Annotated in this window: 43 protein-coding genes (2 of these 43 cut by a window edge); 23 read left to right on the forward strand and 20 right to left on the reverse strand. The window is 72.3% G+C overall.

Annotation, left to right across the window (positions count from 1 at the left end; all coding sequences use genetic code 11):
• Window positions 1-378 carry the 5' end (the start) of a family 2 encapsulin nanocompartment cargo protein terpene cyclase gene (locus ACFV18_RS12205; protein ID WP_380482113.1) on the reverse strand. Its footprint begins 807 nt before the window's first position, so only the first 378 of its 1,185 coding nucleotides appear in the window; the start codon lies at window positions 376-378; its stop codon lies beyond the left edge, outside the window.
• 28 nt (window positions 379-406) lie between these two features.
• Window positions 407-1,816, reverse strand: coding sequence for a family 2B encapsulin nanocompartment shell protein (locus ACFV18_RS12210; protein WP_380482115.1), 1,410 nt, complete (start codon window positions 1,814-1,816; stop codon window positions 407-409).
• Window positions 1,817-2,135: 319 nt separating this feature from the next.
• Here ACFV18_RS12210 and ACFV18_RS12215 point away from each other — a divergent pair, with 319 nt between their 5' ends.
• The 4 genes from ACFV18_RS12215 (at window position 2,136) to ACFV18_RS12230 (ending at window position 9,401) form a co-directional block, all read left to right on the forward strand.
• Window positions 2,136-3,980 (forward strand): ABC transporter ATP-binding protein, encoded by a 1,845-nt coding sequence (locus tag ACFV18_RS12215; RefSeq protein ID WP_380482117.1) that lies wholly within the window; start codon window positions 2,136-2,138, stop codon window positions 3,978-3,980.
• Entirely contained in the window at window positions 3,977-5,809 is a 1,833-nt protein-coding gene (locus ACFV18_RS12220; protein ID WP_380482119.1) for an ABC transporter ATP-binding protein, read from the forward strand. Before ACFV18_RS12215 ends, ACFV18_RS12220 begins: the two co-directional genes overlap by 4 nt.
• A gap of 152 nt (window positions 5,810-5,961) precedes the next feature.
• On the forward strand, window positions 5,962-7,683 hold the full coding sequence (locus tag ACFV18_RS12225; protein WP_380482121.1) for an ABC transporter transmembrane domain-containing protein: 1,722 nt from the start codon (window positions 5,962-5,964) through the stop codon (window positions 7,681-7,683).
• On the forward strand, window positions 7,680-9,401 hold the full coding sequence (locus ACFV18_RS12230) for an ABC transporter ATP-binding protein (protein WP_380482123.1): 1,722 nt from the start codon (window positions 7,680-7,682) through the stop codon (window positions 9,399-9,401). Before ACFV18_RS12225 ends, ACFV18_RS12230 begins: the two co-directional genes overlap by 4 nt.
• Before the next feature lie 156 nt (window positions 9,402-9,557).
• Here ACFV18_RS12230 and glgP read toward each other — a convergent pair whose 3' ends face one another.
• A complete protein-coding gene (gene glgP, locus ACFV18_RS12235) occupies window positions 9,558-12,233 on the reverse strand; it encodes an alpha-glucan family phosphorylase (RefSeq protein WP_380482125.1) in 2,676 nt (891 codons plus the stop codon).
• Between the two features lie 962 nt (window positions 12,234-13,195).
• Between glgP and ACFV18_RS12240 the strand changes: the two genes are divergently transcribed.
• The 7 genes from ACFV18_RS12240 (at window position 13,196) to pyk (ending at window position 26,189) form a co-directional block, all read left to right on the forward strand.
• Complete coding sequence (locus ACFV18_RS12240) at window positions 13,196-15,151, forward strand: alpha-1,4-glucan--maltose-1-phosphate maltosyltransferase (protein ID WP_380482127.1); 1,956 nt, start codon at window positions 13,196-13,198, stop codon at window positions 15,149-15,151.
• A complete protein-coding gene (gene treS, locus ACFV18_RS12245; RefSeq protein WP_380482128.1) occupies window positions 15,148-16,863 on the forward strand; it encodes a maltose alpha-D-glucosyltransferase in 1,716 nt (571 codons plus the stop codon). The genes ACFV18_RS12240 and treS overlap by 4 nt, the downstream gene beginning before the upstream one ends.
• Before the next feature lie 266 nt (window positions 16,864-17,129).
• Complete coding sequence (locus ACFV18_RS12250; protein ID WP_380482130.1) at window positions 17,130-18,620, forward strand: maltokinase; 1,491 nt, start codon at window positions 17,130-17,132, stop codon at window positions 18,618-18,620.
• A gap of 90 nt (window positions 18,621-18,710) precedes the next feature.
• Window positions 18,711-21,176 (forward strand): 1,4-alpha-glucan branching enzyme, encoded by a 2,466-nt coding sequence (gene glgB, locus ACFV18_RS12255; RefSeq protein WP_380482132.1) that lies wholly within the window; start codon window positions 18,711-18,713, stop codon window positions 21,174-21,176.
• Between the two features lie 138 nt (window positions 21,177-21,314).
• Window positions 21,315-23,444, forward strand: a complete 2,130-nt coding sequence (pta, locus tag ACFV18_RS12260; protein ID WP_380482134.1) for a phosphate acetyltransferase — start codon at window positions 21,315-21,317, stop codon at window positions 23,442-23,444.
• Window positions 23,441-24,646, forward strand: coding sequence for an acetate kinase (locus tag ACFV18_RS12265; RefSeq protein WP_380482136.1), 1,206 nt, complete (start codon window positions 23,441-23,443; stop codon window positions 24,644-24,646). The genes pta and ACFV18_RS12265 overlap by 4 nt, the downstream gene beginning before the upstream one ends.
• Before the next feature lie 112 nt (window positions 24,647-24,758).
• Window positions 24,759-26,189, forward strand: coding sequence for a pyruvate kinase (gene pyk, locus ACFV18_RS12270; protein WP_380482138.1), 1,431 nt, complete (start codon window positions 24,759-24,761; stop codon window positions 26,187-26,189).
• 86 nt (window positions 26,190-26,275) lie between these two features.
• Here pyk and ACFV18_RS12275 read toward each other — a convergent pair whose 3' ends face one another.
• The 4 genes from ACFV18_RS12275 to ACFV18_RS12290 all read right to left on the reverse strand — a co-directional run bounded on the left by ACFV18_RS12275 (window position 26,276) and on the right by ACFV18_RS12290 (window position 30,372).
• Complete coding sequence (locus tag ACFV18_RS12275) at window positions 26,276-27,508, reverse strand: hypothetical protein (protein ID WP_380482139.1); 1,233 nt, start codon at window positions 27,506-27,508, stop codon at window positions 26,276-26,278.
• Window positions 27,505-28,071, reverse strand: coding sequence for a DUF6114 domain-containing protein (locus ACFV18_RS12280; protein WP_380482141.1), 567 nt, complete (start codon window positions 28,069-28,071; stop codon window positions 27,505-27,507). The genes ACFV18_RS12275 and ACFV18_RS12280 overlap by 4 nt, the downstream gene beginning before the upstream one ends.
• A gap of 143 nt (window positions 28,072-28,214) precedes the next feature.
• Window positions 28,215-28,841 (reverse strand): DUF6230 family protein, encoded by a 627-nt coding sequence (locus ACFV18_RS12285; protein WP_380482143.1) that lies wholly within the window; start codon window positions 28,839-28,841, stop codon window positions 28,215-28,217.
• A gap of 553 nt (window positions 28,842-29,394) precedes the next feature.
• Window positions 29,395-30,372, reverse strand: coding sequence for a tetratricopeptide repeat protein (locus ACFV18_RS12290; protein WP_380482144.1), 978 nt, complete (start codon window positions 30,370-30,372; stop codon window positions 29,395-29,397).
• 341 nt (window positions 30,373-30,713) lie between these two features.
• On the opposite strand from ACFV18_RS12290, the gene ACFV18_RS12295 reads away from it, so the two are divergent.
• A complete protein-coding gene (locus tag ACFV18_RS12295; protein WP_380482146.1) occupies window positions 30,714-31,382 on the forward strand; it encodes a TetR/AcrR family transcriptional regulator in 669 nt (222 codons plus the stop codon).
• A gap of 51 nt (window positions 31,383-31,433) precedes the next feature.
• Here ACFV18_RS12295 and ACFV18_RS12300 read toward each other — a convergent pair whose 3' ends face one another.
• The 3 genes from ACFV18_RS12300 to ACFV18_RS12310 all read right to left on the reverse strand — a co-directional run bounded on the left by ACFV18_RS12300 (window position 31,434) and on the right by ACFV18_RS12310 (window position 34,201).
• Complete coding sequence (locus tag ACFV18_RS12300; protein WP_380482148.1) at window positions 31,434-33,119, reverse strand: methylmalonyl-CoA mutase; 1,686 nt, start codon at window positions 33,117-33,119, stop codon at window positions 31,434-31,436.
• Window positions 33,120-33,308: 189 nt separating this feature from the next.
• On the reverse strand, window positions 33,309-33,641 hold the full coding sequence (locus ACFV18_RS12305; RefSeq protein WP_380482150.1) for a DUF3817 domain-containing protein: 333 nt from the start codon (window positions 33,639-33,641) through the stop codon (window positions 33,309-33,311).
• A 20-nt stretch (window positions 33,642-33,661) separates the two neighbouring features.
• Entirely contained in the window at window positions 33,662-34,201 is a 540-nt protein-coding gene (locus ACFV18_RS12310; protein ID WP_380482151.1) for a MarR family winged helix-turn-helix transcriptional regulator, read from the reverse strand.
• Window positions 34,202-34,660: 459 nt separating this feature from the next.
• Between ACFV18_RS12310 and ACFV18_RS12315 the strand changes: the two genes are divergently transcribed.
• Complete coding sequence (locus tag ACFV18_RS12315) at window positions 34,661-36,301, forward strand: M4 family metallopeptidase (RefSeq protein WP_380482152.1); 1,641 nt, start codon at window positions 34,661-34,663, stop codon at window positions 36,299-36,301.
• An 80-nt stretch (window positions 36,302-36,381) separates the two neighbouring features.
• Here the strand turns inward: ACFV18_RS12315 and ACFV18_RS12320 are convergent, their stop codons facing one another.
• On the reverse strand, window positions 36,382-36,711 hold the full coding sequence (locus tag ACFV18_RS12320) for a DUF3817 domain-containing protein (RefSeq protein ID WP_380482340.1): 330 nt from the start codon (window positions 36,709-36,711) through the stop codon (window positions 36,382-36,384).
• A 159-nt stretch (window positions 36,712-36,870) separates the two neighbouring features.
• Between ACFV18_RS12320 and ACFV18_RS12325 the strand changes: the two genes are divergently transcribed.
• The 4 genes from ACFV18_RS12325 (at window position 36,871) to ACFV18_RS12340 (ending at window position 39,800) form a co-directional block, all read left to right on the forward strand.
• Entirely contained in the window at window positions 36,871-37,644 is a 774-nt protein-coding gene (locus ACFV18_RS12325; RefSeq protein WP_380482342.1) for a DUF2127 domain-containing protein, read from the forward strand.
• Window positions 37,645-37,726: 82 nt separating this feature from the next.
• Window positions 37,727-38,365 (forward strand): AIM24 family protein, encoded by a 639-nt coding sequence (locus tag ACFV18_RS12330; RefSeq protein ID WP_380482154.1) that lies wholly within the window; start codon window positions 37,727-37,729, stop codon window positions 38,363-38,365.
• A complete protein-coding gene (locus tag ACFV18_RS12335) occupies window positions 38,365-39,015 on the forward strand; it encodes an AIM24 family protein (RefSeq protein WP_380482156.1) in 651 nt (216 codons plus the stop codon). Before ACFV18_RS12330 ends, ACFV18_RS12335 begins: the two co-directional genes overlap by 1 nt.
• On the forward strand, window positions 39,015-39,800 hold the full coding sequence (locus ACFV18_RS12340; RefSeq protein WP_380482158.1) for an AIM24 family protein: 786 nt from the start codon (window positions 39,015-39,017) through the stop codon (window positions 39,798-39,800). Before ACFV18_RS12335 ends, ACFV18_RS12340 begins: the two co-directional genes overlap by 1 nt.
• Before the next feature lie 230 nt (window positions 39,801-40,030).
• Here the strand turns inward: ACFV18_RS12340 and ACFV18_RS12345 are convergent, their stop codons facing one another.
• The 6 genes from ACFV18_RS12345 to ACFV18_RS12370 are packed head-to-tail and all read right to left on the reverse strand — an operon-like array spanning window position 40,031 to window position 45,054.
• Entirely contained in the window at window positions 40,031-41,206 is a 1,176-nt protein-coding gene (locus ACFV18_RS12345) for a cytochrome P450 (protein ID WP_380482160.1), read from the reverse strand.
• Window positions 41,203-41,820 carry an ATP/GTP-binding protein gene (locus ACFV18_RS12350; protein ID WP_380482162.1) on the reverse strand — a complete coding sequence of 206 codons (618 nt, stop codon included), beginning with the start codon at window positions 41,818-41,820 and terminating at the stop codon, window positions 41,203-41,205. Before ACFV18_RS12350 ends, ACFV18_RS12345 begins: the two co-directional genes overlap by 4 nt.
• Window positions 41,798-42,157, reverse strand: coding sequence for a DUF742 domain-containing protein (locus ACFV18_RS12355; protein ID WP_380482164.1), 360 nt, complete (start codon window positions 42,155-42,157; stop codon window positions 41,798-41,800). The genes ACFV18_RS12350 and ACFV18_RS12355 overlap by 23 nt, the downstream gene beginning before the upstream one ends.
• Window positions 42,154-42,573: a roadblock/LC7 domain-containing protein gene (locus ACFV18_RS12360; RefSeq protein ID WP_380482166.1), complete on the reverse strand. Its 420-nt coding sequence runs from the start codon at window positions 42,571-42,573 to the stop codon at window positions 42,154-42,156. Before ACFV18_RS12360 ends, ACFV18_RS12355 begins: the two co-directional genes overlap by 4 nt.
• Window positions 42,570-44,021 (reverse strand): ATP-binding protein, encoded by a 1,452-nt coding sequence (locus tag ACFV18_RS12365; RefSeq protein ID WP_380482168.1) that lies wholly within the window; start codon window positions 44,019-44,021, stop codon window positions 42,570-42,572. Before ACFV18_RS12365 ends, ACFV18_RS12360 begins: the two co-directional genes overlap by 4 nt.
• A gap of 40 nt (window positions 44,022-44,061) precedes the next feature.
• Window positions 44,062-45,054 (reverse strand): MBL fold metallo-hydrolase, encoded by a 993-nt coding sequence (locus ACFV18_RS12370; RefSeq protein ID WP_380482170.1) that lies wholly within the window; start codon window positions 45,052-45,054, stop codon window positions 44,062-44,064.
• Between the two features lie 193 nt (window positions 45,055-45,247).
• Between ACFV18_RS12370 and ACFV18_RS12375 the strand changes: the two genes are divergently transcribed.
• A complete protein-coding gene (locus tag ACFV18_RS12375; RefSeq protein WP_380482172.1) occupies window positions 45,248-45,763 on the forward strand; it encodes a MarR family winged helix-turn-helix transcriptional regulator in 516 nt (171 codons plus the stop codon).
• Window positions 45,764-45,825: 62 nt separating this feature from the next.
• Here ACFV18_RS12375 and meaB read toward each other — a convergent pair whose 3' ends face one another.
• Window positions 45,826-46,779, reverse strand: a complete 954-nt coding sequence (meaB, locus tag ACFV18_RS12380; RefSeq protein ID WP_380482174.1) for a methylmalonyl Co-A mutase-associated GTPase MeaB — start codon at window positions 46,777-46,779, stop codon at window positions 45,826-45,828.
• Window positions 46,780-46,855: 76 nt separating this feature from the next.
• The gene (locus ACFV18_RS12385; protein ID WP_380482176.1) at window positions 46,856-48,046 is read right to left on the reverse strand and encodes an acetyl-CoA C-acetyltransferase; all 1,191 of its coding nucleotides are present in this window, start codon (window positions 48,044-48,046) and stop codon (window positions 46,856-46,858) included.
• Between the two features lie 252 nt (window positions 48,047-48,298).
• Here ACFV18_RS12385 and mce point away from each other — a divergent pair, with 252 nt between their 5' ends.
• From mce to ACFV18_RS12400, 3 genes are all read left to right on the forward strand, one after another.
• Entirely contained in the window at window positions 48,299-48,733 is a 435-nt protein-coding gene (gene mce / locus ACFV18_RS12390) for a methylmalonyl-CoA epimerase (protein ID WP_380482178.1), read from the forward strand.
• Between the two features lie 377 nt (window positions 48,734-49,110).
• Complete coding sequence (locus ACFV18_RS12395) at window positions 49,111-53,937, forward strand: hypothetical protein (RefSeq protein ID WP_380482179.1); 4,827 nt, start codon at window positions 49,111-49,113, stop codon at window positions 53,935-53,937.
• Between the two features lie 108 nt (window positions 53,938-54,045).
• The gene (locus tag ACFV18_RS12400; RefSeq protein ID WP_014138112.1) at window positions 54,046-54,975 is read left to right on the forward strand and encodes a cellulose-binding protein; all 930 of its coding nucleotides are present in this window, start codon (window positions 54,046-54,048) and stop codon (window positions 54,973-54,975) included.
• A gap of 84 nt (window positions 54,976-55,059) precedes the next feature.
• Here ACFV18_RS12400 and ACFV18_RS12405 read toward each other — a convergent pair whose 3' ends face one another.
• A complete protein-coding gene (locus tag ACFV18_RS12405; RefSeq protein WP_380482181.1) occupies window positions 55,060-55,863 on the reverse strand; it encodes an alpha/beta fold hydrolase in 804 nt (267 codons plus the stop codon).
• Between the two features lie 95 nt (window positions 55,864-55,958).
• Here ACFV18_RS12405 and ACFV18_RS12410 point away from each other — a divergent pair, with 95 nt between their 5' ends.
• Together ACFV18_RS12410 and ACFV18_RS12415 are read left to right on the forward strand one after the other, a co-directional pair.
• Entirely contained in the window at window positions 55,959-56,954 is a 996-nt protein-coding gene (locus ACFV18_RS12410; protein ID WP_380482183.1) for an ABC transporter ATP-binding protein, read from the forward strand.
• Between the two features lies 1 nt (window position 56,955).
• A protein-coding gene (locus ACFV18_RS12415; RefSeq protein ID WP_380482184.1) for an ABC transporter permease crosses the window boundary here: on the forward strand, window positions 56,956-57,671 show its 5' portion. It continues 52 nt past the right edge of the window; 716 of the gene's 768 nt are visible here — the first part of the coding sequence; the start codon lies at window positions 56,956-56,958; its stop codon lies beyond the right edge, outside the window.

Here is a 57,671-nt window from a genome sequence, read left to right on the forward strand (position 1 = left end):
GAAGTTGGCCTTGCGCAGCATGTCGGTGCGGCCGGGGTAGATGCCGATCCGCTCGGCCCACTCGATCAGCCGCTCGTTGACCAGGTCGCCGAGCGCCGGGTCGTCGCGCATCGCGGGCGGGCAGTACAGCGCGGGGGCTTTGCCGTTGGTGATCGGCCGGGCGGCGGGGGCGTCCCGGACGATGTCGCCGGTAGCCCGGTGGGGGACGGTCGGGCGGTGCGTCAGCAGGCCGCTGGTGCCGAGGCCGGTGGGGCCGGGGGCGTGCCAGGTGAGCCGGCCGGGGGCGGGGCGCTCGGGGTGGGTGAGGATGGCGGAGACCAGCGCCGCCAGCTCGTGGGTGCCGTGCGGGGCGAGCGTCCGGGTGAGCAGTGAGGGCATGTCGGGGTCGTCTTTCGGCGTGGGGCGGTCAGGACCGGGGGTGGTCGACCTCGACGTTCTCCAGCACGCCCAGCGCGTCGGGGACCAGAATCGCGGCGGAGTAGTACGTCGAGACCAGGTAGTTGACGACGGCCTTCTCGTCGATGCCCATGAAGCGGACGTTCAGGCCGGGCTCGACCTCGTCGGGGATGCCGACCTGGGTGAGGCCGACCACGCCCTGGTTGTGCTCGCCGGTGCGCATCGCGAGGATCGAGGTGGTGCCGCCGCGGACCGGGATCTTGCCGCAGGGCAGCAGCGGGACGCCGCGCCAGGCGGGCACCCGGTGGCCGTGCACCTCGGCGGTGGAGAAGTAGACGCCGCGCCGGTTGGCCTCGCGGCCGAACGCGGCGATCGCCTTCGGGTGCGCGAACAGGTAGTCGGTGTCGCGGCGCATCGCGAGCAGCTCGTCCAGATCGTCGGGGGTGGGTGCGCCGGAGTGGGTCTGGATCCGCTGGTCGAAGGCGCAGTTGGAGAGCAACCCGAAGTCGGGGTTGTTGACGATCTCGTGTTCCTGGCGCTCGCGCAGCGCCTCGATGGTCAGCTGGAGCTGCTCCTGGGTCTGGTCCATCGGCTTGTTGTAGAGGTCGGCGACCCGGCTGTGCACCCGAAGGACCGTCTGGGCGACGCTCAACTCGTATTCGCGGGGGCCGAGTTCGTAGTCCACGAAGGCGGTGGGCAGGCCGTACTCGCCGTGGTGGCCGGCCGACATGCCGATCTCGGCCTCGCCGTGCTCGTTCTGTTCGGCGGCCTGCCCGGCGAGGAAGAGCGCGATCTGTGCCTGGAGGGCCGGGGAGCGGTCCACGATCTCCTGGAAGGCCGGCCAGGGCAGCGACATGGCGGTGCCGGCGGTGGCGGCCTTCACGGTGTACGGCCAGCGCCCGTCGGGGAGGTTGAGCGCCTCGTCGCCGAGGTGGTCGCCGTCGGCGTGCACGGCGAGCACGGTGTCGTCGCCGTACTTGCCGGTGCCGATCCGCTCGACCTTGCCGTGCGCGATCACGAACACCTCGTTGATCGGGGTGCCCTGCTGAACCAGGACCTCGCCGGCGCTGAAGCCGCGCTGGACGAAGCGCCCGGCGAGCTCGTTCAGTACCGCGTGGTCCGCGAAGCCGCGCAGCGCCGGGACTTCGCGCAGGGTGGGCGCCGCCACCTTGACCTCCCGGCCGGTCTGCACGAAGGACACCCGGCCGCGGCCGACGGCGTAGGAGAGCCGCCGGTTGACCCGGTAGGTGCCGGCCGAGACGTGGACCCAGGGCAGCTTGCGCAGCAGCCAGCGTGAGCTGATCTCCTGCATCTGCGGCTTGGACTTGGTCGTGGTGGCGAGGTTGCGCGCCGCCGCGGTGCTCAGGCTCTGCTGGGCCGGGGCCTGGACTTCGGGGGCGTGCTCGGTCTCGACCGACATGCGGGTCTCCTGGCTGCTCCGGTGATCCACGGCGATCACTTCGGCCCAGATCAGACACCGCGGTGCCGGGGGGCCTGCAAGGAGGCGCTCGTGGTGTGCCGTTGGCCGAAGTGCGCCCCATCACGCCGGGCCCCGAGGGTTGTGCGCCCCTTGCGCCAGGGGGCTCCCAGCAGCGGCGCGCGGCGCCCCGAGCGACCCGAACGGCGCAATGGGGAGCGCCGTGAACAGGGCTGACGCCCCGTCCGGCCTGGCCGGATCTCGCCGACAGGGGCAAAAAACCGGATGAGAAATGTCGGTGGCAGCGCCTACCCTCTCGCCGATGGCCGAGAACCAGAACCCCGCTCCGCCCACCCCCGCGGATTCGAACACTCCGTCAACGGACCACACCGAAAGTTCACCCGCATCGGTTCCCCGATCGCCGGTGCGGTCCCTGCTGCGCCTGTGGCCGTACGCCCGCGAGGCCCGCTGGCGGATCTTCGGCTCGATGGCCGCCGCCGGGCTCGCCTCGCTCAGCGTGCTGGCCGTGCCGATCGTGCTGCGCAAGATCGTGGACGGGCCGGTCGCCCACCACGACCTGGCCGGGCTGTGGCCGCTCGCCCTCGCCCTGCTGCTGCTCGGCTTCGCCGAGGCCGGCCTGTTCGGCATCCGCCGGATCATCGTGGCCCGCCCGCTGGCCAAGGTGGAGGCCAGGATGCGCGGCGACCTGTTCGCCAAGCTCCAGCGGCTGCCGATCTCCTTCCACGACCGCTGGCCGTCCGGGCAGCTGCTCTCCCGGGCCACCTCGGACCTGTTCGTGATGCGGCTGTTCCTGGCCTTCCCGCTGGTCTTCCTGGTGGTCAACTCCACCGTCTTCCTGACCGGCACCGCGCTGATGTTCGCGCTGGACTGGCGGCTCGCCCTGATCACCCTGATCCCGGCGATCCCGCTGATGATCTACACCCGCCGCTTCGAGGCCGGGTACTCGGCCGCCTCCCGGCTCGCCCAGGACCAGAACGGCGACCTCGCGACCGTGCTCGAGGAGTCGGTGCTCGGCATCCGCATCCTCAAGGCCTTCGGCCGGCACCGCACCATGGCCGAGGAGTTCCGCGGCCACAGCGCCGCCCTGCGCGACACCGAACTCCGCAAGGCCGGGCTGCTGGGCGACCTGTGGGCGGTCATCGTCGGCCTGCCCGAACTCGCCCTCGGCGGCGCCCTCGCCACCGGCGTCGTGCTGGTCGCCCACGACGAACTCTCGGCCGGCACCCTGGTCGCCTTCCTCTCCACCGCGCTCGCCCTGCGCTGGCCGGTCGAGTCGATCGGCTGGCTGCTCGGCTTCGCCGCCGAGGCCGCCAGCGCCACCAACCGCTACTTCGAGGTGATGGACGAACCGGAGCCCGCCGACCCCCCGTCCGGTGACACCCCGTCGGACGACCGCGGCATCCGCTTCACCGGCGTCCGCTTCCGCTACCCCGACGCCCCGGCGGGCACCCCCGACCTTCTGGCCGGCATCGACCTGCACATCCGCCCCGGCGAGACGCTCGCCCTGGTCGGCGCCACCGGCAGCGGCAAGACCACCCTCACCGCGCTGCTCCCCCGCCTGTACGAGCCCACCGCCGGGTCGATCACGCTGGACGGCACCGACATCCGCGACCTGCCGCGCGAGGAGCTGCGCCGCGAGGTCGCCGTCGCCTTCGAGGAGCCCACCCTGTTCTCCGCCACCGTCCGGGAGAACGTGCTGATGGGCGCCCCGAACGCCGACCCGGAACAGCTCGCCCGCGCCCTCGACACCGCGCAGGCCGGCTTCGTCGACCGGCTCCCCGAGGGCCTGGACACCGAGGTCGGCGAGCAGGGCCTGAGCCTGTCCGGCGGCCAGCGCCAGCGCCTCGCGCTGGCCCGCGCCGTGGTCGGCGAACCCCGCTTCCTGGTCCTCGACGACCCGCTGTCCGCGCTCGACGTGCACACCGAGGCACTGGTGGAACGCGCCCTGCGGCGGGTCCTCGCGGACACCACCGCGCTGGTCGTCGCGCACCGCCCGTCCACCGTGCTGCTGGCCGACCGGGTCGCGCTGCTCGCCGACGGGCGGATCACCGCCGTCGGCACCCACCAGGAACTCCTGGAGTCCTGTCCCGCCTACCGGGCCCTGATGTCCGGCGAATCCGAACTGGAAGGGGCGCTGGCCCGATGACCACCGCCGTCGCCGAACCCGCCGTCGAAGAGGACGACCTGGTTCCCACGGCCGCCGACGACCAGGACATCCCCGTCCCGCCCGGCGCCCCCCGCGCCCTGCTCGGCTCACTGCTCGCCCCGCACCGCCGCCGGATCGCCGTCGCCGTGCTCGCCGTCCTGCTCCAGCAGGCCGCCCTGCAGGCCGGACCCCTCCTGGTCGCCTACGCCATCGACCGCGGCATCCCCGCGCTGCGCGACCACGACTCCGGCCCGCTGATCGCCGTCACCGCCGCCTACCTGGCCTGCGCGCTGGTCGCCACCCTGCTGCAACGTTCCTTCATCCGGCTCGCGGCCCGGATCAACCAGGACATCCTGCTGGACCTGCGCGGCCGGATCTTCAAGCACGCGCAGCGGCTCAGCCTGGACTTCCACGAGCGCTACACCTCCGGCCGGATCATCTCCCGCGCCACCAGCGACGTGGACACCCTGCGCGAACTGCTCGCCGAGGGCCTCCAGGAACTCCTGATGGTCTGCCTGTCGGTCGGCTACATCACCGTGGTGCTGATCCTGATGGACTGGCGCCTGGGCCTCGCCGCGCTGGTGTCCTTCCTGCCGATGTACCTGATCATCCGGTCCTTCCGGCGCCGCTCCCAGCAGGTCTACCGCCGCTCCCGCACCGCGGTGGCCGCGCTGATCGTCCGCTTCACCGAAACCATGAACGGCATCCGCCCGGTCCAGGCGTTCCGCCGCGAACGGGCCAACAACAAGGCGTTCGACACCGTCAACCAGCAGTCCGCCACCGCCACCGCGGACGGCCTGCTGGAGATGGCCCGGTACGTCTTCCTGTCCCGGATCACCGCCAACACCTGGATCACCGCCGTGGTCGTCCTCGGCGCGCTGCTGGTCAGCGACGGCAGCCTCGAACTCGGCGTCCTCACCGCCTTCGTGCTGTACCTGCGCCGCCTCTACGACCCGATCGACCAGCTGGCGATGTTCCTGAACAGCTACCAGTCGGCCGCCGCCGCCCTGGAGAAGATGGCCGGCCTGCTCGCCCACGAGCCCTCCGTCCCCGAACCCGCCGAACCCTCCCCGCTGCCCGCCGCCACCGGCAAGGGCCGCGAAGTCGCCTTCCGCGAGACCCGGTTCGCCTACGCCAACGGCAAGGAGGTGCTGCCCGAGTTCGATCTCGTCCTCCCCGCCGGCCGGACCACCGCCGTGGTCGGCGCGACCGGCGCCGGCAAGTCCACCCTGGCCAAGCTGCTCGCCCGCTTCTACGACCCCACCGCCGGCGCCGTCACCCTCGACGGCGTCGACCTCCGCGACCTCACCACCGCCGACCTGCGGTCCGCCGTCGTGATGGTCACCCAGGAGTCCTTCCTGTTCTCCGGCACGGTCGCCGAGAACATCGCGGTCGGCAAGCCGGACGCCACCCGGGCCGAGATCGAGGCCGCGGCCCGCGCGATCGGCGCCCACGAGTTCATCACCGCCCTCCCCGACGGCTACGACACCGACGTCCGCAAGCGCGGCGGCCGTATCTCCGCCGGCCAACGCCAACTGGTCGCCTTCGCCCGCGCCCTGCTCGCCGACCCCGCCGTCCTCATCCTCGACGAGGCCACCTCCTCCCTCGACGTCCCCGGCGAACAGGCCGTCCAGCACGCCATGCGGACCGTCCTGGCCGGCCGCACCGCCGTGATCATCGCCCACCGCCTCTCCACCGTCGAAATCGCCGACCGCGTCCTCGTCATGGACCAGGGCCGCATCGTCGAGGACGGCACCCCGGCCGCCCTGATCGCCGGCGAAGGCCGCTTCGCGACGCTCCACCAGACCTGGAAGGACAGCCTGGTGTAGAGGTGCCTTCGGGGAGTCCGGGGAACGGCGGGACCGAGTCCGCCGGCGATCAGCCGGGGCAGAAGGTCCCGCCGTTCCCGGTCCCCGTCGCTGCCCCCAGCCGCACCGGAAATCGATCGACCCGCTCCTGGCACCGCCGCTAGCCTCGGTCCGTGGACGACCCGACCGCCGGCCGAGCCGGCCCCCCAGACGCCCGCAGCCCGCTCCGCTTCCTGTGGTGGCTGGTCCGCAGCCAGCGCCGCCGCTCGCTGGCGGGCACCTTCTACGGCACCGCCTGGATGCTCGGACTGACCGTCCAGCCGTACCTGCTCTCCCGCGCCGTGGACGACGGCCTGCGCCCGGGCCGGACGGGGGTGGTGCTCGGCTGGTCGGCGGCGATGCTCGGCTTCGGCCTGCTGAACCTCGTGCTGGCCTGGTGCCGGCACCGCACCATGACGATGGTCCGCAACGACGCGTCCTTCCGCACCATCGCCGTGGTGCTGCGGCACAGCGTCCGGCTCGGCGCGGCGCTGCCCCGCCAGGTCTCGGCCGGCGAGGTGGTCACCATCGGCATCTCCGACGTGTCCCGGATCGCCATGGCGCTCACCTTCATCGGGCCCGGCGTGGGCGCGGTGATCTGCTACCTGACGACCGCCGCGATCCTGTTCACCCTCTCCCCGCTGCTGGCCCTGGTCGTCCTGCTCGGACTGCCCCTCCTCGCCCTGACCCTCCGCCCGCTGATGGCCCGTCAACAGGCCGCCGAGAGCCGCTTCCGCGACCACCAGGGCCGCCTGACCGTCCGGTTCGAGGACCTGGCGGGCGGCCTGCGGGTGCTGAACGGCCTGGGCGGCAAGGACGTGTACGCGGCCCGCTACCGGGCCGACTCCCGGGCGCTGCGCGCCGAGGGCTACCGGGTCGGCGCGGCCGTCAGCTGGATCCAGGCACTCGGCGGCGGCCTGCCGGTGCTGCTGCTCGCCGCCGTCACCTGGCTCGGCGCCCGCCTCACCGTCGAAGGCGACCTGACACCCGGCCAGCTGACGGCGGTGTTCGCGTACGCCGCAGTGCTGGTCGCCCCGGTGTACTTCCTGATCGAGAACAGCCAGGACATCGGCCGCGCCCTGGTCTGCGCCCGCCGGGTCACCGACTTCCTCCACCTGACCCCGGACCCGGACCGAGCCACCGACCAACTCCCCGCCCCCACCGCAGAGTTGATCGACCACGAGTCCGGCGTCCGACTCGCCCCGGGCGAGCTGACGGTGCTCGCCGCCGCCCGCCCCGCCGACACCGCCGCCGTCGCCGAACGCCTCGCCCGGCTCGCTCCCGCCACCACCGCCACCTGGGGCGACACCCTGCTCGCCGACCTGCCCCTGGCCGACGTCCGGGCCCGGATCACCCTCGCCGAGAACGAGGCGACGCTGTTCGCCGGCACCCTGCGCGAAACCGTCCGCGGCCGCACCGACGCCCCCGACGACACCCTGCTGGCCGCCCTGGAGTCCGCCGCCGCCCTCGACCTGCTCGGCTCCCTGGGCGGCCGACTCGACGCCCCGATCGCCGCCGACGGCCGCAACCTGTCCGGCGGACAACGCCAACGCCTGCGCCTCGCACGCGCGTTGACCGCCGAACCGGACGTCCTGCTGGCCGTCGAGCCGACCTCCGCGGTGGACGCCCACACCGAGGCCGCGATCGCCACCGGACTGCGCGCCGCCCGCACCGGCCGCACCACCGCCCTCACCAGCACCTCCCCACTGCTGCTCGACCAGGCCGACACCGTCCACTACCTGGTGGACGGCAAGGTCGCCGCCAGCGGCACCCACCGCGAACTGCTCCGCACCCGGCCCGGCTACCGCTCCCTGGTCACCCGCGGACCCAACTCCCCCACCGAGCTGGCCGAATGAGCACCCTGCCGATCGCCACCGCCCGCCAGGTCCGCCACGCCGCCACCCGGCTGGTCCGCGAGGACGGGCGGGCGTTCGCCGCCGTCCTCGCCCTCAACGGCCTCGCCGCCCTGCTCGGCCTGGCCGGGCCCTGGCTGCTCGGCCGGATCATCGACCGGGTCACCAACGGCGCCACCACCGGCGACATCGACCGCCTCGGCCTCCTGCTGCTCGGCTGCGCCACCGTCCAGATCCTGATGAACCGCCAGGCCCGCTACCTGGCGCACCGATTCGGCGAACGGGCCGCCGCCCGGGTCCGCGAACAGCTCCTCGACCGGGTCCTCGCCCTGCCCGCCGCCACCGCCGAACGGGCCGGCACCGGCGACCTCACCTCCCGCGGCACCACCGACGCCACCGCCGTCGGCGAGACCCTCCGGGACGCCGCCCCCGAACTCTTCGTGGCCGCCGCCCAGGCCCTGTTCATCCTCGGCGCGATCCTCACCGTCAGCCCCCTGCTGGGCAGTTGCGGCCTGCTCGGCGTCGTCGGCATCGCCCTCGGCGCCCGCTGGTACCTGCGCCGCGCCCGCGCCGCCTACCTCGCCGACCGGGCCGCCAACGCCGCCCTCGCCGAGACCCTCTCCGCCACCGCGAACGGCGCCCGCACCATCGACGCCCTCGGCCTCCAGCAGCAGCGCCTCGACGCCGGCCGCCACGCCATCGACACCGCCAACCGCGCCCGGTTGCGCACCCTGCACCTGCGGCTGCGCTTCTTCGCCGTCATCAACCTCTCGTACACCCTCCCCGTCGTCCTGGTCCTCCCGCTCGGCGCCCTGCTGGTCGCCCACCACACCGTCACCCTCGGCGCCGCCGTCTCCGCCGTCCTGTACCTGCGACGCCTCGAAGAACCCCTCGACACCATCGTCGTGCTGCTCGAATCCGTGCAGAGCAGCACCGCCGCGTACGCCCGCGTCGAAGGCCTCGCCGCCACCCCGGCGCCCGCCCCGGCCGCCGACCGCGAACCCGCCGACGACCGGATCCGGGTCACCGACGTCCGCTACGCCTACCCGGACGGGCCCGACGTGCTGCACGGCCTCGACCTCGACCTGCGCCCCGGCGAACGCCTCGCCGTGGTCGGCCCGTCCGGCTCCGGCAAGACCACCCTCGGCCGCCTCCTGGCCGGCATCGACCGGCCCCGCAGCGGCACCATCACCGTCGGCGGCGTCCCGCTCGCCGACCTCTCCCCCGAAAGGCTGCGCCGTCAGGTCGTCCTGGTCACCCAGGAGCACCACGTCTTCCTCGGCACCCTCCGCGACAACCTGCGGATCGCCGCCCCCGACGCCGACGACCCCACCCTCACCGCCGCACTCGACGCCGTCGGCTGGCACCACGACCTGCCCGAGGGCCTGGACACCGACCTCGGCCCCACGAACCGCCTCGACGGCGCCCAGGCCCAACAACTCGCCCTCGCCCGCGTCATCCTGGCCGACCCGCACACCCTGATCCTCGACGAGGCCACCGCCCTCCTCGACCCCACCGCCGCCCGCAACACCGAACGCGCCCTCGCCGCCACCCTCACCGGCCGCACCGTCATCGCCATCGCCCACCGCCTCCACACCGCCCACGACGCAGACCGCGTGGCCGTCCTCACCCAGGGCCACCTCACCGACCTCGGCCCCCACGAAAAGCTCGTCACGACCGACGGCCCGTACGCCCGCCTCTGGCACTCCTGGCGGTCCTGAAACCAGGGACCCGGGGGTGCGAAACCAGGGGCTCGGGGAACGGCGGGGCCGAGTCTGCGGAGGACCAACAGGGCGCGAAAAGGTCCCGTAGTTTCGGGTCCCCTTCTTTGAGCGCCGACCGACTCGACCCTTCGCTTCCCCGGCCCCTGAAAGCGCCTACCTGAGCACCCCCGCCTCCAGTCCCCCCAGCTCCACCGGCACCGCCAGCAGCCCCAGCTCCGCGATCGACGCAAGCCGCGAATGCGCGGGAAGCACTCGCACCGTGTACCCGAACGGCCCAGTCCGCGACAGCTCCATTCGCCCCTCGTACCGCAGCCGCCCGTCCAGATCCGTCCCTCCCCCGGCCGGCTTCAACGCCAGCGTCGTCGCCTCGGAGATCCGGTCACTCTCGTCCACCCGCCCGGAGACCACCTGCACCTCGACGTCCTCCGGCCCGAGCCGCCCGAGCGCCACCTGCACCCGGAGCGCGAGCGTGGCGCCCAACTCCTGCGCCTCACCGACCCCGTCCGCCTCGACGTGCTCCACCCGCACCGAGGGCCACGCGTCCCGGACCTTCGCCTTCCAGCCCGCAAGGGCTTTCGCACCGGCGTAGTCGAAAGCCGGACCGGCCAGCCCCCGTCGCGCCTCCGCCGCCGGAACATAGAGCCGCTCCACGTACTCGCGCACCATCCGGCCGGCGAGCACCTTGGGCCCCAGGGTGACCAGCGTGTGCCGCACCATCGAGATCCACCGGTGCGGCAGCCCGTCCGCGCCGCGGTCGTAGTAGCGGGCGGCGACCTGGTGCTCGATCAGGTCGTAGAGCGCGGCGGCCTCGATGTCGTCGCGCCGTTCGGCCTCCCGGCTCTCCGGGTCGAGTACGCCCTCGCCGGTGCCGCCGTCGGCGGTGGGGATGGCCCAGCCGTTCTGGCCGTCGTACCACTCGTCCCACCAGCCGTCGAGGATGGACAGGTTGAGGCAGCCGTTCAGCGCGGCCTTCATTCCGGAGGTGCCGCAGGCTTCCAGCGGGCGCAGCGGGTTGTTCAGCCAGACGTCGCAGCCGGGGTAGAGGGCTTTGGCCATCGCCATGTCGTAGTCGGGCAGGAAGACGATCCGGTGCCGCACCGCGGGGTCGTCGGCGAAGGCGACGAGTTGCTGGATGAGGCGCTTGCCGCCGTCGTCGGCGGGGTGTGCCTTGCCGGCGACGACGATCTGCACGGGCCGTTCGGGGTGCAGCAGCATCGCGCGCAGCCGGGCGGGGTCGCGCAGCATCAGGGTGAGCCGCTTGTAGGACGGGACGCGCCGGGCGAAGCCGATGGTGAGGACGTCGGGGTCGAGCACGGTGCCGGTCCAGCCGAGTTCGGCGTCGCCGGCGCCGCGCTGCTGCCAGGAGGCGCGGAGCCGTCGGCGGGCCTCGTCGACGAGTTGGGCGCGCAAGGTGCGGCGCAGTTTCCAGACTTCGGCGTTGCCGATCCGCTCCAGGCCGGTCCACTGGCCGGCGGTGCCGACGGCCATGGCTTCGTCGGCGCGTTCCTGGCCGATCTCGGTGGCGCCGAGCCGGACCACGGCGGGGTCGATCCAGGTGGGGGCGTGGACGCCGTTGGTGATCGAGGTGATCGGGACTTCGGGTGCGTCGAAGCCGGGCCACAGGCCGCGGAACATCTCCCGGCTGACGGCGCCGTGCAGGGTGGAGACGCCGTTGGCGCGCTGGGCGAGCCGCAGGCCCATGGCGGCCATGTTGAAGAGTTTGGGGTCGCCGCCGGCCCAGCTCTCGGCGCCGAGTGCGAGCACCTGGTCGACGGGGACGCCGGGCAGTGCGGCGTCGCCGCCGAAGTGGCGGGCGATCAGGTCCCGGTCGAAGCGGTCGATGCCGGCGGGGACGGGTGTGTGGGTGGTGAACACGGTGCCGGCCCGGACGGCCTCCAGCGCGTCGGCGAAGCCGAGGCCGGGGTGTTCGGTGGTGAGTTCGGCGATCCGTTCCAGGCCGAGGAAGCCGGCGTGGCCCTCGTTGGTGTGGAACACCTCGGGTTCGGGGTGGCCGGTGAGCCGGGCGTAGGTGCGGACGGCGCGGACGCCGCCGATGCCGAGCAGTATTTCCTGCAGCAGCCGGTGTTCGCTGCCGCCGCCGTAGAGGCGGTCGGTGACGTTGCGTTCGGCGGGGTTGTTGGCCTCGATGTCGGAGTCGAGCAGCAGCAGCGGGACTCGGCCGACCTGGGCGCGCCAGATCTGGGCGGCGAGGGTGCGGCCGCCGGGCAGTGCGAGGTCGATCCGGCAGGGGGTGCCGTCGGGTTCGCGGAGCAGGGTGACGGCGAGCGCGTCGGGATCGAGCAGGGGGTAGCGCTCCTGCTGCCAGCCGTCCCGGCTGAGCGACTGCCGGAAGTAGCCGTGCCGGTAGAAGAGTCCGACGCCGATGACCGGGACGCCGAGGTCGGAGGCGGCCTTGAGGTGGTCTCCGGCCAGGATGCCGAGGCCGCCGGAGTACTGCGGGAGGGCGGCGGCGATGCCGTACTCGGGCGAGAAGTAGGCGACGCCGGCGGGGAGCTCGCTCCCGGGGTCGTTCGCGGACTGGTACCAGCGCGGGCCGGTGAGGTAGTCGCGCAGGTCGTCGGCGAGGTCGCCGAGCCGGCGCAGGAACCGCCGGTCGCCGGCGAGGGCGGCGAGCCGGGCCGCGGGGACTTCGCCGAGCAGCCGGACCGGGTCTTCTCCGACGGCGGCCCAGACGTCCGGGTCGACGGAGCGGAACAGCTCCCTGGTCTCGGGGTGCCAGGACCAGCGGAGGTTCAGCGCGAGCTCGTGCAGTGGCTGCAGTTGTTCGGGCAGGACGGTGCGGACGGTGAACCTGCGGATTGCCTTCACGGCTTGAAGGGTAGTCCCGACCTTTCGCCTGACTGGGCGTCAACGTGCGGGCGCCACACCCGTTCGGAGCAGCGTTGAGATCGTTCCGGGCGCGTGGTGGCAAATCAGGGCGCGCGGCGGGCGCAAGCAGGTAAAACATGCGCCGTCGGGTGTGAACTCCTGGGATCGGAGGTGTTGCGGGTGCCTGTTTCACCGTTGCATACCGGCTGAAACCGCGCGCCTACCCGCCCGTAGCTCTTGCCCGCGGTGCGAGGATGCAACAAGGTCGTGGGTGCCGCTGGTGCACGATCGGACGGTCGTCCCCCGCTGCATCCGGCCGGTGCAGGTCCGGTTTTGACGTGCCCTCACTTCCCTTAGCCCATTCGGCCCCAGTAGGCGTGTCTTCGCGTGTCCTCGTTCCCCGGCCGGTCGTTTTCCGGTGGGCTGGGTCACGCGGGGGCGCGCACCGAGCGACGCGCGCCGGGATCACGCACGTTCGCCGCGGCGGGTCCCGCTGCGGCGGTCGGCGGGCGGGGTGGCCGGGTCCGTCGGCGCGGGGCCGGCTCCGGCCGCGCGTCCTTCCTCACCCAGCAGTCCTCCCGGTACTCTCCCGGCGTCGCCCGCCGGGCAGAGCTGCCGCCGATCTCGGGCAGGAGCTTGGCATGCACGGCGACACGCGGGACCAGTCCACGGTACCGACGGACCACACCCCTGACGGACCGTCGACCGGGGAACCCCCGGTACCGGCCCCGCGCACCGGGGCGGCCCGCAAGCGGGCGGGCGCACCGCCCGCGAAACGGACCGGCAGCCCGCGCAAGGCCGCGTCGAAACGGACCACCACCGTCAGGTCCGTCGCGGCCCCGCCCACCGGCGCCCCATCGGCCACCGCCGCCACCGCATCCACTGCGCCTGCCACTGGCACCACGTCGTCCCCGCGCAAATCCCCAACCCGTCCCACCCGCACCAGGACAGAGAGCGACACCGTGATCGGCCGCATCCCCGTGCTTGACGTGACCCCGCTCGTCGACGCCGGCCGGCGTCCGGCCAAGGCCGTGGAGGGCGAGCGCTTCCTGGTCTCCGCCACGGTGTTCCGCGAGGGCCACGACGCGGTGGGGGCCAACGTGGTGCTGCGCGACCCGCGCGGCCGCTCCGGTCCGTGGACGCCGATGCGCGAGCTGTCCGAGGGCAGCGACCGCTGGGGCGCGTACGTCACGCCGACCGCGCCGGGCCGCTGGTCGTACCTGGTGGAGGCGTGGGGCGACCCGGTGGCGACCTGGCGCAAGCACGCGGCGGTGAAGCTCCCGGCCGGGATCGACACCGCGCTGGTGCTGGAGGAGGGCGCCCAGTTGCTGGAGCGGGCGGCGGCCGGGGTGCCGAAGAAGGAGGGCCGGGCCCAGGTGCTGGCCGCGGTGGACGCGCTGCGCGACTCCGGCCTGCCGCCGCTGAGCCGCTACGCGGCGGCGCTGGTGCCGGAGGTGACGGCGCTGCTGGCCCGCTTCCCGCTGCGCGAGCTGCTCTCGGCGACCCGTCCGCAGCCGCTCCAGGTGGACCGCAAGCGGGCGCTGTTCGGCTCCTGGTACGAGTTCTTCCCGCGCTCGGAGGGCGCGGTGGTGGACCCGAACGGCGTGGAGGCGCCGGTCTCCGGCACCTTCCGGACGGCCGCCGAGCGGCTGCCCGCGGTGGCCGCGATGGGCTTCGACGTGGTGTACCTGCCGCCGATCCACCCGATCGGCCGGGCCCACCGCAAGGGCCCGGACAACACCCTGGAGGCCGCTCCGCAGGACGTCGGTTCGCCCTGGGCGATCGGCTCCCCGGAGGGCGGGCACGACGCCGTCCACCCGGACCTCGGCACCCTGGAGGACTTCGACCACTTCGTCGCGGAGGCCGGCGCGCTGGGCCTGGAGGTGGCGCTGGACTTCGCGCTCCAGTGCTCGCCGGACCACCCGTGGGTGCACAAGCACCCGGAGTGGTTCAGCCACCGCGCGGACGGCACCATCGCGTACGCCGAGAACCCGCCGAAGAAGTACCAGGACATCTACCCCGTCAACTTCGACCAGGACTTCGACGGGATCGTCCGCGAGACGGTGCGGATCCTGCGGTTCTGGATGGGCCACGGGGTGCGGATCTTCCGCGTCGACAACCCGCACACCAAGCCGGTGAACTTCTGGGAGAAGGTGCTCTCGGACATCGCCCGCACCGACCCGGACGTGCTGTTCCTGGCGGAGGCGTTCACCCGCCCGGCGATGATGCACACCCTGGGCAAGATCGGCTTCCACCAGTCCTACACGTACTTCACCTGGCGCAACTCCAAGGCCGAGCTGACGGAGTACCTGACCGGGCTGACCGGCGAGGCCGCCGCCTGGATGCGGCCGAACTTCTTCGCCAACACCCCGGACATCCTGTCGGAGTACCTCCAGCAGGGGGGCCCGGCGGCCTTCGCGGTGCGCGCGGTGCTGGCCGCGACGCTGTCGCCGACCTTCGGGATCTACGCGGGCTTCGAGCTGTACGAGAACGAGCCCGCGAAGCCCGGCTCGGAGGAGTACCTGCACTCGGAGAAGTACGAGCTGCGGCCGCGCGACTGGACCCGGCAGGACTCCCTCGCGCCGCTGCTGACCGCCCTGAACCGGCTGCGCCGCCGGCATCCCGCGCTCCAGCAGCTGCGGGACCTGCGCTTCCACCCCGTCGACAACGAGCGGATCATCGCGTTCTCCAAGTGCGCCGTCACCGAGGACGGCCTGGAGGACCAGGTGATCTGCGTGGTCAACCTGGACCCGCACCACGTCCAGGAGGCCACCGTCACGCTCGACGTGCCGGGGCCGCTGACGGTGCACGACGAGCTGACCGGCGCGACGTACGCCTGGGGCCGTCACAACTACGTCCGGCTCGATCCCTCTTCCGGGCCGGCCCACCTCCTCACGGTTCGGAGGAACCCGCAGTGACAGTGAACGAGCCCGTCCCCGACACCTTCGCCGACACGCCCGCCCGGGACCGCGACCCCGAGTGGTTCAAACGCGCGGTCTTCTACGAGGTCCTGGTGCGTTCGTTCCAGGACAGCAACGGCGACGGAGTCGGCGACCTCAAGGGGCTCACCTCGCGGCTCGACTACCTCCAGTGGCTGGGTGTGGACTGCCTCTGGCTCCCCCCGTTCATGAACTCCCCTCTGCGGGACGGCGGTTACGACGTCTCGGACTACCAGTCGGTGCTCCCCGAGTTCGGCAACCTGGCCGACTTCGTGGAGTTCGTCGACGCCGCGCACGCCCGCGGCATGCGGGTGATCATCGACTTCGTGGTGAACCACACCAGCGACCAGCACGCGTGGTTCCAGGCCTCCCGCAGCGACCCGGAGGGCCCGTACGGCGACTTCTACATGTGGGCCGACGACGACAAGCAGTACCCGGACGCCCGGATCATCTTCGTCGACACCGAGAGCTCGAACTGGACGTACGACCCGGTCCGCAAGCAGTACTACTGGCACCGCTTCTTCAGCCACCAGCCGGATCTGAACTACGACAATCCGCGGGTGCAGGAGGAGGTGATGGCGGCGCTGCGGTTCTGGCTGGACCTCGGCATCGACGGTTTCCGGCTGGACGCGGTGCCGTACCTGTACGCCCGCGAGGGCACCAACTGCGAGAACCTGCCGGAGACCCACGACTTCCTGCGCCGGGTCCGCAAGGAGATCGACGCCAACTACCCGGACACCGTGCTGCTGGCGGAGGCCAACCAGTGGCCGGAGGACGTGGTCGACTACTTCGGCGACTTCGGCTCCGGCGGCGACGAGTGCCACATGGCGTTCCACTTCCCGGTGATGCCGCGGATCTTCATGGCCGTCCGCCGGGAGTCCCGCCACCCGGTCTCCGAGATCCTGGCGAAGACCCCGGAGATCCCCTCGGGCTGCCAGTGGGGCATCTTCCTGCGCAACCACGACGAGTTGACCCTGGAGATGGTCACCGACGAGGAGCGCGACTACATGTACGCGGAGTACGCGAAGGACCCGCGGATGCGGGCCAACGTGGGCATCCGCCGCCGGCTCTCCCCGCTGCTGGAGAACGACCGCAACCAGGTCGAGCTGTTCACCGCGCTGCTGCTCTCGCTGCCGGGCAGCCCGGTGCTGTACTACGGCGACGAGATCGGCATGGGCGACAACATCTGGCTCGGCGACCGGGACGGCGTACGCACCCCGATGCAGTGGACGCCGGACCGCAATGCGGGTTTCTCCTCCGCCGACCCGGGCAGGCTCAGTCTGCCGCCCATCATGGACCCGGTGTACGGCTATCAGGTGACCAACGTCGAAGCGCAGCAAAGCAGTTCGAGTTCGCTGCTGCACTGGACGCGTCGCATGATCGAGATCCGCAAGCTCAACCCCGCGTTCGGCCTCGGCAGCTACACCGAGCTGCCCTCCAGCAACCCCGCGGTGCTGGCCTTCGTGCGCGAGTACGAGGGCGACCTGGTCATGTGCGTGAACAACTTCTCGCGGTTCGCGCAGCCGACCGAACTGGACCTGCGGCAGTACGGGGGGCGGTACCCGGTCGAGCTGATCGGCGGTGTGCGCTTCCCCACCATCGGCGAATGGCCGTACCTGCTGACGCTGGCCGGCCACGGCTTCTACTGGTTCCAGCTGCGCCAGTCCCCGGCGAAGGCGTCCGCGAAGTAGCGGTGGGGGCCGCCCCGCCCCCGCACCAGCGATCCCTCCGGCCCCGCTCCGGGACACCCCTTCCGCGGGCGCGCGAGTCGCTCCGCGCGCCCCCGGAGGTCTTCGCACCACCGCGTACGGAGAACAGCCCAACGGCCATCCACACGAAGGCGTGACACCGGGCCCCGGCTCGCGTGCCGTCGCCGACGCGCCGTCGAAATCCGGAAGAGTGAAGGGCCCGGCCACGATCCCGTCGGGCAGTCGCCCGCTTCCGGGGAAAGGGAGTCATGTCCGAAACCTCCCGTTCTCAAGCCCACCTGCACCGTGATCCGTCCGCCGCCCCCGGGCCGGTCGGGACGCGGGCACCGGGGGTCCGGAGAACCGCCGCGGGAGTCAGCGAGCTGGTCCAGGCGGCCCTGCCGCTGATCGCCGAATGGCTTCCCACCCAGCGCTGGTACGCCGGCAAGGGCCGGCCGATCGCCGCGCTCACCCCCGTGATCGGCACGCCGCTCCAGGTCGGCGACCCGGCGCTGCTGCACCTGCTGCTGCGAGTGGAGCACGGCGGGGCGGCGGCCACCGGCCCCGGTGACGTGTACCAGCTGCTGCTGGGCATCCGCTCGGAGCGGCCCGCGGCGGTCGGGCATCGGGCGGTGCTGGGCCGGTTGGCGGGCGGCACCTACGACGGCGCGACGCTCTACGACGCGGTGCACGACCCGGAGCTGACCGGCCGTCTGCTGGAACACCTGGCCACCGGCGACCGGTTCGGCTCGCTGTGCTTCCGCCGCACCCCGGGCCCGGGCCTGCCGGGCAACATCCCGGGGCGGGCGTCCACCGCGGAGCAGTCCAACTCCTCGGTGATCTACGACACCGCGTTCATCCTGAAGCTGTTCCGCCGGATCAGTCCCGGGACCAACCCCGACCTGGAACTGTCGCTGGCGCTGTCCCGGGCCGGCTCGACCCGCATCCCCCGGGTCGCCGCCTGGTTCGAGTGCCGCCTGGAGCGCTCCGAGCCCGCCACCCTGGGCCTGCTGCAGCGCTACCTGCCGGACGCCGAGGACGGCTGGGAGCTGGCGCTCGACCAGGTCGCCCGGCTGAAGGGCGACCCGTCGCCCGGCAACTTCGCGATCGAGGCGCACCGGCTGGGCCGGGCCACCGCCGAGGTGCACCGGGTGCTGGCCCGCTCGATGCCCACCACCCGGCTGGACCGGCCGCGGATCGCCGAACTGGCCGGTGCGATGGCCGACCGGCTGGACTCCGCCGTCACCGCGGTCCCCGGCCTGCTGCGCTACCGTTCCGCGCTGCGCTCCGCCTTCCAGCAGCTGACGGCCGCCCACCTGGACGGGCTGCTGGTCCAGCGCATCCACGGCGACCTGCACCTCGGCCAGGCGATGCGCACCCCGCAGGGCTGGGTGCTGCTGGACTTCGAGGGCGAGCCGGCCAAACCGCTGGCCGAACGCCGTCTGCCGCAGCCCGCGCTGCGGGATGTCGCCGCGATGCTGCGCTCCTTCGACTACGCGGCCGCCCACCTGCTGGCCGGCTCCCCCGCCCAGGACCCGGAGCTGGCCCTGCTGGCCTCCGCCTGGGCGGCCCGCAACCGGGCCGCGTACTGCGCCGGCTACACCGCGGGCGGCGGCTGCGACCCGTCCGCGTCCCCGGAGCTGATGCGCGCCCTGGAGATCGACAAGGCCGTGTACGAGGTGGTGTACGAGGCCCGGCACCGGCCCAGCTGGCTGCCGATCCCGCTGGCCGCGATCAACCGGCTGGCCGACTCCGTCTGATCCTCCGCCCGGCCGGGCACCCCGGCCGGGCGGTCCGCTCTCCCGGCAGTAACCCCGACCCCGTTCGCAGGAATCCAGGAGGCCCCCGCCGTGACCCCGCTCGGTCCGCTCGACCCGCCCCTTCCGGCCGACCGCCAACCGGCCGTCCCGGCCACCTTCCGGAACGGCGAGCGCGGCAGGGGGGCCCGCTGGCAGCCCCCGGCGAAGCCCGCACGACCGTCCGGCGCGACGCCCGGGACGGCGGCGGCCAAGAGCCCGAAGGCCGCCGCCTCCGGGAAGGCCGCCGCCTCCGGGAAGGCCGGGCGCCCGGCGAAGTCCCGTCCGGCGCCCGCCCGGCCCGCCCCGGGCGCGGCGCTGCGCCTGCCGGAGGCGCCGTTGCCGCCCGCCGAGGTGGAGCGCCTGGTCTCCGGCGCGCACCACGACCCGCACGCCCTGCTGGGCGCCCACGCGCTGCCGACGGGCACCGCGATCCGGGTGCTGCGCCCGTTCGCCGAGCGGGTGGTGGTGGAGACCGCCCTCGGCCCGGCCGAACTGACCCACCAGCAGGCCGGGTTGTTCACCGGCCTGCTGACCGGGCAGCGGTTCCCGGACTACACGCTGAAGGTGACGTACCCGGGCGGGGGGCCGCTGGAGCAGCACGACGGCTACCGGTTCGCCCCGACGCTCGGCGAACTGGACCTGCACCTGATCTCGGAGGGCCGGCACGAACAGCTGTGGCACGCGCTCGGCTCGCACGTGCGCACCGTGGACGGGGTGGCCGGCACCTCCTTCGCGGTGTGGGCGCCGAACGCGGTCGGGGTGCGGCTGATCGGCTCGTTCAACCACTGGAGCGGCACCGCGCACCCGATGCGCTCGCTGGGCTCGTCCGGCGTGTGGGAGCTGTTCGTGCCGGGCCTCGGCGAGGGCGCGCAGTACAAGTACCAGATCCTGACCCGCTCCGGCCGGGTGGTGGAGAAGGCCGACCCGCTGGCCCGGGCCGCCCAGTGCCCGCCGGACACCGCCTCGGTGGTGACGGTCTCCCGGCACGAGTGGCAGGACGCGGAGTGGATGGCGGCGCGCGCGCAGACCGTCCACCACCGCGCCCCGATGTCGGTGTACGAGCTGCACCTGGCCTCCTGGCGGCCCGACCTGACGTCCTACCGGCAGATCGCCGAGGTGCTGCCCGGCTACCTGAACGAACTCGGCTTCACCCACGTCGAGTTCATGCCGGTGATGGAGCACCCGTTCGGCGGTTCCTGGGGCTACCAGGTGTCCGGGTTCTACGCCCCGACGGCCCGGCTCGGCACCCCCGACGACTTCCGGTACCTGGTCGACACCCTGCACCGGCACGGCATCGGCGTGCTGGTCGACTGGGTGCCCGCGCACTTCCCGAAGGACGACTTCGCGCTGGCCCGGTTCGACGGCGAGCCGCTGTACGAGCCGGCCGACCCGCAGCGCGCCGAGCACCCGGACTGGGGGACGCTGGAGTTCGACTACGGCCGCACCGAGGTCCGCAACTTCCTGGTCGCCAACGCGGTGTACTGGTGCGAGGAGTTCCACGTGGACGGCCTGCGGGTGGACGCGGTCGCCTCGATGCTCTACCTGGACTACTCCCGCGAGGGCGGCGGCTGGTCGCCCAATCAGTTCGGCGGCCGGGAGAACCTGGACGCGGCGTCCTTCCTGCAGGAGATGAACGCCACCGTCTACCGGCGCTGCCCGGGCGTGCTGACGGTCGCCGAGGAGTCCACCGCCTGGGACGGCGTCACCCGGCCCACCGACTCCGGGGGCCTGGGCTTCGGCCTGAAGTGGAACATGGGCTGGATGCACGACTCGCTGGTCTACATGTCCAAGGAGCCGGTGCACCGCAGGTACCACCACAACGAGATGACCTTCTCGATGGTGTACGCGTACTCGGAGAACTACATCCTGCCGATCTCGCACGACGAGGTGGTGCACGGCAAGCAGGCGCTGGTCTCCAAGATGCCCGGCGACTGGTGGCAGCAGCGCGCCAACCACCGCGCCTACCTGGGCTTCATGTGGGCCCACCCGGGCAAGCAACTGCTGTTCATGGGCCAGGAGTTCGCCCAGGGCGCGGAGTGGGAGCACGAGAGCGGCCCGCAGTGGTGGGTGCTCGACGAGGCGTGGGCGGCGCACGCCGACCACCGCGGTGTGCAGCGCCTGGTCGGCGACCTCAACCGGGTCTACCGCGCCACCCCCGCGCTGTACGAGCTGGACACCGTCCCGGAGGGCTTCCGCTGGCTGGACGGCGGCGCGGCCGACGACAACGCGTTCTCCTTCGTCCGGTTCGCCTCCGACGGCAGCCCGCTGGTCGCGGTCAGCAACTTCTCCCCCGTGGTCCGGCACGGCTTCCGGGTCGGCCTGCCCCGGCTGGAGGGCCGCGAGCAGCTGTGGGAGGAGGCGCTGAACACCGACGCCGAGCGGTACGGCGGCAGCGGGGTCGCCAACTCCCGTCCGGTGAAGGCGGAGGCCACGCAGTGGAACGGCCAGCCGCGCTCGGCCGAACTGGTGCTGCCGCCACTGGCCACCCTCTGGCTGCGCCCGGCCCGCTCCTCCTGACGCCCCGCCGGGGCCGGAACCGAGGACCTCCGGCCCCCCGGCCAGCCCGAACGGCAGTACCGCAGCTCAGTCCGAATGTCGTACGAAGGTATGGTCGAGATGACCGCAGCCTGAGAAAGACGGACGGAGAGTTCCACCGTGGCGAGCAGCGTGTACGTGACCGGGATCGACCGGGGGGACGGCCGGCAGGCCGTGGAACTCGGGGTCATGGAACTGCTCACCCGTCAGGTGGACCGGGTCGGGGTGTTCCGCCCGCTGGTGCACGCGTCCGACGGCGGGACGCCGGTCACCGACCACGTGGTGGAGCTGCTGCGCAGCAGGTACCGGCTGGACCTGCCGAGCGCCGAGCTGTACGGGCTGACGTACGACGAGGCGGCGGCCCTGCAGGCCGCCCGCGGCCAGGACGAGCTGGTCTCCGTCCTGGTCGACCGGTTCCACCAGCTGGAGCGGCGCTGCCAGGCGGTGCTGGTGCTGGGCACCGACTACGCGGGCACGAACATCCCGGACGAGCTGGCCTTCAACGCGCGGCTGGCGAACGAGTTCGGGGCGGCCGTGCTCCCGGTGGTCGGCGGCCAGCACGACGACCCGCAGACGGTGGTCGCGGAGGTCCGCAACGCGCACCGGGCGTACCGGGACCTGGGATGCTCGATCCTGGCGATGATCGCCAACCGGGTGGCGCCGGGCGCCAAGCAGCAGGTGCAGCGGGCGCTGACCGAGAAGCTGCCGGTGCCGGTGTACGTCGTCCCGGAGGAGCCGGCGCTGGCCGCACCGACCGTGGCGCAACTGGTGGAGGCGACCGGCGCCAAGGTGCTGCTGGGCGACGCGGCGGGCCTGGCCCGGGACGTGCGGGGCTTCGTGTTCGGCGGCGCGATGCTGCCGACCTTCCTGAACGCGCTGACCGAGGGCGCGCTGGTGGTGACCCCGGGCGACCGGGCGGACCTGCTGATCGGGTCACTGGCCGCGCACGCGGCGGGCGCCCCGCCGATCGCGGGCGTGCTGCTGACGCTCGGCCAGCACCCGGGCCCGGACGTGATGGCGCTGGCCTCCCGGCTCGCCCCCGGCACGCCGGTGGCGGAGGTGACGGAGGGCTCCTGGCTGACGGCCGCGGCGCTCACCCACCTGGAGGGCCGGATCGGCCCGGACAGCCCGCGGAAGGCGGAGATCGCCCTCGGCCTGTTCGAACTGCACGTCGACACCGCCGAGTTGACCAGCCGGATCGAGCTGACCCGCTCCGAGCGGGTGACCCCGATGATGTTCGAGCACGCGCTGCTGGAACGGGCCCGCGCCGACCGCCGGCACATCGTGCTGCCGGAGGGCACCGAGGAGCGGGTGCTGCGCGCCGCCGAGGTGCTGCTGCGCCGCAACATCTGCGACCTGACCCTGCTGGGCGAGCCGGAGGCGGTGCACCGCCGGGCCGCCGCGCTGGGCATCGAGTTCCCGCAGGCCGGCGACTCCGGCGCGCAGCTGCGGATCGTCGACCCGGCGGCCAGCCCGCTGCGCCAGCAGTTCGCCGAGCTGTACGCGAAGGTCCGGGCGCACAAGGGCATGACGGTGGAGCGGGCGCTGGACGTGGTCACCGACGTCTCGTACTTCGGCACCCTGATGGTGCAGGAGGGCATCGCGGACGGCATGGTGTCGGGCGCGGTGCACTCGACGGCGGCGACCATCCGCCCGGCGTTCGAGGTGATCAAGACCTCGCCGGGCGCGTCGATCGTCTCCTCGGTGTTCTTCATGTGCCTGGCCGACAAGGTGCTGGTGTACGGCGACTGCGCGGTCAACCCGGACCCGGACGCCCAGCAGCTGGCCGACATCGCGATCCAGTCGGCGGAGACGGCCGCCCAGTTCGGGGTGGAGCCGCGGGTGGCGATGCTGTCGTACTCGACCGGCACCTCGGGCTCCGGCGCGGACGTGGACAAGGTCCGCAAGGCCACCGAACTGGTCCGCGCGCTGCGCCCGGACCTGCTGGTGGAGGGGCCGATCCAGTACGACGCGGCGGTGGACGCGCACGTCGCGGCGACCAAGCTGCCGGGCTCGCCGGTGGCGGGCCGGGCCACCGTGCTGGTCTTCCCGGACCTGAACACCGGCAACAACACTTACAAGGCGGTGCAGCGCTCGGCGGGCGCGATCGCGGTCGGCCCGGTGCTGCAGGGCCTGAACAAGCCGGTGAACGACCTGTCCCGGGGCGCCTTGATCGAGGACATCGTCAACACCGTTGCGATCACCGCGATCCAGTCCCAGAGCCAGTCCGCCGAGGGAGGCGCGCAGTGACCGCCGGTACCCGTGTCCTGGTGCTGAACGCCGGGTCGTCCTCGGTGAAGTACCAGCTGATCGACATGCTGGACGGCGCCCGGCTGGCGTCCGGCCTGGTGGAGCGGATCGGCGAGAGCGAGGGCCGGCTGCTGCACCTGCCGCTGATCGGGGAGCCGCGCGAGCAGGTGCGCCGGTTCGCCGACCACGACGGGGCGCTGCGGGCGGTCGCCGACGAGCTGGCCGCGGACCTGATGGGCCTGGACTCGCCCCAGCTGGCGGCGATCGGCCACCGGGTGGTGCACGGCGGGCTGCGGTTCACCCGGCCGACGCTGATCAACGACGCGGTGGTGGCGGAGATCCGCCGGCTGATCCCGGTGGCGCCGCTGCACAACCCGGCGAACATCACCGGCATCGAGGTGGCCCGCGCGATCCGCCCGGACCTGCCGCAGGTCGCGGTGTTCGACACCGCCTTCCACGCCACCCTGCCGGAGTACGCGGCCCGGTACGCGATCGACCGGAGGACCGCCGACGAGCACCGGGTGCGCCGCTACGGCTTCCACGGCACCTCGCACCAGTACGTCTCCCGGGCCACCGCCCGGCTGCTGGGCCGCGACCCGGCCGAGCTGAACGTGATCGTGCTGCACCTGGGCAACGGCGCGTCGGTGTCGGCGGTGGCCGGCGGCGTGTGCGTGGAGACCTCGATGGGCCTCACCCCGCTGGAGGGCCTGGTGATGGGCACCCGCTCCGGCGACGTGGACCCGGGCCTGGTGTTCCACCTGCACCGGGTGGGCGGCCTGAGCATCGATCAGATCGACGACCTGCTGAACCGCCGCAGCGGCCTGCTCGGCATGTGCGGCGACAACGACATGCGCGAGGTGGTGCGCCGCGCCCAGGGCGGGGACGAGGACGCCAAGCTGGCCTTCGACTCGTACGTGCACCGGATCCGGCGCTACCTGGGCGGCTACTACGCGGTGCTGGGCCGGGTGGACGCGGTGGCATTCACGGCGGGTGTCGGGGAGAACTCCGTGGAGGTCCGGGCGGCGGTCTGTGCCAATCTGGAGGAACTCGGTATTTCGGTGGATCCGGAGCTGAACGCGATGCGTTCGCGCCGGGCACGGACGATCTCGCCGTCCTACGGCCGGGTGAGCGTCGCCGTGGTGCCCACCGACGAGGAACTGGAGATCGCCCAGCAGACGTTCGCGCTGGTCCACGAGGTGTAGGACCGGCGTGGGATGACTACCCGTCAGTATCCCACCCCTCGGAATGTTCGTTGGCGATATCTGGCGATTCGAGTCGAATGCATCGATAACACGAACGGATAGACTGACGGATATGCGCCGAGCGAAAATTGTCTGCACCCTGGGTCCTGCCACGGACTCCTACGAACAGCTGAAGGCCATCGTCGAAGCGGGCATGAACGTCGCCCGACTGAACATGAGCCACGGCTCCCACGCCGAGCACGAGGACCGGTACCGCCGCGTCCGCCAGGTGTCGGAGGACACCGGCCGCACCATCGGCGTGCTGGCCGACCTGCAGGGCCCCAAGATCCGTCTGGCGACTTTCGCCAACGGCCCGGTGACCGTTGACAACGGCGACACGTTCACCATCACCACCGAGGACGTCCCCGGTGACCAGCACATCTGCGGCACCACGTACAAGGGCCTGCCCGGCGACGTGAAGCCCGGCGACCCGATCCTGATCAACGACGGCGTCATCGCCCTGGAGGTCGTCAGCGTCGACGGCCCGCGGGTGAAGACCATGGTGGTCGAGGGCGGTGTGCTCTCCAACAACAAGGGCATCAACCTGCCCGGCGCGGCGGTCAACGTGCCCGCGCTGTCCGAGAAGGACAAGGAGGACCTGCGCTTCGCCCTGCGGCTGGGCGTCGACATGGTCGCGCTGTCCTTCGTCCGCAACGCCGCGGACATCGATGACGTCCACAAGGTCATGGACGAGGTCGGCATTCGTGTGCCGGTCATCGCCAAGATCGAGAAGCCGCAGGCCGTCGAGGCGATGGAGGAGATCGTCCTCGCCTTCGACGCGATCATGGTGGCCCGCGGCGACCTGGCGGTCGAGTACCCGCTGGAGAAGGTGCCGCTGGTCCAGAAGCAGCTGGTCACCCTGGCCCGCCGGAACGCCAAGCCGGTGATCGTCGCCACCCAGATGATGGAGTCGATGATCCACGCCTCGCGCCCGACCCGCGCCGAGGTCTCCGACGTCGCCAACGCGATCCTGGACGGCGCGGACGCGGTGATGCTGTCCGCCGAGTCCAGCGTCGGCAAGTACCCGGTCGAGACCGTCAAGACCATGAGCAAGATCGCCGAGAAGGCCGAGGAGGAGATGCTCTCGCAGGGCCTCCAGCCGCTCAACCCGGGCCGCAAGCCGCGCACCCAGGGCGGCTCGGTCGCCCGCGCCGCGTGCGAGCTGGGCGACTTCCTCAACGGCCAGGCGCTGATCGCCTTCACCAAGTCCGGTGACACCGCCCGCCGGCTGTCCCGCTACCGCTCGCCGATCCCGGTGATCGCCTTCACCCCGGACGTCGCCACCCGCAACCAGCTCTCGCTGAGCTGGGGCGTCGAGGCGTACGTCACCGAGCAGGTGGCCACCACCGACGCGATGGTCGAGCAGGTCGACCGCGAACTGCAGAAGCTCGGCCGCCTCTCCGAGGGCGACACCGTGATCGTCACCGCCGGCGTGCCGGTCGGCGTCCCCGGCACCACCAACATGGTCCAGGTCCACCACCTGGGCACCCGCGGCGGCCACTGAGCCTCACCGACGAAACCCGCAGGGGCGGGACCCGGGAGACCGGGTCCCGCCCCTGCGGGCGTCCGCGCGACAACTGTGACGACGGCTCAACCGTCGTACGGCGCCTTGTCGTTGAACAGGCGCATTCCCGGGATCTTCAGGTCCCCGCCGAACTGGCCGGCCTGCACCGCCTTGGCGTCGCTGAAGGTCAGGTCCAGCGGGATCGGCACCGCGCCCAGCAGGTCCCACAGCCACTTCGGCAGGGTGTCCGGGGTCAGCGTGATCAGGCCCAGGTCGATCGGTATCGGCAGGCCGTAGATCGCCGCCAGGTGGCCGGACAGGCTCTCCACGTACATGGTGATCGGGCCGTTGCGCAGAGTGGAGGTCGATCCCTCGCGGCTCTTCACGTGGAAGGTCAGGCCCGGGATCTGAATGGTCGACATGTCCAGGTTCTCGATGTCGACGCTGTCGGTGGTGAACTTCAGCACCCGCTTGGTGCCGCTCTCCGTGGTGACGTCGTAGACGCCGTTGAACACCGAGCCGTGCAGCGCCAGCCGGGTCGAGTGCAGCACCCAATTCTGGTCCGGCACCACATGGTTCTTGGGCGCGGCCTTCGCCGCCAGCCCCCGGGTGCTCACCAGGCAGTTCGGGTCGTCCGACGGCGAGCTGGACGGCTTCGGGGCCTTGGTGGTCGGCTCCTTGGTCGTCGGCGCCTTGGTCGTCGGTGCCTTCGAGCCCTCGGTGGCCGGCTCCGAGGACCCGGCCGGGGTCTGCGGCGTGGCGGGCGCCTCGGTGGTCGGCTGCCCGGTCGCCGAGGGGCTCGGGGAGGCGGGCGGCTTGGGGGCGGCGGGCGCGGAGGGCGCGCCCGACGGGGCGGCGCTCGCGGCAGTGCCCGGATGGGTCAGCTGGTTCCACCAGTCGTCGATCGCGCCGGCCTGCTGCACCCCGCCGCCGGTCGCGTTGCCGGTGTTCGGCGTCACGAAGGCGGCGGACTGCACACCGGTCGAGCCGGTGAACACCGCCGGCACCGCGGCGGCACTGCCCACCGGCGCCTGCCCGGACTGCACGGCCGCCGCCTCGCTCACCGAGGAGTCCGGCTGCACCTTGATCTCGCTCTTCGGGACGGGCGTCTCCTTGAGCACGGTGTCCGGGCTGCTCGCGCAGCTGCCGGACTGCGGGTCGGCCGCGACCGCCAGGGTCGGCGTGTACGCGGCGCCGACGAGCAGCGCGGTCGGCACGGCGGCGATCGCCAGCGCCCGCCCGCGCAGCCGGGCCCGCACACCCTCGCGTGGCACCGCGTGCCGCGGACCGGGAACCGCCGGCTTCTCCGAGTCCGTCACGGCTGCTCCCCCTCCGCTGTCGCTGTCGTTGTCGGTGCGGCCCCGTACTCCAGCGGCTGCTCGGCGGCAGCCTGCGCGAGCAGCGGCGCGGTCGGCGCGGCGTCCTCGGTGGCGGCCATCTCGGCGGTCCCGGCGGTCCCGGCGGCCGGGAGCGGCTGCAGCGGCGCCCAGGAGACCAGCAGACCGCCCGCGATCAGGCCGGGGACCAGGCCGAAGCCGAAGCCGCCCAGGTTGGAGACCGGGATGGAGATCAGCGCCAGGATGGTGGTCGCCACCCCGCAGAAGATCCGCACCATCGGCTGGAACCAGGCGGTCACGCCGAGCACCATCATCAGGACACCGATCATCAGCGAGCCGGCGCCGGCGGTGGTGGCCATCGCCACCGTCAGACCGTTCAGGCTGAGGTGGGCGTACGGGAAGTACAGGATCGGGATGCCGGCGATCACGGCCAGCAGGCCGCCCCAGAACGGCCGGCTGCGCCGCCAGGCGCGGAACCCTCGCCGACCTCGGCTGGCCAAGCCGGCCGGGCCCTCGGGCCAGGCCTCGACGGTTGCGCTGGACATGGTGCGACTCCTCGATGGTGGGTCCGAGGGGAAATACGGATGGCCCCGGGTATGCCGGGGTGCGGCCCGAGGGAGCGGCGCGCTGCCGCCCCCTCGGACCGGGGTCCACTGTCCGGCCCGCCTGACGAGCCGTCAGCCGTGGACTAGTAGCACTCGTTGACGCCCTGGTTGATGTTCAGGTGCAGGCCGGGGAGCGTGAAGGTACCCGCCGAGGTGGCCCAGGCGGTCTGCTGGACCTTGGACAGGTCCGCGGTCTTGGCGGACTGGGCGAAGCCCTGCGCGCCGGACGGCAGGGTGCCGCCGTCCTTCTTCAGCTTGTCGATGGCCGTACCCTGCAGGGTGCTGGCGTCCTGGCCGATGTTGAGGCTGTGGAACTCGGCGTCGGCGTTCAGCTGGTTCATGTCGATCAGCAGCTGCTGGGCGTCGACCGGCTTCTGGTCGCCGGCCTTGAGGACCAGGGTCCACTTGCCGAGCGGGCCGAGGTCGGTGACGACCGACTGGCACAGGTTCTGCAGGGTCGCGTGGTCGAAGGCCGAGATGGCGACCGGGTGCGGAGTGTGGTTGGCCTCCATGTCGACGCCGCCGAACTGCGAGAAGTTCTCGCCGTGCAGCTGGTCGACGGTGACCTTGAACTGCTGGCCGGAGACCGCGAACGAGGCCGCCAGCGCGGAGTTGGCCAGGGAGACGCCGATCGCGGCGGTGGCCGCGACGCTCGGCACCATCACCAGGGCGAAGCGCTTCCAGCGGGTCTTGCCGTAAGACGTGGACATGCGAGTCCTCCTTCTAGGACGTACATCTCCGGCCGGTCCGGTGCGTCCCGCACATGGTTCGGCCCGAAATGGGAGAGAGCTACGTCCTCGGTAGCGGAGAGCGCCTGATGCCGTGGGGACGGCGTCGGCGATCACCCCCGAGCGACAACCGTGCGAACGCGCGGGCTGCGCGACCGCCGAGGCCAGGAACCGCCGCGTGGGATCTGCGGTTACCCCCCTGTCCTCACCCGGTGGGGACCCTCGCGATGGAGGGACCGGGCGTCGCCGATCGTGCTCGAATACCGGGCGGAGCACAAGGGGTGCGTTACTGACGGGTAATCCAACAGTGAACGCGTTCGCTCAGGGGATCGAAGGCGTGACTGCGCAGAGTGACGAAAAGACCGGGCTGATGGAGCCGCGACCCCCGCAAATGCCAAAGAAACACCCCTCCTTCGTCACTCACTGCGACGAAGGAGGGGTGTTATCAAGATTTGGTAACCCTGCCTGGACCACCCACGAAAGTCGTCAAATCACCGACGACACCGCAGGTCACCGAACGTGTCACCCAGTGCCGTCAGAACAGCACCCGGGCCAGGGCCTGACGGGCCGCCACGGTGCGCGGGTCCTCCGGGCCGATCACCTCGAACAGCTCCAGCAGGCGCAGCCGCGCGGCGTCCCGGTCGTCGCCGAAGGTCTTCGCCACGGTGGCCACCAGCCGGCCGAACGCGTCCTCGACGTGCCCGCCGACCAGGTCCAGGTCGGCCGCCCGCAGCTGGGCCGGCACGTCCTTCGGGTCGGCCGCCGCCTCGGCGCGCACCTTCTGCGGGTCGAGCTTCTCCACCCGCTGCAGCAGCTGCGCCTGGGCCAGGCCGAGCTTCGCCTCGACGTGGCCGGGCCGGTCGCTCAGCACGTTCTGGTACGCCTGCACCGCGCCGCCCAGGTCGCCCCGGTCCAGCGCCTCGTGCGCGGCCTCCAGCGCCGGGTCGGCCGGTACTCGCGGGGCCGCCTCGGCAGCGGTGCCGCCGGCAGCGGAGCCGACGATGCCGAAACGCTGCTCGGCGACCGCGATCAGCTGGTCGAGCACCTTGCGGACGTTCGACTCGTTCTCGGCGCCCTGGAACAGCGGCACCAGCTGGCCCGCCACCACGGCCATCACGGCCGGAATGCCCTGGATGCCGAACTGCTGGGCGATCAGCGGGTTGGCGTCCACGTCGATCTTTGCGAGCACGATCCGGCCCGCGTACTCCTCGGCGAGGCGCTCCAGGATCGGGCTCAGCTGCTTGCACGGGCCGCACCACTCGGCCCAGAAGTCCACCACCACGGGGACCTCGGCCGAGCGCTGGACCACCTCCGACTCGAAGGTGTCCTCGGTGACGTCCAGCACCAGGGGGTAGTCCGCGAGAGCCGGGCCGTCGCCCGCCGCCGCCTGCCGGGCCCGCTCGGCCCGGGTCTGCTCCGCCTTCTGGGCGGCCTCTCCGGCCGCCTTCACCGCGGCGAGGTCCACCGCACCGCGCAGGGCGGAGCTGTTGAGACGCGAATTCCGTGACTGCATGGCTCTATCCTCCCCCGCCGGAGCCGGTACCGGACGCCATCCGCCCGGAAATGCCGAAACCGGGACGCCCGCCTCTCCCGGCGGAGCCCGGTCCGTTCGGGCGCGGATCCCCATCCGCGCCCCGCGCCCGCCCGATCCCATGGGGCAGGGCGCGTGGGTTGTCGCTCTTTCGCTACTGGTCGTAGCGTATCTGCCCCACGGGCTCCCCCCGCAAGCCCCAACCGCCCTCCGGGAGCGTGAGCTGTCCCACTTTCCGACCCGGGGCGGGTATCGGGCAGCGCCGCAGGTCGCTACCGTGGGGCCACCAAGTTACTTCTGAGTAAATTCGCTGAGGAGGCGCGGTGGCCCCCACCACCCGGCAGCCCGCCGAGCAGCCGGACCCGCCGGCCGCCGTCACCCCGCCGCCCACCCGCGGCAAGGGCCGCCCCCGCAGCGCCGCCGCCGACCAGGCCATCCTGGACGCCACCCGCGAGGCACTCGCCGAACTCGGCTGGGGCGGACTCACCATGGGCGACGTCGCCCAGCGCGCCGGCGTCGCCAAGACCACCCTCTACCGGCGCTGGCCGTCCAAGAGCGAACTCGTCGTCGATGCCATCGCCAGCCTCTTCGACCAGCTGGAATGCGCCGACCGGGGCAGCCTGCAGGCCGACATCGAGGCCGTGGTCGCCCGCTTCGCCGAACTCCTCACCCGCCCCGAGACGCAGGCCGCCCTGCTCGCCCTGTTCGCCGAGGGCTCCCGCGACCTCCAGCTGCGGCGCCGCATCCGGGAACGGATCGTCCAACCGCAGAAGGTGCTCGTCCAGCTCGGCCGGGCCAACGCCCAGGCCCGCGGCGAGATGGATCCCGACCGGGACCCGGCCAGCGCCGACGAGGAGATCGACATCATCTTCGACATCATCGCCGGCACCGTCGAACACCGTCTGCTGGTCAGCGGCGAACCCGTCACCGAGGACTGGATCCACCGCTTCACCACCCTGCTGCTCAACCCCTTCCCGGGGCTGCTGCGTTGACCTCCGCACCAGGGAGAGCACAACGCTCGCCTGCGTTCGCGCCCGTCTGCTCTAGAAGCTGGCGTTCTCGCGGTACGTGCCCCACTCGTCGCGCAGGGCGTGGCAGATCTCGCCGAGGGTGGCTTCGGCGCGGACGGCCTGGAGCATCGGTTCGATCATGTTGGTGCCGGAGCGGGCGGCGGCCAGCATCGCGTCGAGGCCGGCCCGGACGGCGGTCTCGTCGCGGTGCGACTTGCGGTCGGCGAGGACGCGGACCTGCTCGCGTTCGACCTCATGGCTGACGCGGAGAATTTCCAGTTCGGGGGTGACGCTGCGGGGATGGCAGTTGACGCCGACCACGCGCTTGTCGCCCTTCTCGACGCCCTGCTGGTAGCGGAAGGCGGCTTCGGCGATCTCGCCGGTGAACCAGCCCTCCTCGATGCCGCGCAGGATGCCGGAGGTCATCGGGCCGATCGGGTGCTCGGCGCTGCCCTTGTCCAGGATGCGCTGGAAGATCTCCTCGACCTGCGCCTCGATCTTGTCGGTGAGCGCCTCGACGTACCAGGAGCCGCCGAGCGGGTCGGCGACGTTGGTGACGCCGGTCTCCTCCATGATCACCTGCTGCGTGCGGAGCGCGATCTCGGCGGCCTGCTCGCTGGGGAGGGCGAGGGTCTCGTCGAGGGCGTTGGTGTGCAGCGAGTTGGTGCCGCCGAGGACGGCGGAGAGGGCCTCGACGGCGGTGCGGACCACGTTGTTGTACGGCTGCTGGGCGGTGAGCGAGACGCCGGCGGTCTGGGTGTGGAAGCGCAGCCACTGCGCCTTCTCGGTCTTGGCGCCGAAGTGGTCACGCATCCAGCGGGCCCAGATCCGGCGGGCGGCGCGGAACTTGGCGATCTCCTCGAAGAAGTCGAGGTGGGCGTCGAAGAAGAAGGACAGGCCGGGGGCGAAGACGTCCACGTCGAGGCCTCGGGAGAGGCCGAGTTCGACGTAGGCGAGGCCGTCGGCGAGGGTGTAGGCGAGTTCCTGGGCGGCCGTGGCCCCGGCTTCGCGGATGTGGTAGCCGGAGACGGAGAGCGGCTTGTAGGCGGGGATGCCCTTGGCGCAGTGCTCCATCAGGTCGCCGATCAGGCGCAGGTGGGGCTCGGGGGCGAAGAGCCACTCCTTCTGCGCGATGTACTCCTTGAAGATGTCCGTCTGCAGGGTGCCGTTGAGGACGGCGGGGTCGACGCCCTGGCGTTCGGCGGCGACCAGGTACATGCAGAAGATCGGGACGGCCGGGCCGGAGATGGTCATCGAGGTGGTGACCTCGCCGAGCGGGATACCGGCGAACAGCACCTCCATGTCGGCGGCGGAGTCGATGGCGACGCCGCAGTGGCCGACCTCGCCGAGCGACTTGGCGTCGTCGGAGTCGTAGCCCATCAGGGTCGGCATGTCGAAGGCGACGGAGAGGCCGCCGCCGCCCGCGTCGAGGATCATCCGGTAGCGCTCGTTGGTCTGCTGCGCGTTGCCGAAGCCGGCGAACTGGCGGATGGTCCAGGCGCGGCCGCGGTAGCCGGTGGGGTGCAGGCCGCGGGTGTAGGGGTATTCGCCGGGCCAGCCGATCCGTTCGAAGCCCTCGACGGCCTGACCGGCGGGCGGGCCGTAGACGGGTTCGACGGTCTCGCCGCTCAGCGTGGTGAAGTCCGCGTCGCGCTTGCGCGCCTTGTCGTACCGCTGCTGCCAGCGCTGCCGGCCGGCTTCGATCTGCTCGGCGTCCATCGGCTGAGACTCCGCTCCGTGCGGCCGCCCGGTGGGTGGGCGGCACAACTACTTGGATGTCCTACTAATTTACTCGGACGTCCTACTACCTGTCGATGCCTGTCCTCCGAACAGGAGAGCGAAAGACGAAGGGCGCCCCTCTCCCGGTGGGGAGGGACGCCCGGCAGAGCTGGTGCGCGCGGCGACGGGTCAGGCGGCGGTGGGCTCCGGCGCGGCGATCAGCGGGGCGACCTCGCGGCTGACCTTGCGCTCGACGAAGAACACGGCGGTGGGGATGGTGCCGGCCAGCAGGACCCAGGCGAGCTTGCCGATCGGCCACTTGGCCTTGGTGCCGAGGTCGAAGGCGAGCACCAGGTAGATCACGTACAGCCAGCCGTGCGCGATGCCGACGGCGGTGGTGAAGCCCGCGGCGCCCGACATGTCCAGGGCGTACTTGGCGATCACCCCGACCGTGAGCAGGATCAGCAGGACGCCGGTGATGTAGGCCATGGCACGGTAGCGGGTGAGCACACTCTGCTTCATGCCATCGAGGGTAACCGGCCCTACGAGCGCTCCCGGCCAGGGCCCTCCTGGTGCGGCAGGTCGAAGTCGCCGGCCGCGACCCGCAGCGGGCGGAGCAGTTCGAACACCTCGCGGCAGTCGTCCTCGCCGTAGCCCTCCAGGCCGAAGTCGACGGCCATCAGGTCGCGGGTGGCGCCCTCGACGACCTGGCGGCCGCGTTCGGTGATGGCCGCGAGGACGCCACGGCCGTCGAGCGGGTTGGGGCGGCGGGCGACCAGTCCGGCGCGCTCCAGGCGGTCGACGGTGTTGGTGACGCTGGTGGGGTGCACCATCAGCCGCTCGCCGATCTTGGACAGTGCCAGTTCGCCGGAGCGGCTGAAGGTGAGCAGTACCAGGGCCTCGTAGCGGGCGAAGGTCAGGCCGTAGGGCTTGACCACCGCGTCGACCCGGGCCAGCAGGATCTGGTGGGCGCGCATCACCGAGGTGATCGCCGCCATCGCCGGCACCTTGCCCCAGCGGCGGGTCCAGAGCTCGTCGGCGCGGGCGATCGGGTCGAAGTCGAGGGCGAGGGGCTTGGGCACGACCCCACCGTACCCGCGGTTCGGGGCGGGGGTAGCAGGTGTCCACGATGGTGGACAAGGCCCACCGATTGGCGGGATCACGCCAAACAGACAAGCACCACCGTACAGCCGCGATTAACAGCGGATAATCCGTCACTATTCAGTGAAAGTACCGGAGTTCGGCCGAAGCCCAGCCCGCGCCGCATCGTTCGCGGCGGAACCTCCGATTTCCTGACCGTTCCATTGCCGGGGGGCTGGCGAGAGTTTGCCAATTGTTGTCTGGGTGCTGTTCCCGGATTTGAACGATTGTCATGCTTCTGGCCAGCCCCGTTCGACACGCCGGCCCACCCCACCGGCGACGTCGCCAGACCGCACGGAGCTGCACGTCAGCACCCGTATCCGCCCCAGCAGGCACTGACCCCCGGTGCCCCGGAACGTGGTGCGACCGCGCATGCGGTTGATCCGGAAGGAACCCGTACCGTGAAGCGAAAGCTCGCTGTCGGAGCCGTTCTCTCTGCCTCTGCCCTGCTGGCCGGCGCGATCCAGGTGAGCGCCGGGATCGCGCAGGCCGCCCCCAACCCGGCCGCCGCGGGTCACAGCCGCGGCGACCTGCTGGCGCTGGCCGCCGGGCAGGCCCCCTCCGCCGCCAAGGCCCTCGGCCTCGGCGCCCAGGAGAAGCTGGTGGTCAAGGACGCCATCGTCGACGCCGACGGCACCCGCCACTTCCGTTACGAGCGCACCTACGACGGACTGCCCGTGCTCGGCGGCGACCTGGTCGTGCACCAGGACGCCAAGGGTCAGGTCCGTTCCTCCGACAAGGCCGTCTCCGGCAGCCTGGCCCCCGCCTCGCTGAGCCCGAAGCTGACGGCCGCCCAGGCCGCCGGCAAGGCGACCGGCGCGGTGCAGTCCACCGTCGGCATCGCCAAGGACGCCGACGCGTCCGCCCTCACCTCGGTCTCCGGCGCCACCGGCAGCTCCGAGCTGGTGATCTGGGCCGCCGACGGCGCCCCGCGCCTGGCCTACCGCACCACCGTCGAGGGCATGCGGGCCGACGGCACCCCGAGCCGCCAGAAGCTGATCACCGACGCGAACACCGGCGAGGTCCTCTCCACCCACGAGGAGATCGAGACCGCCAACGCGACCGGCACCGGCAACGGCGTCTTCGTCGGCAACGTCTCGCTGACCACCACGCTGACCGGCAGCACCTACACGCTGAAGGACGCCACCCGCGGCAACCAGTACACCACCACGCTGGCGAACAAGACCTCCGGCAGCGGCACCCTCTACTCGAAGACCACCAACTCCTGGGGCAACGGCCTGGCCTCCAACAAGGAGTCCGCGGCCGTGGACGCCCAGTACGGCGCGGCCGCAACCTGGGACTTCTACAAGAACACCTTCGGCCGCAACGGCATCCGCAACGACGGTGTCGGCGCGTACAGCCGGGTCCACTACGGCAGCAACTACGTCAACGCCTTCTGGGACGACAGCTGCTTCTGCATGACCTACGGCGACGGTGCCTCCAACACCCACCCGCTGACCGAGCTGGACGTCTCCGGCCACGAGATGAGCCACGGCGTCACCTCCAACACCGCCGGCCTGAACTACTCGGGCGAGTCCGGTGGCCTGAACGAGGCGACCTCGGACATCTTCGGCTCCATGGTGGAGTTCTCCGCCAACCTGTCGAAGGACGTGCCGGACTACCTGATCGGCGAGCTGATCAACATCAACGGCAACGGCACGCCGCTGCGCTACATGGACAAGCCCTCCAAGGACGGCGCGTCCGCCGACTACTGGTCCTCCACGGTCGGCAGCAAGGACGTCCACTACTCCTCGGGCGTCGCCAACCACTTCTTCTACCTGCTGGCCGAGGGCAGCGGCGCCAAGACCATCAACGGCGTCAGCTACAACTCGCCCACCTACAACGGCGCGACCCTCACCGGCATCGGCCGGGCCCAGGCCCAGCAGATCTGGTACCGGGCGCTGACCGTCTACATGACCTCCACCACCAACTACAAGGGCGCGCGCACCGCGACCCTGAGCGCCGCCGCCGACCTGTACGGCTCCGGCTCGACCCAGTACAACGCGGTGGCGGCGGCCTGGACCGGCGTCAACGTGAACTGACCCCCACCGGGTAGCGCAAAAGCTCGCGGCGGCCGGGCCTCCCACGAAGAGGCCCGACCGCCGCGCACCACGTGGTGGAGTCAGGCAGTGGCCGGCTTCGCCGCGTCCAGCTCGCCGCGCTCCTCCTTGGCGAGCATCCGCTCGGCGAAGAAGCCGCCGGTGGGCAGCACCGCCAGCACGAACATCAGCAACGCGCGCTTCGGCTCCCAGCGGCGGGCCTGGTACGCCTGGACCAGGAACACCACGTACAGGATGAACAGTCCGCCGTGGATCAGGCCCATCGGCATCACCGCGTCGAAGCTGGTGGTGCGCTTCAGCACCGAGCAGCACAGCAGCAGGATGAAGGACAGCCCCTCAGGGCCGGAGACCAGGCGCAGGCGGTGGACGGCGGCGATGCTCTTCACGGGGATTCCTCACAGGGCACGGGCGGCTGGGCTTGTGAACGGGAGCACAAGCCATGCCTATTATCACCGACCCGCCCTCGCTCCCGACCCCGGACCCCCTATCCTGCTGTGCTGCGCGCGGCCTGACCGCCAGGCCCGCAGACCCACGGGGGGACGCACGACATGCTGAGGCGAGACTGGGACCGGCACACCTGTGCCCGGCGCGGCCACATCACCTACGCGCCCGACGAGACCGACCTGCGCGAGCGGCTGCACGCCACCACCGCGCTCGGCACCGCCTGGCGCTGCCTGCGCTGCGGCGACTTCGCGCTCGGCGAGCCGCACGGCTCCGGCCCGGCCGACGAAGCGCCGCTGGTGCCCCGCGGCAAGGCCCTGCGCGACCTGTTCATCCTGCGCTTCCTGGCCGTCGAGCGACTGCTGCGCGGCCTGCTGATCGTGGTCGCCGCCTGGGCGGTGTGGAAGTTCTCCAACAGCCAGGACGCGGTGCGCCGGATCTTCGACGAGAACCTGACCGTCTTCAAGCCCGTCACCGACCACTTCCACTACGACCTCGACCACTCGCCGATCGTCGACACCATCCGCAAGACCTTCGACTACCGGCACAACACCCTGATCTACGTCGCCATCGCGCTCGTGGTGTACGCGCTGGTCGAGATCGTCGAGGCGTTCGGCCTGTGGTGGGGGCAGCGCTGGGCCGAGTACCTGACCGTGGTCGCCACCGCCGCGTTCCTGCCGCTGGAGGTCTACGAACTCACCGAGCACGTCAGCGTGTTGAAGATCTGCACGCTGCTGCTGAACATCGCCGCGGTGCTCTGGATCATGCTCTCCAAGCGGCTGTTCGGCCTGCGCGGCGGTGTCGTCGCATTCGAGGCCGAGCGGCACTCCGCCTCGCTGCTGGAGGTGGAGACCTCCGCCGGGGCGCTGCCGCAGGCCGCCTGACGACGCGTCCGATGTACGGGTTCCGTACCGGCTCGCACGGCCCTCTCCCCACACCGGGGTGAGGGCCGCTACATTCCCGAACGTGGCACAGTTCCGACTCCAGGGGTCCAAGGTCCTCGCCGTCGATCTCGCCGGGGACACCGTCAAGGCACGCAACGGCTCGATGGTCGCCTACACCGGGCAGATGGGCTTCAAGAAGCTCACCGGCGGCGGCGACGGCCTGCGCGGCATGGTCACCCGCCGGCTCACCGGCGAACGCATGGAGGTCATGGAGGTGAAGGGGCAGGGCACCTGCTACTTCGCCGACAAGGCCACCGAAATCAATCTGGTCCGGCTGAACGGTGAGACCCTGTTCGTCGAGTCCGACAACCTGCTGTGCAGCGAGGCGAGCCTGCGCACCGGCACCTCCTTCACCGGTCTGAACGGGATGGCGAGCGGCAACGGCCTGTTCACCACCAAGGTCGAGGGCCACGGCTGGGCCGCCGTCACCTCGAACGGCCCGGCAGTCATCCTGCGGGTCGCCCAGGGCCTGCCGCTGCGGGTCGACCCGGGCGCGTACATCGCGCACACCGGCAACCTGAACCGCACCCTCAAGTCCGGCGCCGGCTGGACCACGCTGATCGGCGAGGGCGGCGGCGAGGCCATGCAGGTCGAGTTCACCGGCGACGGGCTGGTCTACGTCCAGCCCTCCGAGCGCCTGACCTTCGGAGGCGACGCCTGATGGCCTTCACCCTGATCAACCACAAGATGGTCTCCGCCCAGGTGTTCCCGGGTCAGCGCATCCTGTCCCAGCGCGGCGCGATGCTCGGCTACACCGGCGAGGTCACCTTCAAGCCCAACCTGATGGGCGGCCAGGGCGGCGTCATGTCGATGATCGGCCGCCGGGTCGCGGGCGAGGACACCCCGCTGATGACCGTCGAGGGCCACGGCACCGTGATGTTCGGCCACGGCGGCCACCACGTGCACGTCATCGACCTGGCCGGCGACACCCTGTACGTCGAGGCCGACCGGCTGCTCGCCTTCGAGGGCAGCCTCCAGCAGTCCACCATGTTCATGGGACAGCAGGGCGGCCTGATGGGCGTGGTCCGCGGCCAGGTCACCGGGCAGGGGCTGTTCACCACCCAGCTCAGCGGCAAGGGCGCGGTCGCCGTCATGGCCCACGGCGGCGTCGTCGAACTCCCCATCTCCCCCGGCCTCCCCGTCCACGTCGACCCGCAGGCCTACGTCGCCCACCGCGGCCAGGTCACCAACAAGCTCTCCAGCGCGCTCGGTTGGCGCGACATGATCGGCCGCGGCTCCGGCGAGGCCTTCCAACTCGAACTCTCCGGACACGGCACGGTGTACGTGCAGGCCAGCGAGGTGAAGCTCTGATGACCCATCCGCCTCAGTGGCAGACCCCCGGCGGCGACGGACCGCAGGTCTGGGACCCGTACACGCTGCCCGTCAACGACAACGTCAACCCGTACTGCTTCTCGGTGGACCTGAACGGCGCGTACTACCTCCAGAAGGGCAAGATGATCGCCTACTACGGCGAGATGCGCTTCTCCGGGATCGGTCGCGGAGTACTCGACCGAGTCCTCGAACAGAACTTCAACTCCCCGCTGCACGCGTCGGACTGGGTGGTTGCGGAGGGGCGCGGCAAACTCCTGCTCGCCGACCGGGCCTACGACCTCAACTCGTACGACCTGGAGGACGGCAACCTGACCGTCCGGTCCGGAAACCTGCTGGCCTTCGAACCCACGCTCCGGCTCAAGCAGTCGATCATCCCCGGGTTCCTCACCCTGATCGGCACCGGGAAGTTCGTCGCGGCGTCCAACGGGCCCGTGCACTTCGTCGAACCCCCGATCCGGGTAGACCCCCAGGCGCTGGTCGGCTGGGCCGACTGCCCCGCCCCCTGCCACCACTACGACCACAGCTACCTGCACGGCGTCCTCGGCGGGATCCGGCACCTGACCGGGATCGGCGGCGCGAGCGGCGAGGAGCACCAGTTCGAGTTCATCGGGGCGGGGCAGGTGCTGATGCAATCGTCCGAGACGGTCATGGCGGAGAAGCCGGTGGGCGTCGTCGGCGAGAGCAGCGTCCCGCACCAGCAACCCGCACAGACCGTGCCGGGGCTCGGCAACCTGCGAGACCTCGGCCGGCAGTTCGGGCTTTAGGCAGGTGGGTGCGAACGCAGGTGGGCGCGAAAACAGGGGCGCGGGGAACTGCGCGACAAGCGCACATCACGTCCGCAAGGTCGCGATCAAGTGCAGGTCATTGTCCCGCGTCGCGATCTCGCGGTGGGGTGCCTTCCGCTGCGCGCAGTTCCCCGCGCCCCTGTTTTCGCGCCCCTCCGCTCGCGCAGGTCTCCCCGCGCCCCTGGTTGTGCACCTCCTGCCTGCCCTCTCTACAGGGGCGTGAACTCCACCGGGAGGGAGACGAGTGCCCGGTGGACCGGGCCCTGGCGCCAGAGGATCTGGTCCGCGGGGACGGCCAGGCGGAGGTCGGTGAGGCGGCTGATGAGGTGTTCGATGGCGGTGACGGCCATCAGGACGGCGGGCTGGCGGGCGGGGCAGCGGTGGGGGCCGGCGCCCCACGCGAGGTGGGCGTAGGAGCCGCCGAGGGACTCGCTCTCGGAGGCGGGGAGTGCGGCCTGCGCGTTCGCGGAGGCGTAGGAGATCAGTACGGGCTGGTCGGGGGCGATCGCGGTGCCGTGGAAGACGATGTTCCGCCGGGTGTAGTGCGGGGCGAAGTTGGACAGCGGGGGGTCGGTCCAGAGGACCTCGTTGACCGCGTCGTGCGCGCTGAGTGCACCGCTGTGCAGGGAGCCGGCGTAGCGGTCGTCGGAGAGCATGCGCAGCAGCGCGTTCGCGGTGAGGTTGGCGGTGGGTTCGTGACCGGCCATCAGGGTCAGGGTGATGTGCCGGACGACCTCGTCGTCGGCGAGCCGGGCCGGGTGGTTGATGAAGGCGGAGATCAGGTCGTGCCGGGGTGCGGTGCGGCGTTCGGCGACCAGGCCGGTGATGACTTCGACCAGGTCGGCGTACCCGGCGGCGGCGCCGGTGGAGGATTCGAAGGAGCGGTAGATCGCGGCGCTGATCCGGTCGATGTCCTGGTCGGGGATGCCGTACCAGGAGGTGAGGATGAGCAGCGGGAGCCGGTAGGCGTACTGGGCGAGGATGTCGGCCTTGCCGGTGTGCACGAATGCGGCGATGAGCTGTTCGGCGACGGCGGTGGTGTCGCGTTGCAGCAGGTGGGGTTCGATGATGCCGACGCTGTCGGTGATGACCTGCCGGTAGCGGGCGTGGGTGGCGCCGTCGTTGAAGAGTGCGGTGGGGCGCCAGCCGAGCATCGGCATGATCGGGGAGTCGGCGGGCTGGGTGGCCTGCCAGCGGCGCGAGTCGCGGGTCCAGGTGTCGGTGTCGCGGAGGACTTCCAGGGCGACGTGGTAGTCGGTGACCAGCCAGGCGTCGATGCCGGGGGCGAGTTCGACGGGTGCGAGCGGGCCGCGGTCGCGCAGCCGGGCGTAGTGGGCGTGCGGCTGTGCGGCGAACTGTGGCCCGTAGAGGGCGGTGCGGGTCATGGGGCGGTCTCCTGCGGGAGGCGGTCCAGGACGTGCTCGGTGAGGGCGATCAGGGCGTCCAGGCAGCCTGCGCGTTCCCGGGCGTCGCATTCGATCAGCGGGGTGGCCGGGTCGAGGTCGAGCGCGGCGCGGATCTTGTCGAGTTCGATCGGCGGGGTGTCGGGGAAGCGGTTGACGGCGACCGCGTAGGGCAGGCCGGCTTCCTCGATGAGGTCCATGGCGTCGAAGGCGTCGGCGAGGCGGCGGGTGTCGGCGAGGATCAGCGCGCCGAGGGCGCCGCGGGCGAGGTCTTCCCAGAGCGGCAGGAAGCGGCGCTGGCCGGGGGTGCCGAACAGGTAGAGGACCAGGTCGCCGCCGGGCAGGGTGAGCCGTCCGAAGTCGACGGCGACGGTGGTGGCGGTCTTGCCGGGGATCCGGGCGGTGTCGTCGACCGGGATGCCCTGGGCGGTCATGGTCTCCTCGGTGTGCAGCGTCGGGATCTCCGACAGCGAGCGCACGAAGGTGGTCTTCCCGACCCCGAACGGCCCGGTGACCATGAGTTTCATCAGGATCGGGTCGGTGGCGGGGAGGTAAACGGGGCTGCTGCCCGTGCTACTTGAGGGCGCGAAGTCCACTGAGGAGCCTTTCGGCGAGGTCCCGGTTGACCGGCTGGGCGGAGGGAATCGGCGCGCGCACCTTGAGGGCGCCGCGCTCGGCCAGGTCGGCGACGATGAAGACGGTCGCGCTGACCGGGAGCCGGAGGTGGGCGGCCGCCTCGGCGACGGTCAGCGCGCCGGGGCGGACGAGTTCCCATAACTGGCGGTGTTCGCCGCCGAGTCCGGTGGGGAGGTCGGCGGCGGCGTGCAGGATGCTGAGCCGGTCCAGGCCGTGCTTGCCGGGGGCCAGGTCGCGGCCCTGGGTGGCGAGGTAGGCGGGGACGAGTCGGCGGTGCGGTCCGCTGGGTGTGGTCATGTCCCGCTCGCCTCCCGGGCGGGACTGGCGAGGGCTCTGGCGAGCGCGGCGACCTGGACCTGCATCTGGTAGGCGATGGTGCCGAGGTCGGCGCCGGGGACGGCGAACACGGCGAGCGAGGAGTTGGCGCCGGCCGGGGTGACCACGGCGTAGCCGAGGTCGGACTCGACCACGGTCTGGGTGAGCCGGACCTGCTCGGCCTCGGTGAAGGCGACGGTGAAGGCGCGGGCGGCGGCGTGCAGCGAGGCGGTCATCGCGGCGACCCGGTCGGCGTTGTCCCGGCCGAGGTCGGCGGAGTGGCCGGTGACCAGGCCGTCCCCGGTGGCGATGACGGCGTTCTGCACGCCGGGCAGGTCGAGCAGCGGGGTGAGTACCCAGGAGAGGTCCTCGGTGTGGCGGCGGAGCTGGGTGGTCACGGGGTTTCGACTCCTTCGGGTGCGGCGGGTCCGTCGGGGCCCGGGTGGTGGCGGACGGCGCTGCGGCCGGCGAGGGTGCCGGACTGCAGGGCCGACCACGCGGAGCGGGCCCGGTCGGGGGTGCTGCCCGCCGGGGACGGCAGGGGGGACGGCGCGTCCTGCTGCGGGACGCGCGGGCTGCGGCGCTTGCGGGTGGGCAGCGCGTCGCCCGCGTCGAACACCGGTGTGGTCTGGGTGATCGGGCGGGGGGCGAGCGCGGAGAGCGGGGCGGCCGGGTCGGTCAGGGTGAGCAGGTCGGCGGGCAGTCGCAGGATGGCGCGCACGCCGCCGTACGGGGACGGCTCGACCCGGCAGCCGAAGCCGAACTGCCGGCAGAGCAGGCCGATCACGGCGAAGCCGGCCTGCGGCGGGTCGCCGAGTTCGGTGAGCAGGACCTCGGCCTGGCCGTCCAACAGGTTGCCGGAGCGCTCCAGTTGGTCGGGTTCCATGCCGACGCCCATGTCGTCGACCACCACCAGGGCGCCGGAGCTGCCCTGTTCGATGGAGACCACCACCCGGGTCTCGGGGTGGGAGTAGGCGGTGGCGTTGCCGAGGATCTCGGCGAGCGCGATGGCGACGGGTTCGGCGGCCCGGGCGGCCACCGCGAGGCGGGGTTCGCGCAGGTGGTTGGTGATCTCGATGCGGGCGTAGCCGGCCACCCGGGACTGCGCGCCGACGCAGAGTTCGGCGAGCGGCGAGTCCTCCCGGGTCATGCCGGGCCAGGCGCCGGAGAGCACGGCGAGGGACTGGACCCGGCGCAGCGTCAGTTCGTTGCGGAAGTCGAGCGCCAGCAGCCGCGGGTCGTCGACGCTGAGCTGGATCTCCTCCAGCAGCGAGCGGACCTGGATCAGCAGGGCCTGGATCTTGGAGGCGGCGCCGCGCAGCGCGGCCCGGGCGGCGGCGTCGGTGCGGTCGCGTTCGGCGAGCACGGCGCGGACGGCGGCGGCGAGCGCGGTGTCCAGGGCGTGGTGGAGTTCCTCGGTGCCGCCGGTGGTGTCGAGCGGCCCGGGGACGGGCGTCCTGGGGTGGGTGAGCGCGGTGGTGGCGGCGGGCAGCCGCTCGTGCGCGAGGTGGCCGAGTTCGCGGACGGCGGCGGCGTACCGGGTCTCGGCGACGGTGCGGTGGGCGTCCGCACTGCGGGCCGAGGTGTCGGCGGCGCGGGCGCGTTCCTCGGCCGCCTCGGCCCGGGCCTCGGCGGCGCGGGCGGAGGTGTCGGCGGCGCGGGCGGTGCTGTCCGCGGCGCGGGCGCGCTGCTCGGCGGCCTCGGTGCGGGCGTCTGCGGCGCGGGCCGAGGTCTCGGCGTCGGTGGCGCGCCGTTCGGCGGCCTGGGTGTCCCGGGCGGCGCGGCGCAGGAGCCACAGCAGGGGTCCTGCGGCCATGGCGGCGCCGGCCAGGACGTACACGATCACGACCATCGGGTCCTCGGGGGTGTCGGGCGCGGGTCGGGGGTCAGACGGTGCTGGCGGCGGTTTCGGCGCCGCGCTGCCGGGCGAGGCCGGCCATCCGGCCGAAGACCTCCAGCATGGCGGGCGGCTCGCTGCCGTCGAGGTGCCGGTATTCGGTGGCGATGGTGACCAGCAGCCGCTCGGGCAGGCCGAGTTCGGGGTAGCGGCGTTCGTCGATGACGGTGCGCGCGGCTTCGGCGGCCGGGACGCCGGCGGCGTGCAGGGCGTGCGCGCGGTCGCGGACGTGGCCGAGGTACTCGGCGTGCGCGCGCAGGTCGTAGCGGGTGAGCAGCGGGCCGTGGCCGGGGACGATGGTCTCGGCGCCGGTGGCGAGGACGCGTTCGACGGCGTCGATGACGTTGCCGAGCGGGCCGGCCCAGTGCACGGGGTGGTCGCCGGGGCGGTCGGCGGTGGAGCCGAACACGATGTCGCCGGTGAACACGGTGGAGCGGGTGGGCAGGTGGACGATCAGGTCGCCGCTGGTGTGGGCCGGCGGGAGGCTGCTGACCTGCACCGGGATGTCGCCGACGCGCAGTTCGAGCTCGCCGGTGAAGACGGTGTCGGGCTGGATCGGCGGGGTGTCGCTCCAGTCGAAGCAGCCGAAGTGCTCGTGCAGGTAGGCGCCGGTGTCGCTGGCCGGGTCGAGGTTCTTCAGCAGGCCGTGCTGCTGCTCGGGGGTCGGCTCGTAGGCGATGTGGTGCAGCGCCTCGTGGGTGGTGATGAGTTCGGCGTCGGGCAGCACGCCGGCGCCCCACATGTGGTCGCCGTTGGCGTGGGTGACGACGATCCGGTCGACGGTGACGCCCTTGGGGAGGACGGCGCGGGTGCGGTCCAGGAACTGGCCGGCGAGCTTGCGGTCGTACGGGGTGTCGATCCACAGTGCGGCGCGACCGGAGGCGACCAGCCCGCAGTTGGCCAGGCCCCATCCACGCTGCTGGGGCTGCCAGGCGTACACGCCGTCGGCTATCGAATGGAAGTTCGCGCTCCGCGTCGTCATGGGCGCGATTATGCCTAACATGCCGTCACCGGCCGAGTGCGCCCCAATAATTGAGCATGCCCGTTTCAATCCCACCAGACGGGAAGGTGGTGGTACGGGTACGTATCAATGCTGGCCACGGCGCATCGCCCTCACATGCTTCGCCAAGCGTGAATTTGTACAACATTGAACAATGTCGGCTATACTCGGCCACATGGATACTCCTGTGACCGAAGCGCCGGCGGTCCCCGCCTCCCCCGCGGAGGAGGACGCGCCCTGGCTGGACGCGCGTGAGCAGCGGTTCTGGCGCGCCCACCTGGAGGTCGGGAAGCTGCTCGAACACCAGCTGAGCCGGGAACTGCAGGCGCACAATCTCGCCATCAACGACTACGAGATCCTCGTGGTGCTCTCCGAGTCCCCCGAGCGCCGGATGCGGATGACCGACCTGGCCACCGCCACCCTCCAGTCGAAGAGCCGCCTCTCCCACCAGATCACCAGGATGGAGACGGCCGGCCTGGTGCTGCGTCAGGAGTGCCCCGGCGACCGCCGCGGCCTCTACGCGCACCTGACCGACCTCGGCTGGGAGACGCTGCGCAAGGTCGCCCCCGACCATGTGCGCAGCGTCCGCGAGCACTTCATCGATCGCTTCACCGACGAGCAGCTGGACGCGATGTACGCCGCCCTCGCCCCGATCGTCGAGCACCTGCGGGCGCTGCGCGGCCGGAGCTGAACGAAGGCCTGTCCGGCCGCTCTTGCCGGGCGACAAGACCGCCCGGACAGGCCCTGGGCCGCTCAGCCGGTCAGTTCGGCGACCAGCCGGTCGGCGGCGGTGTACGGGTCGAGCGTGCCGTCGGCGACCTGGCCGGCCAGCGCGTCCAGGTGGCGGTCGCCGTGCAGGTCGCCGATCCGGGCCCGCAGCGCGGCCAGCGTGATCGCCTCGACCTCCTGGGCGGCCCGGCGCCGGCGGCGGGCGGCGAGTTCGCCGGTCTCGGCCAGCCAGCCGTGGTGCTTCTCCAGCGCCTCGACCAGCTCGTCCACGCCCTCGCCGCGGGCGGCCACGGTCTTCACGATCGGCGGCCGCCAGTCACCGGGCTGCCGGGACTCGCCGAGGCCGAGCATGTGGTTGAGCTCCCGGGCGGTGGCGTCCGCGCCGTCCCGGTCGGCCTTGTTGACCACGAACACGTCGCCGATCTCCAGGATGCCCGCCTTGGCGGCCTGGATGCCGTCGCCCATGCCCGGGGCGAGCAGCACCACCGAGGTGTCGGCCTGCGCGGCGATCTCCACCTCGGACTGGCCGACGCCGACGGTCTCCACCAGGATCACGTCGCAGCCCGCCCCGTCCAGCACCCGCAGCGCCTGCGGGGCGGCCCAGGACAGGCCGCCGAGGTGGCCGCGGGTGGCCATCGAGCGGATGAACACCTCCGGGTCGGTGGCGTGCTCCTGCATCCGCACCCGGTCGCCGAGCAGCGCCCCGCCGGAGAACGGCGAGGACGGGTCGACGGCGAGCACCCCGACCCGCTTGCCGAGCTTGCGGTAGGCGGTCACCAGCGCCGAGGTGGAGGTGGACTTGCCCACCCCGGGCGAGCCGGTCAGGCCCACCGTGTACGCCCGCCCGCTGTACGGGGCCAGCGCGGCCATCACCTCGCGCAGCTCGGGGGCGGCGTTCTCCACCAGGGTGATCAGCCGGGCCACCGCCCGGGGGCGGCCCTGCCGGGCCTGCTCGACCAGCGTCGCCACATCGGCCATCGGGTTGCTCCTCGCAGCACAAAGACGGGAGCCCCGTGAGGCGGCAGGCGCCGCCTCACGGGGACTTGAGGGTCGGTCAGCCCTGCGCGGGGACCTTGACGATCAGGGCGTCGCCCTGGCCGCCGCCGCCGCACAGCGCGGCCGCGCCGACGCCGCCGCCGCGGCGCTGCAGCTCCAGCGCCAGGTGCAGCACCACGCGGGCGCCGGACATGCCGATCGGGTGGCCGAGCGCGATCGCGCCGCCGTTGACGTTGACGATCTCGTCGGTGACGCCCAGGTCCTTCATCGACTGGTGGGCGACGGCGGCGAACGCCTCGTTGATCTCGATCAGGTCGAGGTCGGCGACCTCCAGGCCCTCCTTGGCGAGGGCGTGCTTGATCGCGTTGGACGGCTGCGACTGGAGCGAGTTGTCCGGGCCCGCGACGTTGCCGTGCGCGCCGATCTCGGCGATCCAGCTCAGGCCCAGCTCCTCGGCCTTGGCCTTGCTCATCACCACGACGGCGGCGGCACCGTCGGAGATCTGCGAGGAGGTGCCGGCCGTGATCGTGCCGGCCTTGGTGAAGGCCGGGCGCAGCTTGGCCAGGCCCTCGGCGGTGGTGTCGGCGCGGATGCCCTCGTCCTGGCTGAACAGCACCGGGTCGCCCTTGCGCTGCGGGATCGCGACGGGGACGATCTCGGCCTCGAACACGCCGTCGGCCTGCGCCTTGGCGGCCCGCTGGTGGGAGGCGGCGGCGATGGCGTCCTGCACCTCGCGGCCGATGCCCAGGCGGGTGTTGTGCTTCTCGGTGGACTCGCCCATCGGGATGTTCTCGTAGGCGTCGGTCAAGCCGTCGTGGGCCATCGCGTCGAGCATCTCGATCGCGCCGTACTTGAAGCCCTCGCGGGACTTCGGCAGCAGGTGCGGGGCGTTGGTCATCGACTCCTGGCCGCCGGCCACCACGATGTCGAACTCGCCGGCCCGGATCAGCTGGTCGGCCAGCGCGATGGCGTCCAGGCCGGACAGACACACCTTGTTGATGCTGAGCGCGGGCACGCTCATCGGGATGCCGGCCTTCACGGCGGCCTGCCGGGCCGGCATCTGGCCGACGCCGGCCTGCAGCACCTGGCCCATGATCACGTACTGGACCTGCTCGCCGGAGACACCGGCCCGCTCCAGCGCTGCCTTGATCGCGAAGCCGCCCAGCTCCGCGCCGGAGAATCCCTTGAGCGAGCCGAGCAGGCGGCCCATCGGGGTGCGCGCACCTGCGACGATCACAGAAGTAGTCATGGACGAGCCCCTTCGCGCGTCGGACCAGAGGGTATGGGGATGCGGTCAATGTACTGATCCGTTACCGCCGCGTCACCGCCGCGAGGATGTGATCAGCGCTACTGGCACCTTCCAGTGAACACCGTGCCAGTTCCGGGAAGTTCCCTCGCGGGAAACTCCGATGTGAGCAGACTCGCAAGGCGTGCTGCTGGCGTGCGGTCGCCGCCATGCGCTGCACTGAGTGCCACCCCCCAAACTCCCTCGGAGGCCCCCGTGCTGACCCGCATCGACCACATCGGCATCGCCTGCTTCGACCTGGACAGGACCGTCGAGTTCTACCGCAGCACCTACGGCTTCGAGGTGTTCCACTCCGAGGTCAACGAGGAGCAGGGCGTCCGCGAGGCCATGCTGAAGATCAACGACACCGGGGACGGCGGCGCCTCCTACCTGCAGCTGCTGGAGCCCACCCGGGAGGACTCCACCGTCGCCAAGTGGCTGGCCAAGAACGGCGAGGGTGTGCACCACATCGCCTTCGGCACGGCAGACGTCGACGCCGACGCCGCCGACATCAGGTCCAAGGGCGTGCGGGTGCTGTACGAGGAGCCCCGGCGCGGCTCGATGGGCTCGCGGATCACCTTCCTGCACCCCAAGGACTGCGGCGGCGTGCTGACCGAGCTGGTCACCGGCGCGGAGCCGGGCGAGCACTGACCGCAGGCCGTACGGGCCCCGAACGGGGCCGGTACGGGGCCCGGTCAACGCCCGTACGGGGCCTGACGGAGCGGTAACGAACCGAGCGGTAACTTCCGAAAAGGACCTCGCCCCCATTCCCCCCGGCACGGCTCCCACTACAATGCCCAGGTGCGCAGGTACCTCCGGTCCGCGCACCGCAGGGGAGTCCACGACGCGGGCACGGCCGAACGGTCGCCGTTCGGATCTGTCACCATTCTCCAGAGGCAACAGACCGCTCAGGAGTCCACCCGGACGGCGGAGCGGTGGCAAGGACCGACCCGGTCCGGCCCCGGCAAGGCCAGGGGGCGGAACGGAGCCGGTCGAGGACGCGACCAGGAGATGGGCGGGACCGCGGAGTGCGGGGCTACGACCGCGTTGAAGATCACCTCTCCAAGTTCGAGGCCGAGCTGGAGAAGGCCCGCAAGGAGCGGGACAAGACGATCGAGCACGCCGACGACCTCGCCTACCAGGTGGAGGTGCTCCGGGCCAAGCTCCACGAGGCCCGTCGGCAGCTCGCCCAGCCACGTGCCTTCGACTCCGTCTCCGGCCAGGCCGAACAGCTCCTGCGCAACGCCGAGATGCAGGCCGAGGCCCTGCGCGCGGACGCCGAACGCCAGCACCGCGAATCCCAGGCCGCGACCCAGCGGATGATGGCCGAGGCCGCCGAGCGCACCTCCCAGCTGGAGGCCGAGTTCAACGCCCGGCGCCGCCGGCTGGAGGAGGAACTCGCCGAGTTCCGCGCCGCCGCCGAACGCCACGTCAACGAAAACGTCAACTGGGCGGAGCAGACCCGCGCCGGAACCGAGCAGGAGGCCAAGCGCCTGCTCCAGGAGGCCCGCGCCGAGGCCGACCGGATGATGGCGGCCGTCCGCGCCGAGGCCGCCGCCCTCGCCGACCAGGCCCGCGCGCAGACCGCCGCCGACGTCGACGCCGCCCGCGGCGAGGCCCAGGCCCGCGCCGAAGCCGCCCTGCTGCGCGCCCAGTCCGACGCCGAACGCCTGCTGCGTGCCGCCTCCGAGCAGGCCCAGCAGACCGGCGCCCAGGCCGAGGAACAACGCGCCGCCGCCGCCACCGCCGCCCAGCAGCAACTGGCCGAGGCGCACGCCGCCGCCGAGCAGAAGCTCGCCGCCGCCGAAGCCGAGATCACCGCACTCAAGCAGCAGGCCCGCGCCGACCAGGAGCGCGCCGAAGCCGCCCTGGTCAGCGCCCAGGCCGAGATAGAGCGGCTGCGCGCCGAGGCCCTCGCCGAGGCCGAACGGGCCCGCACCGAGGCCGCCCGGATGCGCGAGGAAGCCCTCGCCGCCGCCGAACGCCTGCAGGCCGAAGCCGCCGCCGAGGCCGAACGCAAGGTCGCCGACGGCACCGCCGCCAGCGAGCAGCGCTCGCAGACCGCCAAGGCCGAGATCGCCAAGATGGTGGCCGCCGCCACCCGCGAAGCCGAACTGATCAAGGCCGCCGCCTCCACCGCCCAGGCCGAGGCCGACGCCGCCAAGGCCGCCGCCTCCGAGGAGAGCGAACGCCTGCGCGGCGCCGCCGAATCCGTCGCCAACGAGCTGCGCGCCGACGCCGAGAAGGAGATCGCCGAGCACTGGGCCACCGCCGAACGCAAGGCCTCCGAGCTGCGCGAACAGGCCACCGCCGAAGCCGAACGCCTGCACGCCGAAGCCGCCGAGACCGGCCGCGCCGAGGGCGCCAAGGAAGCCGCGCTGCGCATCGCCCGGGCCGCCAAGCAGGCCGAGGAGGTGCTCGCCCGCGCCACCAGCGACGCCGAGGACACCCGCGGCGAGGCCGCCGCCGAGGCCGAACGGCTGGTCGAGCACGCCAAGTCCGAGGCCAGCACGCTGCTGGAGCAGGCCCGCGAGGCGGTCGAGCAGGCGCAGAACGCCGCCATGGAGGACGCCGCCTCGATCCGCGAGCAGCTGGAGCGGATGCAGGCCGAAGCCGCCAAGGCCCGCGAACAGGCCGAGGAGCAGCGCTCCGCCGCCGAGGCCGAGGCCGAACGGGTCCGCGCCGAGGCCCGCCGGCAGGCCGCCGTCCAGATCGAGGAGTCCGCCAAGCAGGCCGAGGAACTGCTCACGGGCGCCAAGACCGACGCGGACGCGCTGCGCTCCGGCGCCGCCGAAGAAGTCGAACGGCTGCGCACCGAGACCCGCGAACAGGCCGCCGCCATCCAGGGCCGCGCCGAGCAGACCCTCACCCGGGCCCGCACCGAGGCCGAGAAGCTCACCACCGCCGCCGCGCAGGCCCGCGACGAACTGCTCGCCGCCGCGAAGGCCGCCGTCGAGGAGCAGCGCGCCGCCGCCGAGCGCAACGCCGCCGAGACCCGCGAGCAGGCCGAGGCCGCCGCCCGGGCCACCCGCGCCGAGGCCGACGCCATCGCCGAGGCCACCCTCGCCGACGCCACCCAGTGGGCCGAACAGCACCGCGCCGAGGCCGAGGAGGCCGGCCGGCTCGTGCGCGCCGCGGCCGAGGACGCCGCCCGCCTGGTCGCCGAACAGGCCGAGGACGCCGCCCAGGCGCTGCGCGACGAGGCCGCCGCCGCCCGCGAGGCGGCCCGCGCCGAGCTGGAGCGCGAGCAGGCGCTGTCCGCCCAGAAGCTGGCCGAGGCCACCGCGATCCGCGAGGCCGCCGACGGCGAGGCCGCCTCCGTCCGCAAGGCCGCCGCCCAGGACGCCCAGCGGGTGCGCGCCGAGGCCGACCAGCAACTGACCGCCGCCCACGCCGAGGCCGAGACGCTGGCCGCCGAAGCCGCCGCCGATCGGGCCGAGGCCGCACAACTGCGCGCGGACGCCGAGACCTACGACCGCGAGCTGCGCGCCACGGCGGAGCAGGAGACGGCCGAGCTGCGGGCCGCCGCCGACCGCGAGGTGGCCGAGCTGCGCGCCACGGCCGAGCGCGAGACCACCGAACTGCGCGAAGCCGCCGCCGCGTTCGACCAGGAACTGCGCGCGGACGCCGAGACCTACGACCGCGAACTGCGCGCCACCACCGACCGCGAGACGGCCGAACTCCGCGCCACCGCCGAGCAGGAGGCCGCCGAACTCCGCGCCCTCGCCGAGCGCGAGACCACCGAACTGCGCGAAGCCGCCGCCGCGTTCGACCAGGAACTGCGCGAGAGCGCCGCCACCTACGACCGCGAACTGCGCGCCACCACCGACCGCGAGACGGCCGAACTCCGCGCCACCGCCGAGCAGGAGGTCGCCGAACTCCGCGCCCTCGCCGAGCGCGAGACCACCGAGCTGCGCGCCATCGCCGAACGCACCGCCGAGGAGCTGCGGGCGCAGGCCGAGGCGCAGGCGGCCGAGCTGGTCGCGCTGGCCGAGCAGGAGGCCGCCGAGGTCCGGCAGTCGGTGGCGGGCCTGCACGAGGCCGCGACCAAGCAGATCGCCAAGCAGCGGGCCGCCGCCGAGCAGGAGGTCGCGGAGCTCCGCTCCCTCGCCGACCGCGAGACCACCGAGCTGCGCGAGGCCGCCGCGCGCGACGCGGCCGAGCTCCGTGCCACGGCGGAGCGGGAGACGGCCGAGCTGCGGGCCGCCGCCGACCGCGAGGTGGCCGAGCTGCGCGCCACGGCCGAGCGCGAGACCACCGAACTGCGCGAAGCCGCCGCCGCGTTCGACCAGGAACTGCGCGAGAGCGCCGCCGCCTACGACCGCGAACTGCGCGCCACCACCGACCGCGAGACGGCCGAACTGCGCGCCACCGCCGAGCAGGAGGTCGCCGAACTCCGCGCCCTTGCCGAGCGCGAGACCACCGAGCTGCGCGCCATCGCCGACATCGAGACCGCCGAACTCCGCGAGGCCACCGCGCAGAAGGTCGCCGAGCTGCGCGCCACCACCGACCGCGAGATCGCCGAACTGCACACCTCGGCGGCCGAGTTCGCCGAGCAGCAGCGCGCCGCTGCGGAGGCCGGGGCGCAGCGCACGCTGGCCGAGGCGGACGAGCTGGCGGCGGCCGCCCTGGCGGACGCCGAGGAGCGGGCGGCGGCGCTGCGTACGGACGCCGAGGAGTACGCGCTGGCGACCCGCACCCTGGCGGAGGAGTTCGACGCGGACATCCGGTCCCGCGCGGAGTCCTTCGACGCGGAGCTGCGGGAGGCCGCCGAGTCGTACGACAAGGCGACCCGCGAGCAGGCCAAGTCGGTGCTGGAGAAGGCGTTCGCGGACGCCGAGCAGCTCGCCGAGCAGGCCCAGCAGGAGGCGCTGGCGGCGGCCGCGGCGGCCGAGGAGCAGGCCGACGCGCTGGTCACGGCGGCCCGCAAGGAGGCCGAGCGGCTGGTCGCGACCGCCGAGGCGCAGGGCAGGGCCGAGGTGGAGAAGGCCCGTTCGGACGCGGACGCGCTGCTGAAGGAGGCCCGCCGGGACTCCACCGCGATCCGCAACCGGGCGGAGGAGCTGCGCGAGCGCACCGACTCCGAGATCGAGGCGCTGCACGAGCGGGCCCGCAAGGAGAACGCGCAGGCGATGAAGTCCGCCGGCGAGCGGGTGGACGCGCTGGTGACGGCGGCCCAGGAGCAGCTGACCGAGGCCGAGGAGCAGGCGCAGGCGCAGGTCGCGGAGGCCGAGGAGCGGGCGGCGGGGCTGATCGCGGCGGCGGAGTCGCGGGCGTCCGAGCTGACCTCGGAGGCGTCGGCGGAAGCCGGCCGGGTGCGGATCTCGGCGGTGCGCAAGGCGGAGGGTCTGCTGAAGGAGGCGGAGAACAAGCTCGCCGACTCCACCACCCGGGCCGAGGCGCTGATCATCAAGGCCGAGGCCAAGCTGAAGGCCGCCGAGATGGAGTCCGAGGAGAAGCTGGAGGCGGCTGCCGACGAGGCCGCGTCCCGGCTCAAGCGCGCCGACGACGAGTCGGAGAAGCGGATCCGGCGGGCCGGTTCGGATGCCGAGGAGCAGCTGCGGCTGGCCGCCGAGGAGGCGGAGCGGCTGCTCGCCGAGGCAAAGGCCGAGGCGAAGCGCGTGACCGACGAGGGCCAGCGGGAGTTGGACGAGTTGGTGCGCCGCCGCAAGGACATCAACACCGAGATCTCTCGGGTCCAGGACGTGCTGTCGGCGTTGGAGGCGTTCGAGGCGCCCGCGCCGGTGGCCCACAGCAACGGGGGCAACAAGAAGGACGGAGGGCCCAAGGCCGGTGCCGGGGTGGGCTCTCCACGATCGGGAGGCAATCGCTCCGGGGGCGCGCCACCCGATTGAGCGGAGATTGTCCGTCAACCAACGGCGTTTCGTCGTTGACACTCCGGTACCGTGTCAGGATTCCCTCAACCATCTCAGCGGTTTGACGACAGGAAGCCCAGAAATCCCATGAGCGACAGTCACTCCCCGCACGGCTTCGACCTGGTACGCCGTGGGTACGAGCGCGCCCAGGTCGACGAGCGGATCGCCAAGCTGGTGGCCGACCGAGACAGTGCGCTTTCCCGGATCAGCGCGCTGGAGAAGCGCATCGAGGAACTCCACCTGGAGACCCAGACCGCGCAGGCGGCGGTCACCGAGGCGGAGCCCTCCTACGCGGGCCTCGGCGCCCGGGTCGAGAAGATCCTCCGCCTCGCCGAGGAGGAGGCGAAGGACCTGCGCGACGAGGCGCACCGCGCCGCCGAGCAGCACCGCGAGCTGGCCGAGGCCGCCGCGCAGCAGGTCCGCACCGAGGCCGAGAACTACGCCAAGGACCGCAAGGCCAAGGCGGAGGACGAGGGCCTGCGGATCGTCGACAAGGCCAAGTCGGACGCGGCGCAGCTGCGCGCCGAGGCCAACAAGGACGCGCAGAACAAGCGCGAGGAGGCGGACGCCCTCTTCGAGGAGACCCGCACCAAGGCCGCGCAGGCCGCCCTGGAGTTCGAGACCAACCTGGCCAAGCGCCGGGAGCAGTCCGAGCGCGACCTGGCGGCCCGTCAGGCCAAGGCGGAGAAGCGCCTCGCCGAGATCGAGCACCGTGCCGAGCAGCTCCGCCTGGAGGCGGAGAAGCTGCGCACCGACGCCGAGCGCCGCTCCCGTCAGACCATCGAGACCGCGCAGCGCCAGGCCGAGGACATCGTGGCCGACGCCAACGCGAAGGCCGACCGGGTCCGCAGCGAGTCGGAGCGCGAGCTGGCGGCGCTCACCAACCGCCGCGACTCGATCAACGCGCAGCTGACCAACGTCCGCGAGATGCTGGCCACCCTGACCGGTGCGGCGGTCGCCGCGGCTTCGCTGCCGACCGACGACTCGCTGGGCGTCCCGGCGCAGCAGTCGCGCTGACGGCGGCCCCGTGAGGGGCAGCCCGCTGAGAACAGCCAGGAAGGGCCCGGAGGAGTTCGACTCCTCCGGGCCCTTCCGTCATGGTCAGGGGCCGTGCTGCTTCAGGCGCTTGAGGAAGGCGCGGACGGCGGCGTTGAAGGTCTCGGGGGCCTCCAGCGAGGACAGGTGGCCGACCGCCGGAATGACCGTCAGTTCGGCGTCGTGCAGGGCGTCGGCCATCATCCGGGCCTCGTCGAGCGGGGTGACGGTGTCGAGTTCGCCGACGATGACGGCGGCGGGCACCTCCAGCGCGGCCAGCACCTCCAGCGAGTCGGGGCGGGCGGCCATCGCGCGCTGCGCCCAGGCGACCGCGGCCGGGTCGGCCTCGGCGATCATCTGCCGGACGGCGCTGGTGAGTTCGGGGTCGGTGCCGGGGGCGAGCAGGTTCTCGGCGGTGTTCTCCTCGTTCAGCAGGTCGGCGCTACCGCGTTCGAGGACGGTGGTGGCGATGCGTTCGCGGTTGGCGCGGGCGGCGTCGGTGTCGGGGGTGGCCTTGGTGTCGGCGAGGATCAGGCCGGCCAGTCGTTCGGGGTGGCGGCGGGCGAAGGCCATCGCCACGTAGCCGCCCATGGACAGGCCGCCGAGCACGGTCTGTTCGATGCCGAGCTCGTCCAGCAGGTGCGCCAGGTCGTCGGCGGCGGTGTCCAGCGACGGCGGCTCCTCCCCCAGCGGCGCGGCCCCGAAGCCGCGTTGGTCCGGTGCGACCACCCACGCATCGTCCCCGGCCGGGCCGGGTACGCGTTCCAGTTGTCCTTCCCACATGCGCGCGGAGAGCGGGAAGGCGTGCAGCAGGACGAGCGGGGTGCCGGTGCCGTTCTCGCGGACGGCCGGCGCGCTGGGGGAGGTCATGGCTCCACCGTAGGCCCCGGGCGCCGCGCCCCGGACGACGATCGCCCGATTCATCCACTTCTGTCCTACCCTGGCCCCAGACCAAGGAGTGGCACATGATCGAGTTGCACCACCTGACGAAGCGTTATGGCGACACGTTGGCCGTGGACGATCTGAGCTTCCGGATCCCGGAGGGCGTGGTCACCGGCTTCCTCGGCCCGAACGGCGCGGGCAAGTCCACCACCATGCGGATGATCCTCGACCTGGACCGGCCCACCGCCGGCAAGGTCACCATCGACGGCCGCAGTTACGCCTCCGTCCAGGACCCGCTTCGGGAGATCGGCGCGCTGCTGGAGGCGAAGGGCGCGCACCCGGGGCGGACCGCCCACGACCACCTGCTGTGGATGGCGCAGTCGAACCGGATCCCGCGCGAGCGGGTCGGCGAGGTGCTCGAACTGGTCGGCCTGACCGCCGTCGCGAAGAAGCGCGCCCGGGGTTTCTCGCTGGGCATGGGCCAGCGCCTGGGCATCGCCTCGGCGCTGCTCGGCGACCCGAAGATCCTGATGTTCGACGAGCCGGTGAACGGGCTCGATCCCGAGGGCATCGTGTGGATCCGCCGGCTGATGAAGTCGCTGGCCGCCGAGGGCCGCACGGTGTTCGTCTCCTCGCACCTGATGGGCGAGATGGCGCTGACCGCCGACCACCTGGTGGTGATCGGCCGCGGCCGGCTGCTGGCGGACCTGCCGATGGCCGAGTTCATCAAGCAGAACTCGCGTTCCTCGGTGCGGCTGCGCACCCCGCAGCAGGAGCAACTGCTGGACGCGCTGCGGGCCGCCGGCCTGACCGCCGAACCCGGCCCGGACGGCGCCTGGGAGGTGACCGACGGCGACCCGGCGTTCCTCGGCGACCTGGCCGCCGCGCACGGCATCACCCTGCACGAGCTGAGCCCCCAACAGGCGTCCCTGGAGGACGCGTTCATGCAGATGACCGCCGATTCCGTGGAGTACCGCACCGAAGTCCCCGGCGACGCGACGGCCCCGCGGCAACAGCCCGCCTGGGGCGCCGGCTGGGACGCCCGCCGGGAGGCCCGTCAGGCCGGAAAGGAGAGTTGAGATGGCCGCGTTCCCCGCTGTCCTGCAGTCCGAGTGGACCAAGGTCCGCAGCATCCGCTCCACCGTGTGGACGCTCGTCGTCACCTTCGTGGTGGTGGTCGCGATGGGCTTCGCGATCTCGCTGCTGACCAAGCTCAACTACACCCAGTTCAGGGAGCACAATCGGAGCCCGTTCGACGCCACCGCCACCTCGCTCGCCGGGATCGCGCTCGGGGAGCTGGCGATCATCGTGTTCGGCGTGCTGGCGGTCGGCAACGAGTACGCCAGCGGCATGATCCGGGTGTCGCTGGCCGCCGTCCCGCAGCGCGGCACTCTGATGGGGGCGAAGACGCTGGTACTGGGCGTCCTGGCGCTGCTGGTCTCGCTGGTGACGGTGTTCGTCGCCTTCTTCCTCGGGCAGGCGGCCCTCGGCCAGTACAACACCGACCTCGGCCAGCCCCACGTACTGCGGGCGGTGTTCGGCGCGGCCTGCTACCTGACCCTGCTCTGCCTGTTCTCCATCGGGGTCACCATGATGCTGCGCAACCAGGTGCTGTCGCTGGGCATCCTGATCCCGTTCTTCTTCCTGGTCTCACCGATCCTGGCGATCGTCCCCAAGGTGGAGAACGTGGTCCGCTACTTCCCCGACCGGGCGGGCTCGGCGGCGCTCCAGGTCTACCAGACCTCGGACCACCCCTACGGCCCGTGGACGGGCCTGCTGATCTGCGCGGCCTGGGC

It is taken from the genome of Kitasatospora sp. NPDC059673, assembly GCF_042734215.1.
Taxonomy (GTDB): domain Bacteria; phylum Actinomycetota; class Actinomycetes; order Streptomycetales; family Streptomycetaceae; genus Kitasatospora.

Coding starts and splice junctions, on each gene's coding strand:
- ACFV18_RS12210 (WP_380482115.1), bottom strand. CDS start 1,816: ATGTCGGTCGAGACCGAGCACGCCCCCGAAGTCCAGGCCCCGGCCCAG.
- ACFV18_RS12215 (WP_380482117.1), top strand. CDS start 2,136: ATGGCCGAGAACCAGAACCCCGCTCCGCCCACCCCCGCGGATTCGAAC.
- ACFV18_RS12220 (WP_380482119.1), top strand. CDS start 3,977: ATGACCACCGCCGTCGCCGAACCCGCCGTCGAAGAGGACGACCTGGTT.
- ACFV18_RS12230 (WP_380482123.1), top strand. CDS start 7,680: ATGAGCACCCTGCCGATCGCCACCGCCCGCCAGGTCCGCCACGCCGCC.
- ACFV18_RS12250 (WP_380482130.1), top strand. CDS start 17,130: ATGTCCGAAACCTCCCGTTCTCAAGCCCACCTGCACCGTGATCCGTCC.
- pyk (WP_380482138.1), top strand. CDS start 24,759: ATGCGCCGAGCGAAAATTGTCTGCACCCTGGGTCCTGCCACGGACTCC.
- ACFV18_RS12280 (WP_380482141.1), bottom strand. CDS start 28,071: ATGTCCAGCGCAACCGTCGAGGCCTGGCCCGAGGGCCCGGCCGGCTTG.
- ACFV18_RS12285 (WP_380482143.1), bottom strand. CDS start 28,841: ATGTCCACGTCTTACGGCAAGACCCGCTGGAAGCGCTTCGCCCTGGTG.
- ACFV18_RS12290 (WP_380482144.1), bottom strand. CDS start 30,372: ATGCAGTCACGGAATTCGCGTCTCAACAGCTCCGCCCTGCGCGGTGCG.
- ACFV18_RS12300 (WP_380482148.1), bottom strand. CDS start 33,119: ATGGACGCCGAGCAGATCGAAGCCGGCCGGCAGCGCTGGCAGCAGCGG.
- ACFV18_RS12305 (WP_380482150.1), bottom strand. CDS start 33,641: ATGAAGCAGAGTGTGCTCACCCGCTACCGTGCCATGGCCTACATCACC.
- ACFV18_RS12335 (WP_380482156.1), top strand. CDS start 38,365: ATGGCCTTCACCCTGATCAACCACAAGATGGTCTCCGCCCAGGTGTTC.
- ACFV18_RS12340 (WP_380482158.1), top strand. CDS start 39,015: ATGACCCATCCGCCTCAGTGGCAGACCCCCGGCGGCGACGGACCGCAG.
- ACFV18_RS12345 (WP_380482160.1), bottom strand. CDS start 41,206: ATGACCCGCACCGCCCTCTACGGGCCACAGTTCGCCGCACAGCCGCAC.
- ACFV18_RS12355 (WP_380482164.1), bottom strand. CDS start 42,157: ATGACCACACCCAGCGGACCGCACCGCCGACTCGTCCCCGCCTACCTC.
- ACFV18_RS12370 (WP_380482170.1), bottom strand. CDS start 45,054: ATGACGACGCGGAGCGCGAACTTCCATTCGATAGCCGACGGCGTGTAC.
- ACFV18_RS12375 (WP_380482172.1), top strand. CDS start 45,248: ATGGATACTCCTGTGACCGAAGCGCCGGCGGTCCCCGCCTCCCCCGCG.
- meaB (WP_380482174.1), bottom strand. CDS start 46,779: ATGGCCGATGTGGCGACGCTGGTCGAGCAGGCCCGGCAGGGCCGCCCC.
- ACFV18_RS12385 (WP_380482176.1), bottom strand. CDS start 48,046: ATGACTACTTCTGTGATCGTCGCAGGTGCGCGCACCCCGATGGGCCGC.
- ACFV18_RS12400 (WP_014138112.1), top strand. CDS start 54,046: ATGAGCGACAGTCACTCCCCGCACGGCTTCGACCTGGTACGCCGTGGG.
- ACFV18_RS12405 (WP_380482181.1), bottom strand. CDS start 55,863: ATGACCTCCCCCAGCGCGCCGGCCGTCCGCGAGAACGGCACCGGCACC.
- ACFV18_RS12410 (WP_380482183.1), top strand. CDS start 55,959: ATGATCGAGTTGCACCACCTGACGAAGCGTTATGGCGACACGTTGGCC.